Source organism: Herbaspirillum sp. Sphag64, assembly GCF_014192645.1.
Lineage (GTDB): Bacteria > Pseudomonadota > Gammaproteobacteria > Burkholderiales > Burkholderiaceae_D > Herbaspirillum.
Genome location: NZ_JACHYE010000001.1, coordinates 115,343 through 172,747 on the forward strand (window position 1 = coordinate 115,343; position 57,405 = coordinate 172,747).

56 protein-coding genes and 2 tRNA genes (2 of these 58 only partly in view) are annotated in these 57,405 nt (G+C 55.3%); 31 read left to right on the forward strand and 27 right to left on the reverse strand.

What is annotated here, in order from left to right; genetic code table 11:
- Positions 1-200 carry the 5' portion of a PLP-dependent aminotransferase family protein gene (locus FHW66_RS00490; RefSeq protein WP_183377765.1) on the reverse strand. The gene continues 1,336 nt to the left of window position 1, outside the view, so 200 of the gene's 1,536 nt are visible here — the first part of the coding sequence; it begins with the start codon at positions 198-200; the stop codon falls past the left edge of the window.
- 103 nt (positions 201-303) lie between these two features.
- On the opposite strand from FHW66_RS00490, the gene gabT reads away from it, so the two are divergent.
- From gabT to FHW66_RS00530, 8 genes are all read left to right on the forward strand, one after another.
- Positions 304-1,602: a 4-aminobutyrate--2-oxoglutarate transaminase gene (gene gabT, locus FHW66_RS00495; RefSeq protein WP_183377766.1), complete on the forward strand. Its 1,299-nt coding sequence runs from the start codon at positions 304-306 to the stop codon at positions 1,600-1,602.
- 47 nt (positions 1,603-1,649) lie between these two features.
- A complete protein-coding gene (locus FHW66_RS00500; protein WP_183378600.1) occupies positions 1,650-2,771 on the forward strand; it encodes an ABC transporter ATP-binding protein in 1,122 nt (373 codons plus the stop codon).
- A gap of 53 nt (positions 2,772-2,824) precedes the next feature.
- A complete protein-coding gene (locus tag FHW66_RS00505; RefSeq protein ID WP_183377767.1) occupies positions 2,825-3,871 on the forward strand; it encodes an ABC transporter substrate-binding protein in 1,047 nt (348 codons plus the stop codon).
- A 122-nt stretch (positions 3,872-3,993) separates the two neighbouring features.
- Complete coding sequence (locus tag FHW66_RS00510; protein WP_183378601.1) at positions 3,994-5,283, forward strand: ABC transporter permease; 1,290 nt, start codon at positions 3,994-3,996, stop codon at positions 5,281-5,283.
- A gap of 56 nt (positions 5,284-5,339) precedes the next feature.
- Positions 5,340-6,173 carry an ABC transporter permease gene (locus FHW66_RS00515; protein WP_183377768.1) on the forward strand — a complete coding sequence of 278 codons (834 nt, stop codon included), beginning with the start codon at positions 5,340-5,342 and terminating at the stop codon, positions 6,171-6,173.
- 44 nt (positions 6,174-6,217) lie between these two features.
- Positions 6,218-7,672: an NADP-dependent succinate-semialdehyde dehydrogenase gene (gene gabD, locus FHW66_RS00520; RefSeq protein ID WP_183377769.1), complete on the forward strand. Its 1,455-nt coding sequence runs from the start codon at positions 6,218-6,220 to the stop codon at positions 7,670-7,672.
- 250 nt (positions 7,673-7,922) lie between these two features.
- Positions 7,923-9,218 (forward strand): DASH family cryptochrome, encoded by a 1,296-nt coding sequence (locus FHW66_RS00525; protein WP_183377770.1) that lies wholly within the window; start codon positions 7,923-7,925, stop codon positions 9,216-9,218.
- Positions 9,215-10,771 carry a cryptochrome/photolyase family protein gene (locus FHW66_RS00530; RefSeq protein WP_183377771.1) on the forward strand — a complete coding sequence of 519 codons (1,557 nt, stop codon included), beginning with the start codon at positions 9,215-9,217 and terminating at the stop codon, positions 10,769-10,771. Before FHW66_RS00525 ends, FHW66_RS00530 begins: the two co-directional genes overlap by 4 nt.
- A gap of 9 nt (positions 10,772-10,780) precedes the next feature.
- Here FHW66_RS00530 and FHW66_RS00535 read toward each other — a convergent pair whose 3' ends face one another.
- Positions 10,781-11,806, reverse strand: coding sequence for a LysR substrate-binding domain-containing protein (locus tag FHW66_RS00535; RefSeq protein WP_183377772.1), 1,026 nt, complete (start codon positions 11,804-11,806; stop codon positions 10,781-10,783).
- A 118-nt stretch (positions 11,807-11,924) separates the two neighbouring features.
- Here FHW66_RS00535 and FHW66_RS00540 point away from each other — a divergent pair, with 118 nt between their 5' ends.
- From FHW66_RS00540 to FHW66_RS00550, 3 genes are all read left to right on the forward strand, one after another.
- Positions 11,925-12,653 (forward strand): DUF3304 domain-containing protein, encoded by a 729-nt coding sequence (locus FHW66_RS00540; protein WP_183377773.1) that lies wholly within the window; start codon positions 11,925-11,927, stop codon positions 12,651-12,653.
- Positions 12,653-13,147 (forward strand): DUF3304 domain-containing protein, encoded by a 495-nt coding sequence (locus FHW66_RS00545; protein WP_183377774.1) that lies wholly within the window; start codon positions 12,653-12,655, stop codon positions 13,145-13,147. The genes FHW66_RS00540 and FHW66_RS00545 overlap by 1 nt, the downstream gene beginning before the upstream one ends.
- Before the next feature lie 158 nt (positions 13,148-13,305).
- Positions 13,306-15,207: a DUF2235 domain-containing protein gene (locus FHW66_RS00550; protein ID WP_183378602.1), complete on the forward strand. Its 1,902-nt coding sequence runs from the start codon at positions 13,306-13,308 to the stop codon at positions 15,205-15,207.
- 86 nt (positions 15,208-15,293) lie between these two features.
- Here FHW66_RS00550 and FHW66_RS00555 read toward each other — a convergent pair whose 3' ends face one another.
- The 4 genes from FHW66_RS00555 to FHW66_RS00570 all read right to left on the reverse strand — a co-directional run bounded on the left by FHW66_RS00555 (position 15,294) and on the right by FHW66_RS00570 (position 17,159).
- On the reverse strand, positions 15,294-15,713 hold the full coding sequence (locus FHW66_RS00555) for a PIN domain-containing protein (RefSeq protein WP_183377775.1): 420 nt from the start codon (positions 15,711-15,713) through the stop codon (positions 15,294-15,296).
- The gene (locus FHW66_RS00560) at positions 15,710-15,997 is read right to left on the reverse strand and encodes a type II toxin-antitoxin system Phd/YefM family antitoxin (RefSeq protein ID WP_183377776.1); all 288 of its coding nucleotides are present in this window, start codon (positions 15,995-15,997) and stop codon (positions 15,710-15,712) included. Before FHW66_RS00560 ends, FHW66_RS00555 begins: the two co-directional genes overlap by 4 nt.
- A gap of 204 nt (positions 15,998-16,201) precedes the next feature.
- Entirely contained in the window at positions 16,202-16,558 is a 357-nt protein-coding gene (locus tag FHW66_RS00565; protein ID WP_183377777.1) for a hypothetical protein, read from the reverse strand.
- Positions 16,559-16,925: 367 nt separating this feature from the next.
- The gene (locus FHW66_RS00570) at positions 16,926-17,159 is read right to left on the reverse strand and encodes a hypothetical protein (RefSeq protein WP_183378603.1); all 234 of its coding nucleotides are present in this window, start codon (positions 17,157-17,159) and stop codon (positions 16,926-16,928) included.
- Between the two features lie 182 nt (positions 17,160-17,341).
- Between FHW66_RS00570 and FHW66_RS00575 the strand changes: the two genes are divergently transcribed.
- Positions 17,342-18,742: a PLP-dependent aminotransferase family protein gene (locus FHW66_RS00575; RefSeq protein ID WP_183377778.1), complete on the forward strand. Its 1,401-nt coding sequence runs from the start codon at positions 17,342-17,344 to the stop codon at positions 18,740-18,742.
- Between the two features lie 304 nt (positions 18,743-19,046).
- Positions 19,047-19,592 carry a hypothetical protein gene (locus FHW66_RS00580; RefSeq protein ID WP_183377779.1) on the forward strand — a complete coding sequence of 182 codons (546 nt, stop codon included), beginning with the start codon at positions 19,047-19,049 and terminating at the stop codon, positions 19,590-19,592.
- A 229-nt stretch (positions 19,593-19,821) separates the two neighbouring features.
- On the opposite strand, the gene FHW66_RS00585 is transcribed toward FHW66_RS00580, so the two are convergent.
- The 5 genes from FHW66_RS00585 to rpsO all read right to left on the reverse strand — a co-directional run bounded on the left by FHW66_RS00585 (position 19,822) and on the right by rpsO (position 24,306).
- Positions 19,822-19,898: transfer RNA gene (locus FHW66_RS00585), tRNA-Asp, on the reverse strand.
- Positions 19,899-19,922: 24 nt separating this feature from the next.
- Positions 19,923-19,998, reverse strand: a tRNA-Val gene (locus FHW66_RS00590).
- Positions 19,999-20,100: 102 nt separating this feature from the next.
- A complete protein-coding gene (locus FHW66_RS00595; protein WP_183377780.1) occupies positions 20,101-21,384 on the reverse strand; it encodes an NAD(P)/FAD-dependent oxidoreductase in 1,284 nt (427 codons plus the stop codon).
- Positions 21,385-21,591: 207 nt separating this feature from the next.
- On the reverse strand, positions 21,592-23,730 hold the full coding sequence (gene pnp / locus FHW66_RS00600; protein WP_183377781.1) for a polyribonucleotide nucleotidyltransferase: 2,139 nt from the start codon (positions 23,728-23,730) through the stop codon (positions 21,592-21,594).
- A gap of 306 nt (positions 23,731-24,036) precedes the next feature.
- Entirely contained in the window at positions 24,037-24,306 is a 270-nt protein-coding gene (gene rpsO, locus FHW66_RS00605) for a 30S ribosomal protein S15 (RefSeq protein WP_183377782.1), read from the reverse strand.
- A 187-nt stretch (positions 24,307-24,493) separates the two neighbouring features.
- Between rpsO and FHW66_RS00610 the strand changes: the two genes are divergently transcribed.
- Positions 24,494-24,997: a hypothetical protein gene (locus FHW66_RS00610; RefSeq protein WP_255458754.1), complete on the forward strand. Its 504-nt coding sequence runs from the start codon at positions 24,494-24,496 to the stop codon at positions 24,995-24,997.
- A 78-nt stretch (positions 24,998-25,075) separates the two neighbouring features.
- On the opposite strand, the gene FHW66_RS00615 is transcribed toward FHW66_RS00610, so the two are convergent.
- From FHW66_RS00615 to FHW66_RS00630, 4 genes are read right to left on the reverse strand one after another with little or no spacing between them, the layout of a single operon-like run.
- Positions 25,076-26,434 carry a GntP family permease gene (locus FHW66_RS00615; RefSeq protein WP_183377783.1) on the reverse strand — a complete coding sequence of 453 codons (1,359 nt, stop codon included), beginning with the start codon at positions 26,432-26,434 and terminating at the stop codon, positions 25,076-25,078.
- Positions 26,435-26,477: 43 nt separating this feature from the next.
- Positions 26,478-26,864, reverse strand: coding sequence for a RidA family protein (locus tag FHW66_RS00620; protein WP_183377784.1), 387 nt, complete (start codon positions 26,862-26,864; stop codon positions 26,478-26,480).
- Positions 26,865-26,898: 34 nt separating this feature from the next.
- Positions 26,899-28,425, reverse strand: coding sequence for an amidohydrolase family protein (locus FHW66_RS00625; protein WP_183377785.1), 1,527 nt, complete (start codon positions 28,423-28,425; stop codon positions 26,899-26,901).
- A 1-nt stretch (position 28,426) separates the two neighbouring features.
- Positions 28,427-29,317 carry a MurR/RpiR family transcriptional regulator gene (locus FHW66_RS00630; RefSeq protein WP_183377786.1) on the reverse strand — a complete coding sequence of 297 codons (891 nt, stop codon included), beginning with the start codon at positions 29,315-29,317 and terminating at the stop codon, positions 28,427-28,429.
- A 155-nt stretch (positions 29,318-29,472) separates the two neighbouring features.
- Here FHW66_RS00630 and FHW66_RS00635 point away from each other — a divergent pair, with 155 nt between their 5' ends.
- Positions 29,473-30,768, forward strand: coding sequence for an amino acid deaminase (locus FHW66_RS00635; protein WP_183377787.1), 1,296 nt, complete (start codon positions 29,473-29,475; stop codon positions 30,766-30,768).
- Between the two features lie 19 nt (positions 30,769-30,787).
- On the forward strand, positions 30,788-31,717 hold the full coding sequence (locus FHW66_RS00640; protein WP_183377788.1) for a sugar kinase: 930 nt from the start codon (positions 30,788-30,790) through the stop codon (positions 31,715-31,717).
- 18 nt (positions 31,718-31,735) lie between these two features.
- On the opposite strand, the gene FHW66_RS00645 is transcribed toward FHW66_RS00640, so the two are convergent.
- Both FHW66_RS00645 and FHW66_RS00650 read right to left on the reverse strand, forming a co-directional pair.
- Positions 31,736-33,076, reverse strand: coding sequence for a tetratricopeptide repeat protein (locus FHW66_RS00645; protein WP_183377789.1), 1,341 nt, complete (start codon positions 33,074-33,076; stop codon positions 31,736-31,738).
- A gap of 235 nt (positions 33,077-33,311) precedes the next feature.
- Complete coding sequence (locus FHW66_RS00650; RefSeq protein ID WP_183377790.1) at positions 33,312-34,838, reverse strand: PLP-dependent aminotransferase family protein; 1,527 nt, start codon at positions 34,836-34,838, stop codon at positions 33,312-33,314.
- Between the two features lie 175 nt (positions 34,839-35,013).
- Between FHW66_RS00650 and FHW66_RS00655 the strand changes: the two genes are divergently transcribed.
- The 3 genes from FHW66_RS00655 (at position 35,014) to FHW66_RS00665 (ending at position 37,675) form a co-directional block, all read left to right on the forward strand.
- Positions 35,014-35,373, forward strand: a complete 360-nt coding sequence (locus tag FHW66_RS00655) for a hypothetical protein (protein WP_183377791.1) — start codon at positions 35,014-35,016, stop codon at positions 35,371-35,373.
- Positions 35,374-35,468: 95 nt separating this feature from the next.
- On the forward strand, positions 35,469-36,968 hold the full coding sequence (locus FHW66_RS00660; RefSeq protein ID WP_183377792.1) for a diguanylate cyclase domain-containing protein: 1,500 nt from the start codon (positions 35,469-35,471) through the stop codon (positions 36,966-36,968).
- Complete coding sequence (locus FHW66_RS00665) at positions 36,965-37,675, forward strand: alpha/beta fold hydrolase (RefSeq protein WP_183377793.1); 711 nt, start codon at positions 36,965-36,967, stop codon at positions 37,673-37,675. Before FHW66_RS00660 ends, FHW66_RS00665 begins: the two co-directional genes overlap by 4 nt.
- Before the next feature lie 8 nt (positions 37,676-37,683).
- Here FHW66_RS00665 and FHW66_RS00670 read toward each other — a convergent pair whose 3' ends face one another.
- The 7 genes from FHW66_RS00670 to FHW66_RS00700 form a co-directional block, all read right to left on the reverse strand.
- Positions 37,684-38,193, reverse strand: a complete 510-nt coding sequence (locus tag FHW66_RS00670; RefSeq protein WP_183377794.1) for a hypothetical protein — start codon at positions 38,191-38,193, stop codon at positions 37,684-37,686.
- A gap of 193 nt (positions 38,194-38,386) precedes the next feature.
- Entirely contained in the window at positions 38,387-39,259 is an 873-nt protein-coding gene (gene pssA / locus FHW66_RS00675) for a CDP-diacylglycerol--serine O-phosphatidyltransferase (protein WP_183377795.1), read from the reverse strand.
- A gap of 30 nt (positions 39,260-39,289) precedes the next feature.
- Positions 39,290-39,931: a phosphatidylserine decarboxylase gene (locus FHW66_RS00680; RefSeq protein WP_183377796.1), complete on the reverse strand. Its 642-nt coding sequence runs from the start codon at positions 39,929-39,931 to the stop codon at positions 39,290-39,292.
- Between the two features lie 301 nt (positions 39,932-40,232).
- The gene (locus FHW66_RS00685; RefSeq protein ID WP_183377797.1) at positions 40,233-40,982 is read right to left on the reverse strand and encodes an SIMPL domain-containing protein; all 750 of its coding nucleotides are present in this window, start codon (positions 40,980-40,982) and stop codon (positions 40,233-40,235) included.
- Positions 40,983-41,209: 227 nt separating this feature from the next.
- The gene (ilvC, locus tag FHW66_RS00690) at positions 41,210-42,226 is read right to left on the reverse strand and encodes a ketol-acid reductoisomerase (RefSeq protein WP_183377798.1); all 1,017 of its coding nucleotides are present in this window, start codon (positions 42,224-42,226) and stop codon (positions 41,210-41,212) included.
- A gap of 75 nt (positions 42,227-42,301) precedes the next feature.
- On the reverse strand, positions 42,302-42,793 hold the full coding sequence (gene ilvN, locus FHW66_RS00695) for an acetolactate synthase small subunit (RefSeq protein WP_183377799.1): 492 nt from the start codon (positions 42,791-42,793) through the stop codon (positions 42,302-42,304).
- 2 nt (positions 42,794-42,795) lie between these two features.
- Complete coding sequence (locus FHW66_RS00700) at positions 42,796-44,514, reverse strand: acetolactate synthase 3 catalytic subunit (protein WP_183377800.1); 1,719 nt, start codon at positions 44,512-44,514, stop codon at positions 42,796-42,798.
- Positions 44,515-45,040: 526 nt separating this feature from the next.
- Between FHW66_RS00700 and FHW66_RS00705 the strand changes: the two genes are divergently transcribed.
- The 5 genes from FHW66_RS00705 (at position 45,041) to FHW66_RS00725 (ending at position 48,460) form a co-directional block, all read left to right on the forward strand.
- Positions 45,041-45,610, forward strand: coding sequence for an RNA polymerase sigma factor (locus tag FHW66_RS00705; RefSeq protein ID WP_183377801.1), 570 nt, complete (start codon positions 45,041-45,043; stop codon positions 45,608-45,610).
- Complete coding sequence (locus FHW66_RS00710) at positions 45,607-46,014, forward strand: DUF3619 family protein (RefSeq protein WP_183377802.1); 408 nt, start codon at positions 45,607-45,609, stop codon at positions 46,012-46,014. Before FHW66_RS00705 ends, FHW66_RS00710 begins: the two co-directional genes overlap by 4 nt.
- 3 nt (positions 46,015-46,017) lie before the next feature.
- Positions 46,018-46,656 carry a DUF3106 domain-containing protein gene (locus FHW66_RS00715; RefSeq protein ID WP_183377803.1) on the forward strand — a complete coding sequence of 213 codons (639 nt, stop codon included), beginning with the start codon at positions 46,018-46,020 and terminating at the stop codon, positions 46,654-46,656.
- A gap of 222 nt (positions 46,657-46,878) precedes the next feature.
- The gene (locus FHW66_RS00720) at positions 46,879-47,352 is read left to right on the forward strand and encodes an RDD family protein (protein ID WP_183378605.1); all 474 of its coding nucleotides are present in this window, start codon (positions 46,879-46,881) and stop codon (positions 47,350-47,352) included.
- Positions 47,353-47,473: 121 nt separating this feature from the next.
- Entirely contained in the window at positions 47,474-48,460 is a 987-nt protein-coding gene (locus FHW66_RS00725; protein ID WP_183377804.1) for a triacylglycerol lipase, read from the forward strand.
- Here FHW66_RS00725 and FHW66_RS00730 read toward each other — a convergent pair.
- Positions 48,432-49,226 (reverse strand): ferritin-like domain-containing protein, encoded by a 795-nt coding sequence (locus FHW66_RS00730; protein ID WP_183378606.1) that lies wholly within the window; start codon positions 49,224-49,226, stop codon positions 48,432-48,434. The two genes, FHW66_RS00725 and FHW66_RS00730, sit on opposite strands and share 29 nt — an antisense overlap.
- A 204-nt stretch (positions 49,227-49,430) precedes the next feature.
- Between FHW66_RS00730 and FHW66_RS00735 the strand changes: the two genes are divergently transcribed.
- Together FHW66_RS00735 and hslO are read left to right on the forward strand one after the other, a co-directional pair.
- Positions 49,431-49,955 carry a gamma carbonic anhydrase family protein gene (locus FHW66_RS00735; protein ID WP_183377805.1) on the forward strand — a complete coding sequence of 175 codons (525 nt, stop codon included), beginning with the start codon at positions 49,431-49,433 and terminating at the stop codon, positions 49,953-49,955.
- Positions 49,956-50,025: 70 nt separating this feature from the next.
- Positions 50,026-50,958 carry an Hsp33 family molecular chaperone HslO gene (gene hslO, locus FHW66_RS00740; protein WP_183377806.1) on the forward strand — a complete coding sequence of 311 codons (933 nt, stop codon included), beginning with the start codon at positions 50,026-50,028 and terminating at the stop codon, positions 50,956-50,958.
- A gap of 36 nt (positions 50,959-50,994) precedes the next feature.
- Here the strand turns inward: hslO and FHW66_RS00745 are convergent, their stop codons facing one another.
- Both FHW66_RS00745 and FHW66_RS00750 read right to left on the reverse strand, forming a co-directional pair.
- On the reverse strand, positions 50,995-51,714 hold the full coding sequence (locus FHW66_RS00745) for a pseudouridine synthase (protein WP_183377807.1): 720 nt from the start codon (positions 51,712-51,714) through the stop codon (positions 50,995-50,997).
- The gene (locus tag FHW66_RS00750) at positions 51,711-52,535 is read right to left on the reverse strand and encodes an RNA methyltransferase (RefSeq protein WP_183377808.1); all 825 of its coding nucleotides are present in this window, start codon (positions 52,533-52,535) and stop codon (positions 51,711-51,713) included. Before FHW66_RS00750 ends, FHW66_RS00745 begins: the two co-directional genes overlap by 4 nt.
- 197 nt (positions 52,536-52,732) lie before the next feature.
- Between FHW66_RS00750 and FHW66_RS00755 the strand changes: the two genes are divergently transcribed.
- The 5 genes from FHW66_RS00755 to FHW66_RS00775 all read left to right on the forward strand — a co-directional run.
- Positions 52,733-53,530, forward strand: a complete 798-nt coding sequence (locus tag FHW66_RS00755; protein ID WP_183377809.1) for an inositol monophosphatase family protein — start codon at positions 52,733-52,735, stop codon at positions 53,528-53,530.
- 32 nt (positions 53,531-53,562) lie between these two features.
- Positions 53,563-54,321, forward strand: coding sequence for an alpha/beta fold hydrolase (locus FHW66_RS00760; RefSeq protein WP_183377810.1), 759 nt, complete (start codon positions 53,563-53,565; stop codon positions 54,319-54,321).
- A gap of 187 nt (positions 54,322-54,508) precedes the next feature.
- A complete protein-coding gene (locus FHW66_RS00765; protein ID WP_183377811.1) occupies positions 54,509-55,978 on the forward strand; it encodes a DEAD/DEAH box helicase in 1,470 nt (489 codons plus the stop codon).
- 45 nt (positions 55,979-56,023) lie between these two features.
- Positions 56,024-56,512 (forward strand): GNAT family N-acetyltransferase, encoded by a 489-nt coding sequence (locus tag FHW66_RS00770; protein ID WP_370543420.1) that lies wholly within the window; start codon positions 56,024-56,026, stop codon positions 56,510-56,512.
- A gap of 99 nt (positions 56,513-56,611) precedes the next feature.
- Positions 56,612-57,405, forward strand: partial view of an aliphatic sulfonate ABC transporter substrate-binding protein gene (locus FHW66_RS00775; RefSeq protein WP_183377812.1) — the 5' portion only. It continues 199 nt past the right edge of the window; 794 of the gene's 993 nt are visible here — the first part of the coding sequence; its start codon is at positions 56,612-56,614; its stop codon lies off the right edge, out of view.

Consider the following 57,405-nt stretch of genomic DNA (forward strand, 5'->3'; position numbering starts at 1 on the left):
CGCGACGATGGCAGCTGCAACCCCACCGGCAAGGTCTGCGCCAGAATCGCCTCGCGGATCAATTGATAAATCTGGCGATTCATCGGCAGTTGTTGCAGTTGCGTCAAATTGGACGAACTGGCAGCGCGCTTGCCGGTACGACTGGCCCCAGCACGGGTTACGCGCTGCAGCAAAAAATCAGAGAGGGAAGCGACGCTCAAAGTGGCACCATCAAATAATTAAAACTGGCTCTATATTACAAGACCATTACAGACTTAGTATTACTCCAACATCACTTTTTTGAAGCCGCTACCGGAGCCCCTCATGCCCACCAAGATTCAATACAAGAACACCGAACTGCAACAACGCAAGAATGCCGCGACACCACGCGGCGTCGGTGTCATGTGCAACTTCTATGCCGAGCGCGCCCTCAATGCCGAGCTGTGGGATGTCGAAGGTAACCGCTACATTGATTTCGCTGCCGGCATTGCCGTGCTCAACACCGGCCATCGCCATCCACGCCTGATGGAAGCTGTACGCGCCCAGCTGGATCGCTTTACGCATACTGCTTATCAAATCGTGCCCTACGCCAGCTATGTCGAACTCGCAGAGCGCATCAACGCTGTCACGCCAGGTACTCATGCCAAGAAGACAGCACTGTTCTCCACCGGCGCCGAAGCAGTGGAAAACGCCATCAAGATCGCCCGTGCAGCCACTGGTCGCTCAGCAGTGATCGCGTTTTCTGGCGCATTCCACGGCCGTACCATGATGGGCATGGCACTCACCGGCAAAGTGGCACCTTACAAGCTCGGCTTTGGCCCGTTCCCGGGCGAGGTCTATCACGTTCCCTTCCCTTCGGCACTGCACGGCATCAGCACTGCGGATTCGCTAGCGGCGATTCACAGCCTGTTCAAGAGTGACGTCGAGGCAAAACGCGTTGCCGCCATCATCATCGAGCCAGTACAGGGCGAAGGCGGCTTCTATGCAGCGCCACCAGAATTGATGCGCGGCTTGCGTGAACTCTGTGATGAGCACGGCATTGTGCTGATCGCCGACGAAGTACAAAGCGGCTTCGCACGCACTGGCAAGCTATTTGCTATGGAACACTACGATGTACAGGCTGACCTCATCACCATGGCCAAGAGTCTGGCCGGTGGCTTGCCACTGGCTGCTGTCTGCGGTCGCGCCGACCTGATGGATGCGCCGGCACCGGGCGGTCTCGGTGGCACCTATGCCGGTAACCCGTTGGCAGTGGCTTCAGCATTGGCAGTGCTGGACGTGATTGCCGAAGAAGGCCTGGTCACACGTGGTGCACGTCTCGGACAAAAACTGCGCGAGCAATTGCAGGAATTGCAAAGCGCGGTTCCAGCCATCGGCGAAGTCCGTGGTCTGGGCGCGATGATCGCCGTCGAATTCGTGCAACCCGGCAGTGACCATCCCGATGCCGAATTCACCAAGCGGGTGCAAGCCAACGCACTGCAACATGGACTACTGTTGCTGACCTGCGGCAGCTATGGCAATGTCATCCGTTTTCTGTTCCCGCTGACGATCCCGGACTCAGTCATGGACGAGGCCCTGCACATCTTGCGCAAGGCTGTGCTGAACGCTGGACAGAACGCCTGAACACTGATTAACCCGCAACTGATTTCACAAAGAGAATCCGCATGATGATGAACGCCGCCAGCAAGTTGGAGACCAGTGGCCAAGCCGCTGCCGCACAGACACTCGTGCAGTTCTGCGGCGTCAGGAAGACTTACGATGGCGAAAACCTGATCGTCAAACATCTCGATCTGGAGATTCGTCGCGGTGAATTTCTGACCCTGCTGGGGCCATCCGGCTCAGGCAAAACCACCTGTCTAATGATGCTGGCTGGTTTTGAATTTCCGACCAGCGGCGAAATTCGCCTCGATGGACAGTTGCTCAACCGGGTGCCACCACACAAGCGCAATATCGGCATGGTGTTTCAGAACTATGCGCTGTTCCCGCACATGACCATTGCGCAGAACGTGGCCTACCCCCTGAGCGTGCGCAAGATGGATAGCAGCACCCGTGCCGCCAAGGTCAAGCAGGCGCTCGACATGGTCCAGATGGGCAAGTTTGGCGACCGCTATCCGACCCAGTTGTCGGGCGGACAGCAACAACGTGTGGCACTGGCGCGCACATTGGTATTCGATCCGCAACTGGTCCTCATGGATGAACCACTGGGAGCGCTCGACAAGCAGTTGCGCGAACATATGCAGCTTGAGCTCAAGGCCTTGCATCGTCGACTCGGCGTGACCTTTGTCTATGTCACGCACGATCAGGGTGAGGCCTTGACCATGTCGGACCGCGTTGCCGTCTTTGATCAAGGCGAAATCCAGCAACTGGCACCGGTCGCAGAACTCTACGAATACCCACAAAACCAGTTTGTTGCCTGCTTCATCGGCGACAACAACCGTTTCAAGGCCAGCGTCGAGTCGGTCGAGGGCGATGCCTGTCAATTGCGCCTGCCCGATGGCAGTGCACTGATCGGTCTCAATGTGCACCATGCCAAGCCAGGACAGGTCGTCACCGCCTGTATCCGGCCTGAACGAATCGGTCTGCTGACCACACCACAGGAAGACAATCTGCTTAGCGCCAAAGTTACCGGCCTGATCTACTTTGGCGACCATGTGCGGGTGCGATGCAGCGTCAGCCATCAGGAAGACTGCTTCGTCAAACTGTCGCTGAGTGATCCGGCACTGGCCAGCCTGAGCGAAGGCAGTCAGGTCTACCTGCAATTGACTGCCCGGCAATTACGCGTTTTTCTGTAACCGTTTTCTATACACGTTTTTTCCACCCACCATCATTACGACAAAGAGGAACCATGAAACCCTATGCTCTCGCGCTGCTGTCCCCTATTGCATTGAGTCTGTTGTGCGCCACCGGTATCAGCCATGCAGCTGATCTGACCGTGGTCAATTTTGGTGGTGCCAATGCCAATGCGCAAAAGGTCGCCTACATTGAACCGTTCCAGAAGGCCACCGGCAACAAGATCACCACGGTCGAATTCAACGGTGAACTGGCCAAGGTCAAAGCCATGGTTGAAGCCAAGAAAGTGATTTGGGATGTGGTCGAAATCGATGGTGGCGATCTTGCCCGCGCCTGTGATGACGGGCTCATCGAAAAGCTCGATCTGCTCAACACCATCAAAAAAGACGACTACCTGCCAGAAGCCATCAACAATGAATGCGGCATGGGTGCCTTCGTCTGGTCCACTGCCATGGCCTACGATGCTGACAAGCTCAAAACACCGCCGCAAAACTGGGTCGACTTCTGGGATACTAAGAAATATCCTGGCAAGCGTGGCATGAAGAAGAGCGCTGAATTCACGCTCGAATTCGCCCTCATGGCCGATGGCGTACCAACCAAGGATGTCTACAAGGTACTGAGCACCAAGGCAGGCGTAGATCGCGCGTTCAAGAAGCTGGACCAGCTTAAGCCAAATATCCAGTGGTGGGATGCCGGTGCCTTGCCAGCGCAATATCTGGTAGCAGGTGACGTTGTCATGGCAGCCGCCTACAACGGCCGTATCGATGCCGCACAGCGTGAAGGCAAGAACCTCAAGGTGGTCTGGGCTGGCAGTATTTACACGCTGGATTACTGGGTCATTCCTAAGGGTTCGCCAAACAAGGCACAAGCTGAGAAATTCATCAGCTATGCCACCGACGCCAACAACCAGAAGGTCTATGCCAACAACATCGCCTACGGTCCGGTCAACAAGAACACCCTCAAGCTGCTCGATGCCAAGACCCTCGGCAACCTGCCAACTTCGACCGCCAATGCACGTGACGCGGTTCAGCTGAGCCAGCAGTTCTGGACTGACCACGGTGAAGAACTGGAGCAACGCTTCGCCGCCTGGATTGCGAAGTAAATTGGCAGTAACTTAAGTAAGTTATGCACCATCCGGCTGCCTGCGGATTACGTTAGATCATCCGCAGGCAGCCGTACACGCTGTACCTGCATCAAGAATCACAACGAGACGGACCACCGATGATGACCACTCTAGCCACCAGCCCGAGCAACAGCTATGCAGCACCGCTTGCCACCGCCTCGCCGCAGCAGCTCCGACGTGATCTGCGCGCCGCCGAAACCCGCAAGCGCCTGATGGCCATCGCGCTGATTGCCCCGCTGGCGATCTTCCTGCTGATCACCTTTGTGGCACCGATTGTGATGCTCCTCAAGCGCGCTGTTGAAAACCCGGAAATTGCCACCGCTCTGCCTGCGACCGTCAAAGTCCTGAGCCGATGGGACCGCAAGGGCCTGCCGCCTGATGAAGCCTATGTCTCGCTGACCGAAGACCTGCTCGCTGCGAAGAAGAATGAAACCCTCGGTCCGCTGGCCCGACGCATGAATACCGAACTCTCCGGCGCGCGCTCGCTAATCATGGGTACTGCGCGTGTATTGCCCTTGCGCGATGCCGATGGCAAGTTGCTGCCGAGCACAGCGGTGCGACAAGCCCTGATCGGTCTCAACGACAAATGGGGGCAACCCGAAAGCTGGCAGATCATTGCCCAGAACGGTTCCCTGTACTCGTCCTATTACCTGCTGGCGTCGATGGATCTGAAGCAAAACGCCAGTGGCAATATTATTCAGGCAGATCCCGATGCCTCGATCTTCCGCAGTATCTTTGGCCGCACGCTGTGGATGAGTCTGGTAGTCACCCTGCTGACCCTGTTATTGGCCTATCCGCTGGCCTACTGGCTCTCCAGCATGTCAGAGCGACGTGCCAACCTGCTGATGATTCTGGTGCTGATTCCGTTCTGGACCTCGATTCTGGTGCGCGTAGCAGCCTGGATTGTGCTGCTGCAATCGGAAGGTCTGGTCAACAAGGCACTGATGCTGAGCGGGCTGACACACTCGCCGCTGGAACTGGTATTCAACCGCACCGGCGTGTATATCTCGATGACCCATATCCTGTTGCCGTTCATGATCCTGCCGCTCTATAGCGTCATGAAGTCAGTACCGCCCACCTATCTGAAGGCGGCCATTTCGCTGGGCAGTCATCCGTTTGCGGCATTCTGGCGGGTCTATGTGCCGCAAACCTATCCGGGCATTGGCGCCGGCGTGCTACTGGTATTCATCATGGCCGGTGGCTACTACATCACACCAGCGCTGCTGGGTGGCCCGAATGAGCAAATGGTGAGTTACTTCATTGCCTACTTCATCAATACCACCATCAACTGGGGCATGGCATGCGCACTGGGGACCTTGCTGCTCACGGCAACACTGATCCTGTATTCGGTCTACCGGCGTTTTGCCAAGACCGATGTCGGTATCTCCTGACGCTACCCGCTCCGTTCATATTCGATGACTGCAACCACGCCAGACCGGAATTCGCCATGACTAAACTGCCTCTGTTCCCGCCCTACATGTCGCTCATCGAGCGCCTCTGGTTCTTTGTTTCACGCAGCCTGAACCTGTTGATACTGCTGTTTCTGATCTTGCCGATTCTGGTGATGATTCCCCTGTCCTTCAGTGACAGCAGCTTTTTAATGTATCCGATCCCGGGCTTTTCGCTGCGCTGGTATCACAACCTGTTCAGCTCCGACGAATGGATCAGTGCCGCCCGCAACAGCTTCATCGTTGCACCGGCTGCAACGCTGATCGCTACTGTGCTGGGCACACTGGCGGCAGTCGGACTGAACAAAGCCGACTTCCGTGGCAAAGCAATCCTGATGGCGGTGCTGATCTCGCCCATGATCGTGCCGGTGGTGGTGGTCGGTGTGGGTGTATATCTGTTCTTTGCCCAGATCGGCCTCTCCGACAGCTATCTTGGCCTGATCCTCGCGCATGCCGCGCTGGGTGCACCATTTGTGGTTACCACCGTACTGGCGACATTACAGAACTTCAACCACAACGTGGTACGCGCCAGCCTTAGCCTGGGCGCCAGCCCGTTGTCGACCTTCTTCCGCATCACCTTACCGCTGATTGCACCGGGCCTGATCTCGGGCGCGCTGTTCGCCTTCACGACGTCGTTTGACGAGGTGGTATTGACCCTGTTTGTCGCCGGTCCTAATCAAGCTACCTTGCCGCGCCAGATGTTTGCCGGCATCAAAGACAACATCAGCCCGACCATCGCTGCACTGGCGACCATCCTGATCATTTTCTCGACCAGCCTGCTGCTGGTACTGGAGTGGTTGCGCGGTCGTAACAAGGCTGCGGCAAAATTTTAGGTCATTTCAATTATTCATCCTCCGTATCGAGACAGGATTTCAACATGTTGCAACTCAACGATCCCAGCCTGCTGCGTCAACAAGCCTATATCGACGGCCGCTGGTGCGATGCCGACAACGCTGCCACCCTCACTGTCACCAATCCCGCCACAGACGAGGTCCTCGGTACTGTGCCAGAAATGGGCGTAACCGAAACACGCCGTGCGATTGCTGCCGCCAATACAGCCTGGGCCGGCTGGCGCAAGAAGACGGCCAAAGAGCGCAGTCTGGTGCTGCGTAAATGGTATGAACTGATGGTCGCCAACGCCGACGATCTGGCCGCCATCATGACCGCGGAACAAGGCAAACCACTGCCCGAAGCCAAAGGTGAGATTGCCTATGCCGCCTCCTTCATTGAATGGTTCGGTGAGGAAGCCAAGCGCACCTATGGCGACACCATTCCCTCCCCTTCGCCGACCAGCCGCATTGTGGTCACACGGGAACCCATCGGCGTCTGCGCCGCCATCACGCCGTGGAACTTCCCGGCTGCCATGATTACCCGCAAGGCGGCACCCGCCTTGGCAGCAGGTTGCACCATGGTACTCAAGCCAGCCGAAGCAACGCCGTTCTCGGCATTGGCGCTGGCGGTACTGGCCGAGCGTGCAGGTATTCCAGCAGGCGTGTTCAGCGTGGTCACCGGTGCGCCTAAAGCAATCGGTGGCGAAATGACCAGCAACCCATTGGTACGCAAGCTCACCTTTACTGGCTCCACAGCAGTGGGCAAGCTGCTGATGGAGCAATGTGCCTCCAGCATCAAGAAGCTATCGCTGGAGCTAGGTGGCAACGCGCCTTTTATCGTATTTGACGATGCCGATCTGGATGCCGCAGTCGAAGGCGCATTAGCCTCCAAGTTCCGCAATGTCGGCCAGACTTGCGTCTGCGCCAACCGCATCTACGTGCACGACAAAGTCTATGACGCCTTCGCCGAGAAACTGGTTGCCGCCGTCGCCCGCTTCAAGGTCGGCAATGGCTTCGAAGCCGGCGTCACTCACGGTCCGTTGATCGATGCCAAAGCTGTTGCCAAGGTCGAGCAACATATCGCTGACGCCACCGCCAAGGGCGGCAAGGTAAGAATCGGTGGTAAACGCCATGCGCTGGGGCATACCTTCTTCGAGCCGACCGTCATCACCGACGTGACCAGCGACATGCAGTTTGCCCGTGAAGAAACCTTCGGCCCACTCGCGCCACTGTTCCGCTTCCATACCGATGAAGAAGTCATCAGCATGGCCAACAATACCGAGTTCGGACTAGCCAGCTACTTCTACTCACGCGACATCGGCCGCATCTGGCGTGTCGCAGAGGCACTCGAAAGCGGCATGGTCGGTATCAATACTGGCCTGATCTCCAACGAGGTGGCACCATTTGGCGGCGTCAAGCAATCCGGGCTGGGACGCGAGGGGTCGCACTACGGCATTGACGACTACATGGTCATCAAGTACCTGTGCATGGGCGGACTCTGATCCAGCTCCCCTTGGCGTCGCACGGAAAGTCTGATTCTCACGTCTGCACTATAATCTGCGCAGCCAGATAACCGATACCCGCCGTCACTTCAAACGCGACGGCGGGTACTGGTTTGGTTGGCCATGATTGATTGCCTGCGGAGAGAATTGTGACTATCAGCAAACCTGACCAAGGTCAGCGTCAGCATCAGTGTTGGATGGGCGACCACAGCTGCGCCAAGCACGCTGGCCTCATCGGAGTGCGCTTGCGATGACAACGCTGCTCTACTGGTTTCGCAACGATCTGCGGCTGCATGACAATCCGACGTTTGGTCGCGCCTGTGAACAGGCCAGCCAGCTGGTTCCGGTGTACTGCCGCCCACCTGAAACCACCACCGAATGGGGCTTCGCGCGTCGCGGAGTGCATCGGCAAACGTTCACTGCCAGCGCATTGCAGGGGCTGCAACAACAGTTGCAAGCCCGGCATAGCGACCTATTGATCCTCGACGGCGAAGCCAGCGAGCTGCTGCCAGCGCTGGCAGCAGAGGTAGGTGCCAGTGGTGTGATCTGTGAAGACATTGCAGCCCCCGAAGAGCAGCAACAGGTACAGCAGCTGCAAGCGCAAGGACTCACGGTAGACGCCGTATGGCAATCCTCGCTGCTGGACTACACCGACCTGACGCAACTGATGGGGCGCCAACCGGCCAGCTTTACTGTGTTCCGTCAACGTATCGAAGGCAGTGGCTTGCAGATACCGCTGCCACTGGATACGCTGCAACAACTACCTCCATTACCGGCATCGTTGCCTAGCCAAGACCTACCATCTTCACGTGTCGCAGAAGTCCGCAATGACCCTCGCTCGTCCTTCCCCTATGCCACAGCGGCCTGTGACGGCACTGAAACCACAGCATTACAGCATCTGCATCAATACCTGGAACGCAAGCTGCCGCACAGCTACAAGCAGACTCGCAATGGTTTGAGCGGGCTGGATTTTTCGAGTAAATTCTCCCCCTGGCTTGCCACGGGGGCACTATCAGCGCGGACCATCTATGCTGCCCTCCAACAGTTCGAACAAGTGCATGGGGCCAACGAAGGCAGCTACTGGCTCTGGTTTGAATTGCTCTGGCGCGATTATTTCCGCTTCATTCATCTGCAATACGGCAAGCGCCTGTATCACTATCAGGGATTGCGCAGCGAGCACGCATTAGCACCCAAGCCAGCCACACAGATCAAGGCACTGACACGTTGGTGTGCTGGCCAGACCGGCGAGCCGCTGGTCGATGCCGGCATGCGCGAACTGGCAGCCACCGGCTACCTCTCCAACCGATTACGCCAGATTGTCGCCAGCTACTGGATTCACGATCTCGGTGGTGACTGGCGTGCCGGTGCCGCATGGTTTGAAGCGCAACTTGTCGATTACGATGTCTACAGCAATCACGGTAACTGGCTCTACATCGCCGGACGCGGCACCGATCCACGTGGCGGACGCCGCTTCTATCCCCAAAAGCAGGCACGCGAGCACGATCCGCAAGGCCACTACCAATCTCTGTGGAGCGCTACAACGTGAGCCATGCACCAGCCAATACAATCCGTCTGATTCTGGGCGATCAGCTCAATGTGCAGCATCCGTGGTTCCTCGACGTTGACGATGACGTTGTCTACCTCCTGATGGAAATCCGGCAAGAGACTGACTATGTGCTGCATCATGCACAAAAGGTCATTGCCATCTTCGCAGCCATGCGCGACATGGCACGCCAGCTCAGCGAAGCAGGCCATCGCGTGCACTACCTGCGGATCAGCGATCCACACAATCAGCTGGCACTGGAGGCCAATCTGACGGCTGTGCTGACGCACTACCAGGCCCGCCACTGGCAATATCAGGCACCGGATGAATGGCGGCTCGACGAGCAGCTTTACCAGATGCAGCGCCCCATCGCCGCGGCGACTGGCGCAAGCGGCATGATGGTCGACAGCGCGCATTTTTACACCCAGCGGGACGAAGCGGCGAGCATTTTTGCGCAGCGCAAAAGCTGGCTGATGGAGCATTTCTATCGCCAGATGCGCGTCAAGTATCTGGTACTCATGGACAGTGATGGCAAACCAGCCGGTGGTCAATGGAACTACGATCAGGACAACCGCAAAGCCTGGAACGGCAAGCCCGGCGAACCGCTCGACCTACGCCCGCAGCACGACCATAGCGCGCTCTGGCAAGAAATTGTCGACGCTGGCGTGAAAACCTTTGGGCAGCCTCAGGAGAGCCGTTTGCGCTGGCCACTCAATCGTACCGAAGCATTGGAGCAGCTGGAGAATTTCATCACCTATGCGTTGCCACACTTCGGTGACTTTCAAGATGCGATGAGCACACAGGCGCCGCGCCTGTTCCACTCCCTGCTGTCGTTTGCGCTGAACACTAAAATGCTCAGTCCGCAAGAAGTCGTGCAACGGGTTGAGCAGGCATGGCGTCATGGCAATGTCCCGCTGGCAGCGGCTGAAGGTTACATTCGCCAGATCCTCGGCTGGAGAGAATATGTACGCGGCGTCTACTGGCACCGCATGCCGGACTACGTCACCCAAAACCACTTCGCGCATGATGCCCCCTTGCCTGAGTGGTTCTGGACCGGGCGCACCAAGATGCGCTGTATGGCCAACGCCATCGGCGACTCACTCACCCATGCGCATGCCCATCACATCCAGCGGCTGATGGTGATCGGTAATTTTGCCTTGCTTGCCGGACTAGATCCACAGGCGCTGCACCACTGGTATCTGGGCGTCTACATTGATGCCTTTGAATGGGTAGAGTTACCCAACACGCTCGGCATGAGCCAGTTCGCCGATGGTGGCATGCTCGCTACCAAACCCTACGTCTCCGGCGCGGCCTATATCAATCGCATGAGCGATTACTGCAAGGGCTGCCATTACGACAAGGCACAACGCATCGGCGAACGCGCCTGTCCCTACAATGCACTGTACTGGGACTTCTTTGCACGCAACGAAGCAACACTGGCAAAAAATCCCCGCATCGGCATGGCCTATGTGACGCTGCGGAAAATGTCCGAAGAAGAGCGCGCCGCTATCGGGCAACAGGCAGCGACATGGCGGGCTGGATTGGATCGCTTGTAAATGTGCATCTCAGCATGAGTCAATATTTTCATGTGAAATGCCCCTGCTGGCAGCGTTGACAACTTCACGCAGCGTTGTCGTCAGCCACGCCTGAAATGCATCAAAGTCGGCACGCTCACACAGCACCGGCTCGCGCCAGACCAGGTACCAGCTGAAATCATCCTCAATGGTGACCTCGCCGATTTGTACCAGCCGCCCGGCTACCAGATCATCGGACGCCAGCGCTGCCCGCGCCAAGGCAATACCCTGACCGGCTGCCGCAGCCTGCAACAAGGCGCTGTCATCGTCATACACCGGCCCCTGCAACGGCTCCGGCCAGTCAAGACCGGCTGCGTTGAGCCATGGCCGCCATGGCTGCCTCGCATGCCTTAACAAGGCTGTCTGCAGCAACTCCGGCGCGCCAGTGATCGCGCTGCGAGCCAGAAACGCCGGGCTAGCTACAGGAAAAACCTCACTCGGCATCAACAGTGTCGCCTGCAGCCCCGGCCAATGTCCGGCGCCGTAGCGAATCGCGATATCGATCCCATCACGGCTATCCAGTGACGCCAACGTTGAAGTAGGCCGCACCACAATATCGAGCGCCGTGTGCAGTGCCTGAAACTCCGGCAGTCGCGGCACCAGCCAGCGCACGGCAAAGCTTGGGAGCACGCTTAAGGTCAGCGTTCTGCGTGCGGACTTGCCTGATGGCAGTGCGCTTACCTGCTGCAAACCAGCGGTGATTTGCAACAACCCTGCACGCAACTGTACAACCAATATCTGCGCCGCTTCAGTCGGTCGTATTTGCTGCCCTTCACGGACAAACAGCTTGATCCCCCCCAGATCCTCCTCCAGTCGAGCGATATGCTGAACGATCGCACCATGCGTCAGTGCCAGTTCTTCTGCCGCCCGACGATAGCTTGCATGCCGGACCGCAGCTTCAAAGGCACGCAAGGTCTGGATTGACGGAATGTGAGGGATAAGGGGAATTGCAGGCGTGAGCATGATTGACCGTTTATAGGCATCGCGTTGATTGGTCGCGCTGGTGGCGGCAGACAAACATCCTCATCCTAACGTAGAACAGCATGCCGTTAGCTATCTGTGTGACGAACAGTCTTGATCCAGACTCTCACGGGCGTGGCTTTTATGCCATTGAGAAGAAAATTGAGTGAGGGCGATGAACAAAAGCACCGAGCTAAAAATAACGAGAGAAAGAGATAGCGCGCACCCGGCATCAAAAAACGAATGCGTTGTCTCGGACTATTTCGAATGTGAATGCTTTTTGAAATTTCGCCACGCACAGCGCAAGAAAACACCTCTAGCATCACGAGCTTTCAATGAAGTCATCACGACGGCCATCAACGGAGGAATCGTCATCATGCGTGTGCCAATTTTTAATGCAGAAATACATTTCAGGACCAAAAAATTATTATTGATCTTGAGCTTTACCACCTTAACCGCCTGCAACACAACTACAGCAATATCAGACGCGAACACTCAAGAAAAGCTGTATGTACACATACCTCGAACATATGTATCGATTTCCTGTGTATCGCACGATGGCGCACCTTATATTTCCGACTTCTCTATCGAAGAGCCAATCGCCAGCGGACCACTGGGAGGAAAATTCGCTTATGGCGCAAGCTGCGGAGGAATTATCGCAGCTGGTTATGCGCTGCCAGAAAAATGGACTCCCGGCATGAAGGTAAGAGTGCGCTGGAAGCCGGATAGCAGAGAATGGATAGAGAAAACGACGAACATCATGAAATATGACAGGGTCGGAAATATTTATGTCCATTTTTTTGAACATGACCAAGTCAGAGTTGTGGCTGCAAATTCCAACGGCGCAAGTCCTCATCATCCTATCTTGTCAAATGTCACGTCCGCTCCAGCGGAGGAACAATAATGATAACTAAAAAAATATTGTTGATTTTGAGCTTTGCTACTTTAACTGCCTGCAATACAACTACACCAATATCAGATGTGAACGACGTAAAAAATCCGCATGTCTTTGTCCCTGAATCATATGTATCGATGTCTTGTATTGAACATGAAGGCGTTTCCTATATTTATGATTTTTCTATTGAAGAACCAATTGCAAGCGGGCCATTAGGCGGAAGAATGGTGCATGGATCAAGTTGTGGAGGACTGATCGCGGCTGGCTATGCCTTACCCAAGGCTTGGTTTCCAGGAATGAAAGTCAAGGTGCGCTGGAAGCCCAATGGGCGGGATTATGTAGAAAAGACGACCAACATTATGCGATACGACGCGATAGGGGATCTATACGTCCATTTTTTCAAAGATGATCAAGTCAGAGTTGTTTCGGCATTGCCTTATCCAGAAAGTAAAAATCATCCAATTCTAGAAAATGTTACTGTTCCCCCTCCGGAGGAAGAATAATCATGAGTTTACAAATTTATTCTGCACCGCTGGCAATTTCTGATAACGCCTCACAGGAAATGTTAACAACGAAAGAGGAAGAGCGACGATTGGCTGACTTACTGAGAGAGCCTCCTATATATAAACCTAATGGCCAAAGAATGCCTTCGTGTCAATCGATGGTGAAGATTGGCCTTTTCTTTGATGGTACCAATAACAATCGAGACAGAGACGAACCCCTCAATGGACATACCAATATTGTTAAATTATTTAAGGCGCACAAAGATGCCCGACGTTTGAACAAGCTAAAGGACATTGATTCTTATTGCTTTTATGTTCCCGGCGTTGGAACCCGTTTTCCGGAAAATCAGGAATGGAGCGAATCGCAGGATGGTAAAGCCATGGGTAAAGGTGGACAGGCTCGAATTCTATTCGGCATCTTGCAGGTCTATAACGCTGTACATCGTGCGTTTAATGACAATCGTCCACTTTACGAACCGGATCAAATCACCGCCAAACTAAAAAGCTACACCCGCGACGTCGAACACAACTACGACAAGGACTACCCCGAACAAGTCCGCCGCCAACAGTGGTTCACACAACTACGCGATGAACTCAACGACAGACTGCAAACAGCCCGCGACCTGATCCGGCAACCGCACATTCCCCTCATTCGTGTCGCCGTCTTCGGCTTTTCTCGCGGTGCAATTCAGGCACGCAGTTTCTGCTATTGGCTGGATGCCGCATTAGGTGGCAAGAACACCCTGGCTGGCATGCCGATTGAAATCAATTTCCTTGGTTTGTTTGACTCCGTCGCTTCAGTCGGTCTCGCCCACTCTGCAGCAAAAACCACGCCTCTATTCTTCGCGGATGGTCACTTCAGTTGGGCAGCCGAAACGCTCAAACCATTGCCATCATTGGTCAAGCAAACCGTGCATTACATTGCCGCGCATGAGCAACGCATGAACTTCCCCGTGACACGCGTGAAGGGTCAGAATGTGGTGGAAGTACCCTACCCTGGTGTCCATTCTGATGTCGGTGGGGGTTATTGCCCCGGCACTCAAGGCCGTGGCATGCGTATGGACCAAATGATCTGTCAGGTGCCGCTATTGCATATGCATAAGGCGGCACGTCTGGCGGGAGTGCCGTTGGTGACTTATCGACAGATGTCTTCCGATTTGCAGGCGGATTACGCGCTCAGCCCCGAATTGGCGACCAACTGGAATGCCTATATGCATTCAGGTGAGTTTACCGGCACGTATGAAGATCAGATTCGCGAGCATATGCGCCTTTATTACCGCTTCCGTTACCGCTGGATCGGTCGCATGGCGCAACTGCCTGCTTGCCAGCGCGCCACCCGTCAGGAACAGCAGGACATGATCAGTTACGACCGGTTATTCAAAGGCGATATGCAGCTATTGACAGAACGTGCCAACGGCGGTCGCCCGTGGCAGCGGGATGACAATAATCAGATTGTGGCGCTGCATAGGGTCGGCAATGAACATCTCGCCAATCAATTGCAGTTGCTGCGCTCCGATCTGCGCGCTACGCCCGATGATTGGGAAATGATGGTGCTGCATGAATTTGAACATCAAAACGGACGACTAAGACTGGAGGAAATCGCTTTGCTGGAGGAGCAGGTCCACGATTCGCTGGCCGGCTTTTATCTGGCTGGTTACCAGACTGCCCAAGAGAAAGCCGAGCAGCTGCGGGAATGGCAAAGCGCACCACCATCGCCCAATGAGCACTACCGGTATCAGGCGTGGCAAAACTTCCAGAGCGCCAAGGCTGACAATCCAGCGCTGCAAGACGTGTTGGATAGCAAGGCTGCCGCCGCCAAACAGGCGCAAAGTGCGCGGGTTACAGGTCGCATGGATCAGGTAGATTTCTATCAGCGTCGCATCGTCTTCACCGACGAAGAAGCCAACCTGCTGACCCAGGATGCCCATGGCCAGCCGATCTTCCCACTACTCAAAGACAGTGATGCCAGGGAATTGCGCAGTAGCCTGATTACCACGCAAACCATGACGCTACGCGAAGGTGGTGGTTATCTGGTGCCACGGCATGCGTTTTCGCCGTAAGCCCATTGATTTGCTCTTGCGTTCGCGATGGATATGAATGCGGAGATGGACTGTAAAAGAGGGCGACGCCTGCCAGTATTTGCCACTCAGGACAGGTAAAGAACGATACGATCGGACGTCCAGATAGCAACGCCAGTGCCAAAGAAATCGGTATCTTCAGTCCAGATTGGACACTCAAGTGTCATCGCGCATGCCAATACCGGCCAGTCATCCACATCTCGCATTGCAATGCGCTGTAATGCCTGTTGGCGCATAGCCCCATAGAGTTCCATATCAAGGCAACGAACGACGCTGGCAAGACGATCTAACACCGCCATAGCCGCAGAGGGATCAATATCGCGCTTTTGCAGCAATCCCGGTAAATATTTTTTGGCATCGGCGTAGGCAACATCAGGTGCAAAGAATTGGACCGTCGTCGCATATTCCATAATGATGTCACGCACTCGCCGGCCCAATACGGCCCGAATCAGAATATTGGCATCAAGGACAACTGCCTTACCCCTCATCCTGCTTTGGCCCTCGACTTCTTGCTAGCGGCAGCTGTCTTTTTGCGTGCAGTTTTAAAATCAGTGACCACCGATTCAATATCCAGATCCTGCGCCTCAATCAACTTATCGAGGGTTCTGCTGGCTTTTTTCAGGGCGGCAATATCAGCCTCCACTTGCCCCTGTGCAGGAATGAAATAACCAACCGTCTGACCGTGACGTGTAATCGCGACAGGCATGCCTGACGCAATGTACTCGGCCAGATCAGCACGAAACTCGCGTATGCCTACCTTTGTTGTTTCCATTTTTACACCCCACAATTATGAATCATTGTGTACGCATTTTGCATTGAATATCCTTATTTGGCAATACCCATCAAATGTGTGGTTTTAGCGGCGATGGCACTACAGACTGAGCCCGGAGCGATGCCTTCGTTATCGGACTGATGGGATCAGTCTGATAGGTTCAGGACATCGACTTCCTCTATATCAATGCCAGTTCAATCAAACTTACTCCGCTTCATTACACATTTCCACGTGCCGCCGCGCCTCGTCGCGCAATAAGCTGGCTGAGGCAATCGAGAGTCGCTTCAACTGGTCGGCATAGACAATGCCGATTGCTGGTGCGGCGGCTTCTCCCTCGTCGGCGTCGTCATTGGCGGCGGATTCCAGTTCACTGGCATAAATGATTTGCAGGCAGGCGTGGATACCGGCCGAAACATCGAGCGCGGTTTCCAGAAAATTGCCATAGAGCGTGCCCTGCTGCGGCCCTTCGATCCAGTGAAAATCCTGATGCGTGGGTGCGGTGCTGGTGCTGTTTTTATCGGTGTGGGAAGTGCTTGCGAAACTGCTGTCGTGGTCGGTCATGGAGCCTCCGTGGGGTACGCAAATAAGGTACCGGCCAGCTCCTCACCAAACGAGGGTGGCGGGCACAAGACAGGGTTGACGAACCGGCCTTATCCCCACAACCGGCATGCCCGAAGGCATCCCTGCCCAGGCCCGCCGTAGGGGCGTGCAAGGACAGGACGAAAAAAACGCGTCTTCAAGACGCGGCCTTTCGCCGGGGATAAGAATCAGGTCGTCAAACCAGGCCCTCTCTTTTTCGAGGACGGACTAAGGATACCGGTCGATAAAACAGGGGTCAATGAAATATTGCCGAAATGCTATTTTTTCATTGCAGCGTCCGGGCACGCCATTCACAAACCGTCCTGCGGCTTCCCATGCGTTGCCATCATCAGAAGGTCAATTCCATACCGAGTGTTCTGGCAAGGCCGAAGGTGACGATCACCAGCACGATCAGCAACAGCACGAAGGCTACGGCCGCCTTGCCGGTCGCGCGTAGCACCGCGCTGCGCTCCTTCTCCTTGCCCTTTCTCCCTTGATCGTAATGCCACTTGATGGCGAAGAACATGCCGATGCCAAGCACACCAAGCTTGAATATAACGAAGACTATCGGGACCCAATCCATGATTTTGCGGTTTTCCAGGCTATTAATTGACACAATCTATCGTGCGAAGCACTGCCTTGACACCTTGCACTGGCAGCTGCATTTTTTGCTCAAACCATCCCCTCAGACTGCCATGCAAGGATGGTATTGCTACACGTCCTGACGCATACTACTTCAAAGCAATTTCCATACATTGAGACAAAATGTCCCAGTCAAAACGCATACAAGATAAAAATGTGCCCATCTGGTTGCCGCGATTGTCCATGCAGGGTGGACCGCGCTTTTTGCAGATTGCGGAGGCCTTGCAGGCAGCAGTGGCAGAAGGATCCCTGAAACCGGGTGACCGTCTACCTCCACAGCGCGAGTTGGCAGCGCAGCTGGACGTCGACCTGACGACGATCACACGTGCCTACGATGAAGCCAGACGCCGCAACCTGCTGGAGGGCCGCGGCGCGCGGGGTACTTATGTTGCGGCACCGAAAGTCGAATTGACCTCGCTCCTCGACCTGAGCATGAACACCCCACCGCCGCCAGAGGGCGTGGACTTCGACGACATGTTGCAACAAGGTTTGTCTCAGGTATTGATGCGGGCAGACAATGCATTGCTGATGACTTACCACCTGGCCGGGGGAAGTGACGCCGACCGTCAGGCTGGTGCCCAATGGCTGGCACCAATGTTTGGACATCTGGATTCTCAACAGCTTGTTGTCTGCCCAGGTGCGCAAGCGGCAATCGCCGCATTAATCCTTGCGCTGACGGAGCCTGGCGATGTCATCCTGACAGAACCAATGAGTTATCCCGGCTTGCGTACTGCGGCGACGCAATTCGGCAGACATCTCGTTGCGGTAGAAGCGGACAAGCATGGCATGATGCCGGAACTGCTTGAGCAAGCGTGCCGCCAGCACAAGCCCAAGCTGATCTACCTCAATCCGACATTACAGAACCCGACCTCCATCACCATGCCGGAACACCGGCGCAAGGCGCTCGCCAGCATCGCCAAGCATCACAATGTCCGCATTGTCGAGGACGATCCCTACTGGCTCCTTGCCGATGCCCCACCGCCGCCAATTGCCACGTTTGCGCCGGAGCAGGTGTACTACATTGCCACCTTGTCGAAATGCCTGACGCCCGGCTTGCGTGTCGCCTTCGTGCTGCTACGTGACCCGGATGAACGCGAACGTTTCCTGGTCGCGCTACGATCCTTTGCGCTGATGGTCGCGCCTCTGAGCGCCGCACTGGCCACACAGTGGATCGTCGACGGCTCGGCTGGCAGATTGATGGAAGGCGTACGCACCGAGGCGCGCCTGCGCCACTGGATGGCGCGGGATATTTTAGCGGGGCGTTACAGCGGCGCTGGAGACGGCCTGCATGTCTGGCTCGAATTGCCGACCTATTGGAGCCCCTCGCAGCTTGCGCGTGCCGCCGACAGCGAGGGGATTGCCGTTACGCCCGCGGAGGCTTTCGCCACCGGTAGCGGATCAGTGAATGCCATTCGAATTTCTTTGGGTAACATCAAGGACCGTGAACGCTTACGGGCGGGCCTTCAAAGGCTGTCTGATCTGCTGGCGCGGCGGCCTGAGTCTTATAGTGCTGCTGTGGTTTGATTGGAAGTATCCGACAGGTCAACGCCAAAAGAGGCATGACCGATACAAGTAAGACAATGTTGGCGACTCACCCTCATCTCCACAACCGGCTATCTTCGAATTTGACGAACAGTTCATTAGGTAGATCGAAAATTCACAACTTGTAATGACTTAAATAGCTAACGATCAATCGAATTTACGAAAAAATGGAGTATTTTTCTGCAACGTTAATAATTACCCATTAAATTGATAAGTGACGAAGCTTTTTTTGCCGCAAAAACCAAAAAATATTATCGAATCAACTTAATACACCGAGAGATTCAAGATGAATCAAAAAACCCTACGCACACAAAATAAATGTGGTGAATGTGGATATACTTGGTTTCCCCGAGGAAAAGATCTTTCTTTGGTCTGCCCAAAATGCAAAAGTTCTAAGGTTGGATTTGTTAGATCTGGTGTCATTGGTGCCGCCATTATTTTTGGCATTCTATTTTTTGTAGTAGCTCATAATCATTCCCCTAATGCAGTCGCCGATACAGCTACCCCAGCTTCGATAAGGGCTGAAGAAGGCTCAAGTCACTCAGATCAAATAGAAAAACAACCCCAACTATCTCCATCATCAGAAAGCACACCCGTTTTTTCGCCTCCATCCTCAGCTTCGTCGCCGTCAACAGAGGCTACAGCAAGGGAAACACAACCGGAAAAAATGTCAGAAAGCATGTCTGATCGACTCCAATTTCCTGAGATGAAAATATTTTCTGATCAAGAAATTTCTCAAATGGAAGACGCTAAACAATATCATGGCGATGATCCGATTATAAGAAAGCGGCTAGGATTACCGTCAAGGGAGACGCGGCAATTATTGCCATAAGGCGCGAAATTCGAATTCGCTGTACATCTACCCGAGAATTAATAATACGAATATATTGGAAGAGCCTTGCCTACGTTGCGCAGGCCGCCGAATCGCTTGCAAGCGAATCCCTTCGAGCCCCGCCGAGAGCCACGCAGGTGGCTCCCTCCACTCCACAGTGAGATGCCCTTCGGACATTTAGTAAGGACGAACAAAAACGCCCGCTTATTGCTAAGCAGGCGTTTGTGTTTGGCGGAGCGGACGGGGCTCGAACCCGCGACCCCCGGCGTGACAGGCCGGTATTCTAACCAACTGAACTACCACTCCTAAAATCGGTCCCGTTTGAATTATTGGTGGGTGCTGAGAGGCTCGAACTCCCGACCCGCGCCTTGTAAGGGCGCTGCTCTACCAACTGAGCTAAGCACCCGCACCTTAACCCAAACAGTCTTCGTTGGTCGACAACGAAAGACCGCTAGTATAGTCAGCTTTACGCACCTTGGCAAGCACTCTTTTAAAACTTGTAAAATATTTACGGTGCGCCCTCATCGGGCTTGGCCAGCTTGCCGTCTACACTGCCCGAGATCACCCGCGCACTGCGCTTGAAGGTCAGATAGGCCCAGGCCCAGTCGCTCATGACCAATAAGCGGTTGCGAAATCCAATCAGGAAATAAACGTGCACAAATAACCAGAACAACCATGCCGGGTAGCCAGAAAACTTGAACTTGCCGACCTGCGCAACCGCTGCCTTGCGGCCTATCGTGGCCAGTGAGCCATAGTCGCGGTAGACAAAGCTGTCAGTGGCCTTACCTGCAATGCGACTAAGAATATTGAGCGCTGCCAAGCGCCCCATCTGCTTGGCAGCGGGTGAGACACCCGGCACCGGCTTACCCTCCGATACGGCCGCGGCAAGATCACCAATGACAAACACTTCCGGATGGTCGGGAATCGATAAATCACCTTGCACAATCACCCGCCCTGCTCTGTCTAGCGGTACCTGCAGCGCGCGCCCCAGTGGCGAGGCGGCGACACCGGCTGACCAGATCACAGTGCGCGAGGCGAGGCGTTGCTCACCATCACGATTGACGTAACGCACGGCGTCAACAGCAATGTCGGTTACCCGGCAGCCAGTGCGGACATCAACACCGAGTTTGCTGAGCTGAATCTGGGCCTTGGCGGAGAGATCGGGTGGATAGGCCCCCAATACGCGCTCAGAGCCTTCCAGCAAGACGACGCGGGCTTCATGCGGGTCTATGCGGCGGAACTCGCCTTTGAGCGTGTGGCGAGCGATTTCAATCAGAGTGCCGGCCATTTCAACACCGGTGGCGCCAGCACCGATGACGGTGAAGGTCAGCCATTCGAGGCGCTTGGCCTTATCGGTTTCGCGCTCGGCATATTCGAAGGCCATCAGGATGCGGCGACGAATGTTGAAAGCATCTTCCAGTGTCTTCAGGCCGGGGGCCAGTGCGGCCCAGTCATCGCGTCCAAAATAGCTGTGCGTGGATCCGGCGGCAACGATGAGATAGTCGTAGCTGATTTCGGTCGCATCTTCCAGCACGACCACTTTGCGGGTGACATCGATGGCGCTCACTGCGGCCATCAGGCTGGTCAGATTGCGCTGGTCGGCGAGGATGCTGCGAATCGGTGCACTGATGGCGGGTGCGGATAAGCCTGCTGTCGCGACCTGATACAGCAGCGGCTGAAACAGGTGGTGATTACTGCGATCAAGCAGCGTGACCTGAACGTCCGCGCTGGCGAGGGTCCGGGCTGCCGCAAGGCCACCAAAACCGCCACCAATGATAATGACATGAGGCATGACTCTCCTTCTGATGCGTCGATTGAACTGCGTTGTTTAAGTCTACGTGAGAAGCGTAACGCGATCTGAAAATTTCAACAATCGGCTTGCTGAATCCGCGTGCCGGTTTATCTGGCTACACATAAAAAAATCCCCGCAGACCGGAGCCTGCGGGGATTTTCAAGATGCCGTGGAGATGCCCTTTAACAGGCCGCTCCGCCTTGCAACTTATTGTGCTTCTTGCGGTGCAGCTGCTTCTGGCGCTTCGTCAGCTTGCGCTGCCTTCATCGACAGTTTCAGACGGCCGCGGTCGTCGGTTTCCAGAACCTTGACGCGGACTTGCTGACCTTCCTTCAGGTAATCAGCAACAGCGTTGACGCGCTCGTTGGCGATCTGGCTGATGTGCAGCAGACCATCCTTGCCTGGCAATACCTGAACGATGGCACCGAAGTCCAGCAACTTCAGAACAGTACCTTCGTAGACCTTGCCGACTTCGACGGAAGCGGTCAGTTCTTCGATACGGCGCTTGGCTTCCTGACCAGCAGCAGCATCCACGGAGGCGATAGTAACCACGCCTTCGTCACTGATGTCGATCTGGGTGCCGGTTTCTTCGGTCAGCGCGCGAATGACAGCACCGCCCTTGCCGATCACGTCACGGATCTTCTCTGGGTTGATCTTGATGGTGATCAGGCGTGGTGCGAAGTCAGACAGTTCTGCCTTGCCTGCTGGCACGGCTTCCTGCATCTTGGCCAGAATATGGACGCGGCCTTCCTTGGCTTGCTCCAGCGCGACCTGCATGATTTCCTTGGTGATGCCCTGGATCTTGATATCCATTTGCAGAGCGGTAATGCCATTAGCAGTACCGGCCACCTTGAAGTCCATGTCGCCGAGGTGATCTTCGTCGCCGAGGATGTCGGTCAGGACGGCAAATTTATTGCCTTCCTTGATCAGGCCCATAGCGATACCTGCCACGTGCGATTGCATTGGCACACCAGCGTCCATCAGTGCCAGACAGCCGCCGCACACCGATGCCATCGAGGAGGAACCGTTCGATTCAGTGATTTCAGAAACCAGACGCACCGAGTAGCTGAACTCTTCGGCTGGTGGCAAGGCGGCAACCAGTGCGCGCTTGGCCAGACGGCCGTGACCGATTTCACGACGCTTCGGGGTACCAACACGGCCGGTTTCGCCAGTGGCGAACGGTGGCATGTTGTAGTGGAGCATGAAGCGGTCGGAGTATTCACCCATCAGGGCGTCGATCTTTTGCTCGTCACGGGCAGTGCCCAGTGTGGCGATGACCAGTGCCTGGGTTTCGCCACGGGTAAACAGTGCGGAACCATGGGTACGTGGCAACACGCCGGTACGGATGGTGATTGGACGCACGGTACGGGTGTCGCGGCCGTCGATACGTGGCTCGCCGTCGAGGATCTGCGAACGCACGATCTTGGCTTCCAGGTCAAACAGGATGCCACCAACTTCGGCGCTGTCAGCGGCCGAGGTGCCGGCTGCTGCTGCGTCTGCTGCCAGTGCGGCATTGACTTCGGCAGTCACGGTCTTGAGCTTTTCGGTACGGGCTTGCTTGTCCTTGGTCTGATAGGCTTCGCGCAGCTTGGCATCCGCCAGTTCTGTGACGCGTGCGATCAGTGGCTCGTTCTTGGCAGGCGCTGTCCATTGGACTTCTGGCTTGCCGCCGTCACGTACCAGTTCGTGGATGGCGTTGATGACTGCCTTCGATTGTTCGTGACCGAATACCACGGCGCCGAGCATGATTTCTTCGGACAGTTGCTTTGCTTCGGATTCGACCATCAGCACGGCGGTTTCGGTACCGGCAACGACCAGGTCCAGTTGCGAGGACTTGAGTTGGGTGGTGGTCGGGTTGAGCACGTACTGACCGTCGATATAACCGACGCGGGCAGCACCAACAGGACCATTGAAAGGGATACCGGCGATCGACAGTGCAGCCGAGGAACCGATCATGGCGGCGATGTCGGGGTCGATCTCAGGATTGACCGACAACACGTGCACGATGACTTGCACTTCGTTGAGGTAGCCTTCTGGGAACAGCGGGCGAATCGGACGATCGATCAGGCGCGATGTCAGGGTTTCTTTTTCGGAGGGCTTGCCTTCACGTTTGAAGAAGCCGCCTGGGATACGACCAGCAGCGTAGGTCTTCTCGATGTAGTCGACCGTCAACGGGAAGAAGTCCTGACCTGGCTTGGCATCCTTACGTGCCACGACGGTCGCCAACACGACGGTGTCTTCGATCGAGACAACCACCGCACCAGAAGCCTGGCGAGCGATTTCGCCAGTTTCCAGCGTGACTTGATGCTGTCCGTACTGGAAGGTTTTAGTAACTTTATTAAACACGGTATTTCCTTTCTATATTGAGCATTCACCCGGCATCACCTTGTGATTACTCTTTTTTGCCGACAGATTTTCAGGCGCTGTCGTTCACCTCACCACAGATGGCTGCAGCCGAAAAAAACCTCGCCTGCGGGGCCATCTTACGAATCGATTACCAACCTCTACAATTGCGTTCCGTTACGGCAATCGACAACCGCATCAAAAACAGAATGACAAAACGGAATCACAAAAAACAAAATGCCCACGTCAGAAACTGACGCAGGCATTTTGGCTATGAACCCTGAACCGGAATGGATCGCGGGAACAAAATTACTTACGCAGACCGAGTTTTTCGATCAGTGCGCGGTAACGGTCGGAGTCCTTGCCCTTCAGGTAGGACAACAGGCTCTTACGACGGTTAACCATCTTGATCAGACCACGACGTGAGTGGTGATCCTTGCTGTGTTCTTTGAAGTGACCGTTCAGGTCGTTGATGCGTGCTGTGAGCAGCGCAACTTGAACTTCTGGGGAGCCGGTGTCGTTTTGACCACGAGCGTTATCAGTGATAATGGCAGCCTTGGCTGCTTTTTCGATCGACATGCTAATACCTTTCACAAGCGGTTTGCGGAGACACCAGTGCGGCTACCCTACAGACCGTGAATAAAAATAAATCCTGGCCAACATGACCAAGAGGCGGCAGTATAGCCCAAAAGCCAAACGGATTCAAATACTTACGAGAAAAGTCTTACAATTTCACTATCCCCCAAGCCTTTCGGAGATGGCAATCATGCAACACCGCTCACTTTTAACGATGGTCACCCTGCTCTGTCTGCTTGGCTTGGGTGGCTGTGCCACCTGGTTCAAGCCACCGGTCACACCGGGAGAGCCGGAGCAGTCTGTGATTGCGCGGCTGGGGCAACCTGCGGTCAGCATTCCTGACGGCAATACGCACTTACTGAATTATCCTGGCGGTTCATTTGGGCAATATGCCTATATGGCGCGTATCGGCCCGGATGGCTTACTGATTTCCTATACGCAAGTCTGGACGTTGCAGAATTTTCAGGCAATCAAGATCGGTCAGGACAGCAAGGATGACGTGCTGCGTCGCGTTGGACTGCCTACCGAGGTGAAACGTTATGCGCGCATTCCGTATGAAGCCTGGAATTATGGCTTCAAGGAAAGCGGTGTCTGGAACTCTCAAATGAGCGTGTACTTTGATGATCAGGGAATCGTCAATAATGTGCAGGGCGGACCTGATCCGCGATTTGAAAACGGTGATCGTCGCTTCTAGGCAACTGGATACACGATAAAAAGCCGCGCTGGCCATTGGCTGCGCGGCTTTTTTATTGCGCCCATCCGACTGACGCGATCAGACCACGGTTGACAGTAACAGTGTCAGCGACAAGGCTACTACCGAGATAATGGTTTCGCAGACGGTCCAGGTTTTGAAGGTTTGCGGTACGGTCATGTTGAAATATTCCTTGACCAGCCAGAAGCCACCGTCATTGACGTGCGAGAACACCAGTGAACCAGCGCCGGTAGCCAACACCATCAGTTCCGGGCGCACGCCGCCACCGGCCACGGCAACAATCGGTGCCACGATACCGCAGGCGGTCGTCATGGCGACAGTGGCCGAACCGGTTGCCACACGAATCAGCGCTGCCACGACCCAACCCAGCAACAACGGCGACAGATGCGCGTCCGACGCCATGCTGACGATCACCTTGGAGACGCCACCATCCATCAGGATGCGGCCAAAACCGGCACCAGCGCCAACGACCAGCGTAATGTTGGCGGTTGGTCCCAGGCACTCATTGGTGAACTTGAGGATGGCTTCACGACCAAAGCCGCGCTGTTTGCCAAAGGTGTAAAAGCTCACCAGCGTGGCAATCAGCAAGGCAATCACGGAGTTACCGATCAGGCGCAGAAAATCATTGGCGAACGTCTTGGGTGTGAAGAACAGATCTGCCCAGCTACCGATCAACATCAGGGCGACTGGCAACAGGATCGTGAACAGGGTAATGCCAAAGCCGGGCAATTCCTTCTTGCCGCTTTTGCCCTGATCGACAAATTGCGCGATCAGTGGATTATCCGGATTCGGTATCACGACCTTGGCGATCAGTTTGCCAAACACCGGGCCTGCAATGATAGCGGTAGGAATACCGACGATCAGCGCATACATGATGGTGCGACCGATGTCGGCGTTGTAAGCGGTAACAGCCAGCAGCGCTGCGGGATGCGGCGGAATCAGACCATGCACCACCGACAGCCCGGCCACCATTGGAATACCAACCTGCACCATGGAGGTACCGGTACGGCGAGCGACAGTAAAGGCAATCGGGATCAGCAACACGAAACCGACTTCGAAGAACACCGGCAAACCGACGATGAAGGCGACCGTCATCATGGCCCAGTGAACGTTCTTTTCACCGAAGAAGGCAATCATGGTCTGGGCGATGCGCTCGGCGCCACCCGATTCGGCCATCATCTTGCCCAGCATAGTTCCCAAGCCGACCACCAGCGCAATATGACCGAGTGTATTGCCGACGCCGGTTTCAAATGCCTTGACGATGGTGCCCATGGGCATGCCAATCGACAGGCCCAGTACCAGCGATACCAGAATCAATACGATGAACGGATTAATCTTGAACTTCGCGATCATGACGATCAGCGCAATCACGGCAACCAGCGCGTAGACCAGTAGCGCACTTCCCTGAACAACTTCCATTTTTATCTCCTCCCACCCTTGCGTTGAATTGTTCGATTAACGATTACCGGCGCTTGAATGCCACGCAGTCGACTTCGACCTTGCAATCGACCACCATGCTGGACTGAACACAGGCACGTGCAGGTGGATTAGCGCCGAAATATTCCTTGAACACCTTGTTGAAGGACTGGAAGTCGCGCGTATCGTCGAGCCAGACACCACAGCGGACAACGTCTTCAGGACCGTAACCAGCTTCAGCCAGGATCGCCAGTACATTCTTGATGGTCTGATGCGATTGCGCGACGATACCGCCATCAATCACTTCGCCATCGACCATGGCGACCTGTCCTGAGACATACAGCCAGCCATCGGCTTCGACCGCCCGGGCAAAGGGCAGATGCTGACCACCGGTGCCGGTACCACCAGCGACGCCGTAACGTTTGATACTCATTGTTGACTCCCTCACAAAATTAAAAAACCATCCATTACGGATTCGATGACGAACTTGATGACGAATTTACGGGTGGCCGTTGCCGCGCCAGGAAGCGGCCAGCACGTTCGCCAGTCGCTTTTTTCTGTGCGCCCTGATACGCGCAGACGCCATTGACCCAGACTGCCTCGATACCATGCGCGGGCTGCATCGGATCGGTGAAGGTAGCCGCATCGCGCACAGTATCCGGGTCAAACAGGACCAGATCAGCCCAATAGCCCTGACGTACCAGCCCGCGCTCGTGCAGACCAAAACGTTGCGCCGACAAACCGGTCATCTTGTGCACAGCGACTGCCAGTGAGAACAATTGCTGCTCGCGGCTGTAATAGCCGAGTACGCGCGGGAACGCGCCCCACAGACGGGGATGTGGCAGCGGATCGTTCGGCAAGCCATCCGAGCCAATTACGGTCGCCGGGTGGCGAAGAATGCGATTGACATCGTCATCGGCCATGCAGTGATACACTGCGCCAGCTGGCATCAGGCGACGCGCTGCCTCGTGCATGTCGACTTGCCAGTCAGCCGCAATCGTGGCCAGCAATTTGCCGCCCTGCTCCGGATGTGGCTCGGACCAGGTCACCTGAATGTCGTAATCATCGGTGACTTGCTTGGGGTCCAGCGTGGAGGAGCTGGCGGTATAGGGATAGCAGTCACAGCCGACATGCTGATGGCGCTCGGCCAGTTCCAGCGCGGCCAGTACTTCCTTGCTGCGGCCCCAGTTGTCGACACCGGCACACTTCAAATGTGAGATCACCACCGGTACGCGGGCATGTTTGCCGATGCGGAAGGCTTCTTCCATGGCGTCCAGAATATCGGCAAATTCACTACGCAAATGGGTCGCATACATTCCACCATGCGCTGCCAGTGGCTCAGCCAGTGCCAGCACTTCTTCGGTGGGCGCATTGATCGCGTTGGCGTAGGCCAGTCCAGTGCTCAGCCCCAGTGCGCCATGGGTGAGTGCTTCTTCGAGCTGGCTGCGCATGGCGGCGATTTCGGTACTCGTCGCCGCGCGGTCAAGACGATCCATGTGATTGCTGCGCAGCGCTGTGTGGCCAACCAGTGCTGCAACATTGACTGCTGGCTGCGCGGCATCGATGGCAGCGACGTAACTGGCAAATGAAGGGTAATGAAAGGCGCTGGATTGCCCCAACAGATTCATCGGATCGGGTGGATCCCCCTTGAGCGTGACCGGCGCAGCACTGATACCACAGTTGCCGACCACGACCGTGGTAACGCCTTGCGACAGCTTGGGGAACATCTCCGGCATGCGAATCACATTGGTGTCGTCATGCGTGTGGACGTCGATGAAGCCCGGGCTCAGCACTTTGCCTGTGCCATCAATCACCTGTGCTGCCTGCCAGCCATCCAGGCTGCCCGGTGCGCTGATGGCAGCAATGCGACCAGCGCGCAGAGCAACATCGGCGGCAACCGGCTCTGCGCCGCTGCCGTCGATCACCAGGGCGTGTTGAATCAAGGTGTCACAGCGCTGGGCTGTGGTGGTCTGGTCTTGGAGGGTGGTACTCATGTCAGTCTCCCAAAGGCTGGCGATCGCCGCCGCCGCGATGCATATCGAGTGCGTACTTGAGCCGGCGCAACTGCTCCTGACTGCGATCCTTCTGCAGCAGCGCCAGCTCCAGTACCAGCATGTCGAGGGTCATCATCATTGCGTAGCGTGATGAGGATGGTTTGAAAATAAAATCGGTTTCCAGCGACTTGATCGGCAACAACACATCGACCATCCCCGCCAGCGGCGAGCCGAGCGCGGTGATGGCGATCATTTTGACGCCGTATTCTCGGGCAACCTCACAGTTGGTGAGAAGTTCGGGCACGTTGCCTGTGGTTGAGAAGACCAGCAAGACATCGTTCTTGTCGAGCGTAGCAGCTACCATGCGCTGCAACAGCGCATCGTGATAGCTGGCCACCGGTCGACCCAGTCGCACCAGCCGGTAGCGCGCCTCGTCGGACATCATGGTGGAGCCACCACCCATCCCAAACGCGTAGATCATGCGTGCATCGCGCAGTAATTGCGCAGCTTGTAGCAAGGCGTCGGGATTGAGCAAGGCGCGGTTGACTTCCAGCACGGCGTGAATATCGTCATAGATGACGTCGGCCAGCTCGCGTGGCCGCTCCACCGCTGCTGCGGCGGGCATCTTGCCGCCGTCAAAGAAGCGCTGCCCGACAGCAACTGCCTGTGCCAGCATGAATTTGAATTCGCGCACATCGCGGCAGCCCATGGCTTTGGCAAAGCGGGTCACGCTGGCCAGACTGACACCGGCCTTGCTGGCCAGCTCACCAATGCTGGCACTAGCGGCAAAGGATAAATCGCTGAGGATCGACTCGGCCACCTTTTGCTCGGCCAGACGTAATTGTCCGCTGCGCTCGGTGATGCGTGAAATGATGTCAAAAGCCTGCGCCATGATGTTGCCAGAGTGAAGCCCACGTGATGCCAACGGCAATCTAGCATCAGAGGAGCGGCTGAAAAAATATTTCAATGTTACTTACTAACACACTTCCAACATAGTAAATTCAGCACTATCATTACGTCAAATCAAATTTTTGAGGAAATATCAAAGTGGCTGATACAAACTACCAAAACACCGATTTGCACGCTTTCGTCAGCCCCCTCAACAAGGGTATTGGCGAACTTGCCCACCCTGTCACCGCTGCCGAAGTCGCCGCGCAGGGCTGGAATCTGCTGCGTGAGGATCTGAGCCTGCCGAGCGCCGTTCTCTACGAGGACCGCCTTGCTCATAATCTGCAATGGATGCAGCGCTTTGTTACCGAATATGGTGTGAAGCTGGCACCGCATGGCAAAACCACGATGTCGCCCAAGCTGTTTGCCCGGCAACTGGCAGGCGGCGCATGGGGGATCACGCTGGCAACAGCCCATCAGACACAGGCAGCCTATGCCCATGGCGTGCGCCGCGTAATCATGGCCAATCAACTGGTCGGCAAGCAAAACATGCGGATCATTGCGGAGCTGTTGCGTGATCCTGACTTCACGTTTTATTGCCTGGTGGACTCGGCGGATCTGGTCGATCAGTTGGGCAGTTTCTTTGCGCAGCGAGGCCAGACTATTCAGGTATTGCTGGAGCTAGGTGCTGCCGGTGGCCGCACCGGTGTGCGTAATCAGGAACAGCAACAGGCAGTGCTGGAGGCGGTGCAACGCTGGCCCGGCAGTGTCGCGCTGGCTGGTGTGGAAGTCTACGAAGGCGTACTCAAGGAAGAGGCCGATATCCGTCTGTTCCTGCAAACTGCCGTTGCTTGTTTGCAGCAGCTACAGAGGCAAGGCCATCTGCAGCATTGCGATGCACAGCACCCGGCAATTCTCACCGGTGCCGGTTCGGCTTGGTTTGATGTGGTGGCCGAAGAATTTGCTGGTGCCAAGATTGGTGCCCCGCTGGAGGTGGTGCTGCGTCCCGGCTGCTATCTGACGCATGACGTTGGCATTTACCGCGCCGCCCAACAACAGATTCAATCGCGCAATCCGGTCGCCCAGAAGATGCGCAGCGAATTGCTGCCGGCATTGCAACTGTGGGCCTATGTGCAATCGATCCCGGAGCATGACAAGGCGATTGTTGCACTCGGCAAGCGCGATGCAGCGTTCGATGCCGGTCTGCCAAGCCCGGCCGCGCGCCTGCGCCCGGGTAGCGATGCGGCCTTGTTGCCGACACCAGCCCATTGGGAAATCACAGGCATGATGGATCAGCATGCCTATCTGAAAATTGCTGCCGGTGACGATATACGGGTTGGCGACATGATCGCTTTCGATATTTCCCACCCCTGCCTGACCTTCGACAAGTGGCGTTGTCTGCCGGTGCTCGATACGCAGTTCAATGTGATTGATCTGGTACAGACCTACTTCTAAACCACCGACCGGACGCATCATGAAGAACAAGAAAATCCTCGCCTTTGGCGAAGCCATGCTGGAGTTCAACCAGCGTGTGGATGATCCACGTTATTACCTGGAAGGCTTCGGTGGCGACACCTCCAACTTTGCGATTGCGGCGGCACGTCAGGGTGCCGATAGCGGCTATATTACTGCCATCGGCGATGATCTTGGCGGCCAGCGACTACAGGCACTGTGGGTCGCAGAAGGTGTCGATACGCATGGAGTAACGGTGCAGCCCGGCAACATGACGGGTGTGTATTTTGTTACCCACGACGCTGCCGGGCATCATTTCAATTATCTGCGTCAGGGTTCTGCTGCGAGTCGTTATACGCCAGCGCAATTACCACTGGACATGATTGCCGAGGCGGCTGTGCTGCATCTGTCCGGCATCAGCCTGGCCATCAGCGAGAGTGCCTGCGACAGCGCACTGACGGCGATGGCGCACGCCAGGCAACATGGCACATTGACCTCGCTCGATACCAATTTACGTCTGCGTCTGTGGCCGCTGGAGCGGGCGCGCATCAAGATGGCGGAAGCCTTTGCAATGTGCGATATCTGCCTGCCGAGCTGGGATGACATCAGCACCCTGACCGGGCTCGATGACCGTGATGCGATCATCGACAAATTGCTCGAGTATGGTGTCAAGCTGGTGGCATTCAAACTCGGTCAGGAGGGTTGCTATATCGCTACACCGAACGAGCGCCGTCTGGTGGCTCCCTACCCGGTTGAGGCAATCGATGCGACTGGCGCCGGAGACTGTTTTGGTGGTGCCTTTATCGCCCGTCTGGTTGCCGGGGCAGATCCTTTCGAGGCGGCCCGCTACGCCAATGTGGCAGCCGCACTATCAACTACCGGCTATGGTGCGGTGGCGCCAGTTCCAGATGCAGCAACGGTGCAGGCACTGCTGTCCGGCAGCACAGCCTGATAACCGTGCTGCCAAGAGTTATTGTGGACGCTGCGCAGTGACCAGCATGCCGGCCACCGGTCGGCGAATTTCTTCACGCAGCACGGTATCGACGATATTGACCGCCACCAGACCTGCTTGCGCCAGTGTTGAGGCGACATAATCTTTGGCATGCCGGTAACGACCACTGGCATGCAAGTGAAATCCCTCTGCGATTGCCTGAGTATCTGATTCGACGGCTTCGATCGTAAAAATCAGATAGCCACCCGGGCGCAAGGCGTTGCTAGCAGCCACCACCACCGCACGTAGATCGCCAAAGTAGATCACGGTATCGGCCGCCAGGATGATGTCAAAGGCTGCAGACTTGGTGGTCATGTAGGCGCAGATTTCCTGCTTGACCAATTGATCGTAACCACCATGAACCCGTGCCTGCTCCAGCATCTTGGCCGATAGATCAACGCCAATCAGTGAGCGTGCATAGTCAGCCACCTTGGGCGCACACAGGCCGGTTCCACAACCCAGATCGAGAATATCGTACTGTCTGGCCGCAGTCGCAATGGCGCGCAAGCCTTCACGCATGAGATCCGGACCGCGATAGCCGAGATTGTCGTTCAGCGTGGCATTGAAGGTCTCTGCATAGCGATCAAAGTAATGTTCGATATAGGAGTTGGAAGCGCGCTCGGGGACCTCGGTCTGCGAGCAGGCCGCGTACATGTGGGTGGCGATTGGATTGTCAGGCTCTTCTTCCATCCACAGCCGGTAGATCGCTGCGGCTTCCTGCAGACGCCCCAGAAAATAAAAGGAAATGCCTAGCATCTCCTTGGATTTTCCTTCCAGTGGCGGCAAGACGAAGGCGCGGCATTGATAACCGGCACTGGTGAGCTTGTCGCCCTGCGCTTCATAAATATTACCGAGATGGATCAGCGCTGGCGCAAATTCAGGGTCCAGTTTCACGGCCTGTTCAAATGCGGTGATGGCGGCACCCTGCTCATGACATTGCAGCTGCGCTGCGCCTAGGTTGTTCCAGATCTGAGAATCATGCGGATTCAACTGCAGCGCATCGATATAAGCCTGACTGGCCTGTTCGAACTGCCCTAGCGAGAACAAAACATTGCCCAGATCGTTGTACCAGGCCGGATTGTCAGGCTGCAGCGCGCAGGACTGCTGGATATGGGCAATGCCAGCGTTGCTGTCACCCTGCTGATGCAGGCCGATGCCAAGAAAGTGCAGTGCAATGGGCTGGGCCGGCTCTTGCGCCAGGACCAATCGATAAATATCAATCGCCTGCGCGATCTGGCCACTGGCGTGCAGACCAACTGCACGATCCAGTAACTGGAGAAAATTGGATTCGGCTGCACCGGCTGAAGGGGAAGACTGCATGCAAGTTTCCTGTTGTTGTAATGAGAGGCCAGCCAGTTAAAACGCGCGGACTCGCATTACCCGAAACAGGGCATGCATGAACACCGCAAATCCATTTCCATCAAATTATTTTCAATAAAAATTAGAAAATAGTCTTAAATTTAATAGAAATTTATTGAAGTGATAGTAACACTTGCGGATGAAAACGGCTCGACTCTTGGCAACCGGAAATCCTGATCAGTGTGCCATGACATCGTCAGGTGGATTTTTTCAAATTTGTCACCAGCATGCCCAAGCGACGAATTGCCTGATCCAGCTCGCGCGTGAAGGGCTTGCCACAGGAAAGTCGCACATAATGGTCAAACCGGTGCGAATTGGAAAAGATGATCCCGGGCGACAAGCCGATGCCCTCCTCCAGCGCTGCCTTGAACAAGGCCTTGGAGCAAAGTCCATCAGGAAGCTCGATCCACAGCCCTATGCCACCGCGCGGCAGATTGAGACGAGTCTGTTGCGGGAAGTAAGCGGCAATGGCCTCGGACATTTGCTCCCGTTGCTGCTTGAGGGTAGCGCGTAGTCGCCTCAAATGTCGGTCGTACGCTGGCGACGCCATGTAATTGGCGGCGGTAATCTGGGTCCACTCTTCGCTGGCACGCATATGGGCAAATTTCAGCATCTTGACCCGCTCATGCCACTTGCCACTGCTGATCCAGCCCAGCCGCATGCCCGGCGCCAAGACCTTGTTGAGCGACACACAATGGATCACATTGCCGCTTCGGTCCCAGGCCTTGGCTGCTGCTGGTGGGACCTCGGTATCAGTCAGTTCGCTGTAGGCATCATCCTCGATCAGCGCAACGTGATGTTGCTCACACACCTCGACCAGACGCTGCTTGTGCACATCCGACATGATGCAGCCCAGTGGATTCTGCAAGGTTGGTACCACCACCACCGCCTTGATATTGGCGTGGGTCTGGAAGGCCAGTTGCAGCGCTTCAATGGAAATACCAGCCTGCGGACTGGTTGGGATTTCCAGTGCGCGCATGCCGAGGCTTTCCAGGGTCTGCAACAGGCCAAAATAGGTTGGTGACTCGACCGCGATGGTATCCCCGGCATTGGCAACCGCGCGCAGGGCCAGATTGAGCGCTTCAATACAACCATGCGTAACGACCACTTCGTCAGCACTGATACGCACGCCGTTATCCAGCGCACGACGGGCGACGACCTGCCTGAATTGCGGATTACCGTTGGTCGGCATGACGCTGGTGAGCAGCAAGGGATTATCGCGCAAGGCGCGCATGGCAGCAGTCTTAAGCGCATCAGCGGCGTACAGCTCGGGGGCGCAGGTCATTCCACTGAGATCAATGGCCGGCGGCTTTTGCTGACGCCGCGAGATGAATTCAGAAACCTGTTCGTGAATACCGACGAATTGCGCTGAATCCAGTGGTCGCGAGAAATTTGGCTCATCCATCGGTCGCAGACTCGCGCGTCTGGGCTGGCGCACGAAGTAACCGGAACGCGGGCGCGCTTCCAGCCAGCCACCGGTCTCGAGATGACGCAGACTTTGCAAGGCAGTCGACAAACTCACCTGATGCAGTCGCATCAGCTCGCGTACTGACGGCATACGCGCGCCAGGTGCCAACGTTCCAGCATGAATAGCCGACAGATAGTGCTCGGCCAGACGGCGATAGATCAATGATTCACTAGACGGCAATGCCAGCGCTGATGACGATAACGATGTCGGACTGCTGTCAGCGGGCGTATAGATGGGGGGCGTTGAGTGTTCCATGGAGTGATCTTCGCGCAGTAGGCATAGGCAAAACAGATACAGAATTCACGAATTTATACGATAACAGATTCATAAAAATACCACTGTTTCGATGCACATCAACGATGGTTGTATCTGTTTTGCTCAACCTGCTCTGCCTAGACTATCCCTACCTCAACACAACAGGGAACCTCTCATGCGCCCAACCACTGACTCCCCTTCGACTCCCGCCCGACTCCGGCTCCGTAGCGGTCAGACTTATCGCTTGTGGACCGGTCGTGATGCCATGATCATGGTCATTTCCGGGCGCGTTCGCCTGCAATCGGTTGCGCGCTGGAATCCGAGCTGGCTACCAATCTGGCAAACCACCCTGCAGGCGGAAGAACATTGTCAGCTGATCGAGTGCGGTTGGCTGCACATAGCGGCCGAACAGGACTGCGAACTACTCTACTATGCGCCACCCCGTGCAGGAATGGTGTCGCTGGCCCTGCTGGGCCGCCTAGCGGCGGGTCCGCTGCGCAGAGCATGGCGCGTCTGGCAGATGCGACAGTCCTGAGCGGAATCACGACAAATTTGGCGCGCGCGGCGCTCAGACAGGAAGCGAGACCCAGAATCGGTTTACACTTACGGGTCTCCTTTTTAACCTTGATCATGCAGAATCAAAGCCACCACGCAGGCGCAACCGGTACGCGCAATCCCGACTTGCTCGGAATCGATATGTTTGAATTAGCGCCAGCATCCATGTGGCTGGAGGATTACAGCGGTTTGAAGCAATTGCTTGAACAATGGCGCGCACAGGGTGTGAGCGACTTGCGTGCGTTTTTGCTGGAAGATCTCGCCCGGGTGCATGCTTGCACCATGGAAATCCGTGTCATCAAAGTCAACCAAAAGACACTCGAACTGTTTGAGGCAGACAGCCAGGAACATCTGGAGGCCAATCTTGGCAAGGTGTTCCGGGATGACATGCTGGATCAGCACATCGATGAGCTACAGCAGATGTGGAACGGCAACACGGCGTTTTCCAGCAGGACCGTCAATTACACCTTGTCTGGCAAACGTATCGATATTCAGCTCAATGCCCGTATCCTACCGGGATACGAGGATACCTGGTCACGCGTGTTACTGACTATCGAGGACGTCACTTCCCGTGAATCAGCCCTGCGCAAGCTCGAAGCCAGCGAAAACTATGCACGCGGCCTGTTTGAATACTCTCCGATCTCGCTATGGGTCGAAGATTTCAGCCACGTCAAAAATCTGTTCGACGATCTGCGCAAGATTGGCATTACCGACTTCCGCACCTTTACCGACGTCCATCCGGAGTTTGTGGAGCGCTGCATGCAGGAGATTCGCGTCATTGATGTGAATCAGCAAACACTGACGATGTTTGCGGCAGAGAGTAAACAGAACCTGCTATCACGGCTGGGGGAAGTGTTTCGTGACGATATGCGTCCGCATTTCAGTGCACAGCTGGGTGAACTGTGGCAGGGCAATCTGTTCCATCAGCGCGAGGTGGTCAACTACGCTCTGTCGGGCGATCAATTGCATGTGCATTTGCAGTTTTCCGTGTTTCCCGGCCACGAGCATGACTGGAGTCTGGTGCTGGTTGCGCTGACCGACATCACGGCCCGCAAAAAAGCGGAAGCGTATCTGGAGTTTCTCGGCAAGCACGACGAACTGACCAAGCTGCATAACCGCGCTTTCATGGTCGATGAAATGAACCGACTCGAACGCAAAGGGCCATTCCCGGTCAGCGTCATTATGGCCGATCTCAATGGCCTCAAGGAAGTCAATGACCAGCTCGGTCATGCCGCTGGCGATGCCTTGCTGCGCAGAGTTGGCGAAGTGCTCGGCAAGGCGATTGACAAACCGGCCCATGCGGCGCGTATTGGTGGTGACGAATTTGCCATCCTGCTGCCAGCGACCGATGAGCGTGTTGCCGTTGCCATCATGGAAAACATCCGTAGCCTGATCGATATCAACAACCAGTATTACTCTGGAACACCACTAAACTTGTCGATGGGTTGCTCTACCTGCTACGCGGGGCAGCGCCTGGAAAGTGCGGTACAGCTGGCCGATGCGCAGATGTATGAAGACAAACGTGCCTTCTACGCGGCGATCCCCACGCACGAGCGTCGCCAGCCGCAGGGATGAGTGAAACGCCCTTTTCGCTGGTAGTTGGCGAAGAAACCTTAATCGGCGACCTGCTCGGTGATAGCGCTACGGTACAGGTCTTGCTGTTGCATGGCGCCGGCTCAGGGAACCGGCTGCGCCAGCGGCGCTTGCGGGAATTATTGCTGCAACAAGGTGTGAGCAGTGCCGCCTTTGACTTTTCCGGGCACGGTGAAAGCAGTGCCAATGCACCCGGTTCGCTGGAAAAACGTCTGCTGCAGGCGAGCGCTGTGCTTCACCATATCAATCATCAACAACAGTTGCATACCGTTGTGGGCACCAGCATGAGCGGCGAAATTGCCATTCGGCTGGCATATGCCCACCCGGGACAAATTCAACATCTGGTATTGATGGTGGGGGCCATCTATGCCGGCGATGCATTCAGCCTGCCATTTGGGCCTGATTTTTCGGCAGCGATTCGCCGGCCACAAAGCTGGCGTTCAGCCGAGACACTAGAAATGATCGCGCACTTTCGGGGTGCACTGACCTTGATCCGTGCGCTGGAAGATAGTGTGATTCCATTTGAGATTGCCGATTTGCTGGCACAAGCAGCAGGCCGGGCCAGTAGCGTACGCGTGATGGATCTGCCCGGTGTCGATCATCGTATCAGTGAGCGGATCGCAAACGATGACGCCCTTCGGGCGCATATCGCCGATGTCATTATGCAGCGCGAAGTGAGAGCAGATTAGCGAGCGTATCAAGCCTTGGTGGCAATTCCAACGCCACTGCCCGCTGTAACGTGCGATACCGCAACGGCACCACCAGTTCCTGCCCCCGCACCGCTGAAGTGTACTTGCAACTCTTCGGGAATAGCTACAGGCGCGCTTCGGCTTGGCGTCAGTGCACCCGTGTTGTCATAAAAATCATCACTGATGTGCATCCCCGGGAATGCAGGTGCAGCGGACTGACCTGGCAATAATGGTATGACCGCGGCGGTAGTCGACGAGCCAGTATCAGAGCGGACTTTCTCAGCAGGGGAAGCACTGGGAACTGCAGTCTGAGACAGCTCGCTCAATAGTCCGGAGGCGCTGTAAGTCACGCCACCACGCGGCTCACCGGTCAGATTGACCACCACCGAGCGGGTATCGGACAAGGCAACCAGAGCATTAAGCGAGCCTGGGCCATCGCCAACGTCAACGACCGGCGTCGCATTGCCATTGACCGCGGGGACAATGGCAGTAACCGAATTGTTGATTCCGATAGCCATGACAGCCCTGGACCTTTCAAGCTAACCAGCGAGGAACCTGACTTGTAGATTAGCAGCAACGGTGATGATTTCCGATGCCAGTCTGACAAGTTCATTTCACGCAGACAATACAAGAGAAAATATAGCAAAAAATCGCACAATATGCCGCTGCGAGAAAGCCACATCGCACCGCAGCAACGTTTTAATCAAGCAACTATTTTTCTTCGTATTCGGTTTGCACAATACTGACAGGTTTGCCTTTGATCTTACGCCAGGCATAAACGATGTAGCCGGAGAGGCCATAGAGCACAAACAGTCCGAACAGGACCTTGGACGGGTCGCTGGAGATGGCAACCAGCGCAACGACGACTAGCAATGCCGCGATAAAAGGCACCGGCTTGCGGAAGTTGACATCCTTGAAACTATAGAACGGTACATTGGTCACCATGGTGACGCCTGCATACAGGGTAATGATCCAGGATGCCCAACTCAGATCGGTACCAGCAAAGCGCAGATCATCCATGAGCCACACAAATCCAGCCACCAGCGCTGCTGCTGCAGGGCTTGGCAAGCCCTGGAAGTATCGTTTGTCGACCACTGCGATATTGGTATTGAAACGCGCCAGCCGCAGTGCCCCGCCTGCACAATAGACAAATGCTGCCAGCCAGCCCAGTTTGCCCATCCCACGCAGAGACCACTCATAGACCACCAGCGCCGGTGCTGCGCCAAACGACACCATATCGGACAGGCTGTCGTACTGCGCTCCGAATTCACTCTGCGTATTGGTCATGCGCGCCACCCGGCCATCCAGACTATCCAGCACCATTGCGACGAAAATAGCGATGGAGGCGTGATCGAACTTCAGGTTCATTGCCATGACGATGGCGTAAAAACCGCAAAACAGGGCCGCAGTCGTAAACGCGTTCGGTAGCAGGTAAATGCCACGCGAGCGACGTGGGCGACCTACCACAATCTCGTCAATATCATCGACCTCATCAAGATGCCCCGGATAAGCCGGAGACTTGGGGCCACGCAAGGTTTTAGGGAAAGCGATTGCCTTGTTTTTACGTCTGCGAAAAGTTGCCATGGGAAGTCCGTCTCAGTGATGCTGGCGTGCTCAGAATTCAGCCAGGATAGTTTCTGTCGCCGATACCTTCTCACCGACACTGACCTTAGGAGTTGCGGTCAGCGGCAAATACACGTCCACGCGTGAACCGAAACGAATGAAGCCATAACGCTGACCACGCGCCAGCACATCACCAGCCTTGACATAGCACAGGATACGGCGCGCAATCAGACCGGCAACCTGCACGCACGTAACGCTCTGACCATTGGCAGCGGTAATGGCCAATGCATTGCGCTCGTTCTCCAGCGAAGCCTTGTCGAGATCGGCATTGACGAATTTGCCGGGAAAATACTGCACCGTTTCAATCTTGCCGTCGACCGGTGCACGGTTAGAGTGGACATTGAATACGTTCATGAACACACTGATCTTGAGCGCTTCACGATTGGTGTAGGGATCATGCGCCTTGGCCACGACGACGATGCGACCATCTGCCGGAGACAGAACAGCGTTTGGATTTTGTGGAATGGTACGTGGTGGATCACGGAAAAACTGCAGTACAAACAAGGCGATGATCCAGAAAGGAATCGACCAAGCACCGCCTATCAGTGTGACGACGATGGCGACAACGATAGCGATGCTCAGAAAAGGCCAACCTTCGCGGGCAATAATGGGATGAGGATAATGATTGTTCAACGTTGCTCCGATAGTCGACGAGAGGTTGCAAAGGGTTCAATTGAGGTCAATTGGCTTCAACTGCATTCAAATGGCTAAAGCGTGCATATTCTAGACGAGCGCCCGACAAATGTAACGTGCGGCGCTTGCCGTCAACGGACTTTTAGCGGACCAAGAATCCGGACAGGGAACAAGCCGGCAACGGCGGTCCGCTTGTTCCACACAGAGGCGAGAAAGTGCAGGTTTTATTGAGAATCAGCTTATAACAGCTTATTTTTGACCAGCCAGCATTTTAGCGCGAACCCCTTCGCAAGTCATACCCTTACTTGATGCGCAATCTTGCGACCAGGCGCATGCTCAAAGTCGACTCGCCCGGCTCGAAGCTAGGCTCGGCAACAGCCTCTGGTACTGCAGCAGCACGCATCATCATCGCTTTGGGGGCGGCGACAAAGTTGCCGGAACCTTCAAAATCGAGTGTATCGACGGAAATGTCGGCGGGATTACGGCCCATGGTGCGTGCAATCGACACAATCCTCTCATTGAGGTTGCGATAAGTGGCATCAATGAGAGCATCATCAAGCTTTTTGCTGCTGGCTGGCGTCAACCCAAAATCCAGGCCATTGAGCGCCATCACACTCTGTGCTGCGGCGACGGTTTTTGGCAAGCCTTGAAGATTGGTGGTGGTAACTTCGAGCGTCTGACCGACGCGCCAGCCAACGATGGCACGTGGCTTATTGCTATTGTTGTTATTGTGTTGGGCATCATCAGCGTAGACCGCATAGGTAAAGTAGCCTCGGGTTCTCAACTGCGCCTGAGGGTCTTGTCGTTTGACAATATCGATCCCCTGCTTCATTTTCTGATTGACGCGAGAGGCGGCGGTCGCCTGATCCTTATCCTGCTCCTGCACTGTCAGCGTGACATGTGCCTGATCGTTGGGCAGCGTGATTTCAGCGTTGGCAGGCACCACCAATTGAGCGCCGCTGGTCTGGATTGATTGCGCGTTGGCAGCGAAGCTGGAACAGAGTAATGCACAGCTGATCAAGAAGGCAGGAAGACTACGAATTGGCGTCATGAAACTCTCCAGAAATAAATATTGCATCAGATAATAGGATCCTCTACTCGCGAGCCTTTAACGAGTTTGCAATTTTTGACGCGATGACGACAGATTTGGTTCGAAATTGGAGTCGTTTGCCTGGTAACAAGCACTAAATAAAAAGGACGCTTACGCGTCCTTTTTAGTCAGGGCACGCATACTTGCGTGTCCTGTCATGATGCTACCGATGGCGAAGATAGTTGGTCTTAGTTCTTCGACTGGTCAACCATCTTGTTAGCCTTGATCCATGGCATCATGGCGCGCAGCTTGTCGCCCACAACTTCAATTTGATGTTCGGCGTTCAAGCGACGACGCGATTGCAGGGTTGGTGCACCAGCCTTGTTTTCCAGGATGAAGCTCTTGGCGTATTCACCAGTCTGAATGTCGGTCAGCACCTTCTTCATGACCTTCTTGGTTTCTTCGGTGATCACGCGTGGACCAGTGACATATTCACCGTATTCAGCGTTGTTCGAGATCGAGTAGTTCATGTTGGCGATACCGCCTTCATAGATCAGGTCAACGATCAGCTTCAGTTCGTGCAAGCATTCGAAGTAAGCCATTTCAGGCGCGTAACCAGCTTCGACCAGTGTTTCGAAACCAGCTTTGATCAGTTCAACGGTACCACCGCACAGAACAGCTTGTTCGCCGAACAGGTCGGTTTCAGTTTCTTCGCGGAAGTTGGTTTCGATGATGCCAGCACGGCCACCACCGTTTGCGGTTGCGTACGACAGCGCGATATCACGGGCGGTACCGGACTTGTCTTGGTACACAGCGATCAGGTGCGGTACACCGCCACCTTGGGTGTACGTTGCACGCACGGTATGACCAGGTGCCTTCGGGGCGATCATGATGACGTCCAGATCAGCACGTGGAATGACTTGACCGTAGTGCACGTTGAAACCGTGTGCAAATGCCAGTGTGGCGCCTTGCTTGGCGTATGGTGCGACGTTTTCTGCGTAGACCTGAGCGATGTTTTCGTCTGGCAGCAAAATCATGACAACATCAGCGCTCTTGACGGCGTCATTAACTTCAGCGACGTTCAGACCGGCGTTCTTGGCCTTGTTCCAGGATGCGCCATCCTTGCGCAGACCAACGGTAACCTTACAACCGGAGTCTTTCAGGTTCAGCGCATGAGCGTGACCTTGCGAACCGTAACCGATGATGGTGACGTTCTTGTTCTTGATCAGGGACAGGTCGGCGTCTTTATCGTAAAAAACTTTCATGATTTTTCCTAATTTGAATAATTTTGAGTAATGTTGAATTGCAAAACAGCAACGCAAATGATGGCTAATGGCGCGTCAGATCTTCAGAATCCGTTCGCCGCGACCAATACCGGAGCCGCCGGTACGAACGGTTTCAAGAATGGCTGCACGGTCGATCGAATCGATGAACGCGTCCAGCTTGCCCTTGTTGCCAGTCAATTCGATGGTGTAGGTCTTTTCGGTGACATCAATGATACGGCCACGGAAAATATCCGCGGTCCGCTTCATCTCTTCACGCTCCTTGCCAACGGCACGTACCTTGATCAACATCAGTTCACGCTCAATGTGAGCGCCTTCGGTCAGATCCACCACCTTCACCACCTCGATGAGGCGATTCAAATGCTTGGTGATTTGCTCAATCACATCATCAGAGCCACTGGTCACGATGGTCATGCGTGACAGGGTTGCATCTTCAGTCGGTGCAACGGTCAGTGTTTCAATGTTGTAGCCGCGGGCGGAGAACAGCCCTACCACGCGTGACAGCGCACCGGCTTCATTTTCCAGCAATACAGAAACGATATGGCGCATGATTACAGATCCTCCGAACCCAAGAGCATTTCAGTCAAACCCTTACCCGCCTTGACCATCGGCCAGACGTTTTCAGTTTGATCTGTAATGAAGTTCATGAAGACCAGCTTGTCTTTCATGCCGAAAGCATCACGCAAGGCACCATCAACATCGCCCGGCTTTTCGATCTTCATGCCAACGTGGCCAAAGGACTCAGCCAGTTTGGTGAAGTCAGGCAAGGAATCCATATAGGACTCCGAGTAGCGCGAGCCATAATCAATCTGCTGCCATTGACGCACCATACCCAGGAAGCGATTGTTGAGCAGAATGATCTTGGGCGTCAGGTGGTACTGTTTGCAAGTTGCCAGTTCCTGGATGCACATCTGGATCGATGCTTCGCCTGTGATACAGGCAACGGTGGCATCAGGATTGGCCTTTTGCACACCCATCGCGTATGGCAAGCCCACACCCATGGTGCCGAGACCACCGGAATTGATCCAGCGCCGTGGCTTGTCGAAACCATAGTATTGTGCAGCCCACATCTGATGCTGACCGACGTCAGAAGTAATGAAGGCATCGCCCTTGGTGATGTCCCAGACCTTCTGGATCACTGATTGCGGCTTGATGAATTCGTCGGAGGTCGCAAACTTCAGGCAGTCGCGCTCGCGCCATTGATTGATCTGCTTCCACCAGTTGTCTAGCGCAGCGGCGTTCGGCTTGGTTTCGGTCACATCGAGTTGGGCCAGTAATTCCTGCAGCACGTCCTTGACGTTGCCGACGATCGGAATATCGACCTTGACGCGCTTGGAAATCGACGATGGATCGATATCAATGTGAATGATCTTGCGCGCATGCGACGCAAAGTGCTTGGGATTACCAATCACGCGGTCATCGAAACGGGCACCGATAGCGATCAGCACGTCACTGTGCTGCATGGCCATATTGGCTTCATAGGTACCATGCATGCCAGGCATGCCGACAAATTTGTCACTGGTGGAACGGTAACCACCAAGTCCCATCAGTGTGTTGGTGCATGGGAAGCCCAGACGATCAACCAGCTTGTTCAGTTCTGGCGCCGCATTGGCCAGAATGATGCCACCGCCTGTATAGATCATCGGACGCTCTGCACTCAGCAACAGTTGCAGCGCTTTGCGGATCTGGCCAGAGTGGCCCTTGTCGACCGGCTTGTAGGAACGCATTTCCACGGCTTTCGGATACGAGAAAGCACAGGTATGCATGGAAATGTCTTTGGGAATATCCACCAGTACTGGGCCTGGACGGCCGGTAGTGGCGATGTAGAAAGCCTTCTTCATCGTCTCGGCCAGGTCTTTGACATCCTTGACCAGGAAATTGTGTTTCACACATGGTCGAGTAATACCGACGGTGTCACATTCCTGGAAAGCGTCCTGACCAATGGCGGTCGACGGTACCTGGCCCGAAATCACAATCATCGGAATCGAGTCCATGTACGCCGTGGCCAGACCGGTTACCGCATTGGTAACACCAGGGCCGGAGGTGACGATACAGACGCCGACTTTTTCCGAGCTGCGCGAATACGCATCGGCTGCATGCACTGCAGCCTGCTCATGACGGACCAGAATATGTTGGAATTTATCTTGCTTGAAGATAGCGTCGTAAATATATAAGACGGCGCCACCAGGATAGCCGAAGACGTGTTCAACACCCTCTTCAGCCAGGCAACGGACGAGAATCTCCGCGCCGGTGAGAATTTCTGCACTCATTACTACTTCCTTTCAAGGTCCATTGGAGATTGATCGGATGTTCTCTCCTGCCGAAACTGCCCCGATTGACTTGCTTGCTCTGGCATCCCTTCCTTGTGCGGTCACGTCATTTCTGCCCCTCAACCGTAGTGAGGATCAAAATGGCGCTCAACGCGACTCGTTCAGCCTTGCTACAAGACAACCTTAACAATCTCTCGCGCTTGTGGCGCGGGTTAGAACAAACAAGCTTTAAATAAAGCGCACTTTCAGTCAGTTACCGCATTATGGGTGGCAACAACGAAAGCTTGGCAACTTCATGTTAATGAAGCGGATTGACACGTTAATGCGTCGTGTCATTTTGGTCAAGCAAAATTCATGACATCGTCAGGAAATAAGCCTTATTCTCGCCAGTTTTCGACAAACACCACCACAAACTTTGGCTTTTTTGCTAGCATGCGCTCTTGTTACAAATCCCTACATCGCCACGATGTTGCGGAAATGCTTTTGATTCATCTATTCCCGGCTCGCCTCCAAACAGCCGTACTGCATGGCAACTGACAAAGAACTCTCCGATTTTCTCGAAAATGTCGAACGCCGCGCCTTCAAACAGGCCGTCTATGCGGTACGCAAGGATGAGGCTGCGCTCGATATTGTTCAAGATGCAATGATCAAGCTGGCCGAGAAATACGGTGACAAGCCGGCCGACGAGTTGCCACTTCTGTTTCAGCGCATCCTGCAAAATACAATTCACGATTTTTTTCGTCGGGAAAAGGTAAGAACCACCTGGGTCAGCCTTTTTTCCAGCATGGGACGCGACAATTCCTCGCAGGAAGACTTTGACTTGCTGGAAAGCTACGAGTCCGAAATTGGATCCGAGGCTGCAGAGTCCAGCGCAGACAAGGTAGAACGTGAACAAACCCTGGCCCTGATCGACGCCGAAGTACAAAAACTGCCGACCCGTCAACGGGAAGCTTTCCTCATGCGTTATTGGCAGGACATGGATGTCGCAGAGACAGCCGCTGCCATGGGATGCTCCGAAGGCAGCGTAAAGACGCACTGCTCTCGTGCAACGCATGCTCTGGCGCAAGCGCTCAGAGCGAAAGGAATCAGTTTATGAACAAGGAATTGGAATTTGCCTACCGGGTTAAGCGTGCTTTGGACGCCAACCTGGAAAATCTGCCTGAATCGACCACTCAAAGTCTGACTGAAGCGCGTCGGGTCGCCTTGGCACGCAAAAAAAACCCGACCACGCCGATACGCGCCGTCGCACCGCATTTTGTACTGGCCGGCAACACCGGAGGTACGCTGTCGCCTGCGCCATGGTCGTGGTTGGGTCGCCTGGGTGTCGCCATCCCATTGCTCGCCGGCGTCTTGCTTTTTGCCGGGCTATATCAATACGAACACCAGCAACGCATCAGCGATCTGGCAGAAATTGATGCAGGTGTGTTGTCAGACGAATTACCACTCTCGGCCTATCTGGACCACGGTTTTGACGCCTTCCTGGCGCAGCAAGGCGAGTAGTCAATGGGGTTCATCCTGACTTTTTTGCGCAATGCCTCGCGCCGGAGCGTTTGCCTGTGCGTTGCTACGCTGAGCATGCTGGTTGCACTTGTCAGTGTCACTAGCTGGGCGCAAGGACCCGCAGCGTCAGCGCATTCCACAACTCCATCCAAAGCAGCGGCAAAAAAGCCGGAGAGCAAGCCAACCTGGAATGAGCTAACACCATCGCAGCAGCAGGCACTGGCTCCACTGGCAAACGAATGGAACAAGATGGAGTCCGGCCGCAAGGAAAAATGGCTGGTCATCGGCAATAAATTCGCCAGCATGACACCGGAGCAACAGTCTCGCCTGCAAGAACGCATGCGGGAATGGATCAAGCTGACGCCAGCACAGCGTCGTGCCATTCGCGAAAGTTATGCACGCGCCAAGAAGCTCAATGCCGAGAAAAAATCGGCACAGTGGCTGCAATATCAACAACTTTCAGACGAACAGAAAAAGAAACTCGCTGAGAGCAAGCCGCCCAAGCATGTGGCGAGCATTCCGACAGCCCGTCCCAAGGCACCTTTGAAGGCATCATTGCCGCCTGAAGCGCTGGAACAACCCCTGAGCACCAATCCAGGCACACCAGCAGCGCCAGTGACAATACCGACCGAAACCAAATAGCGGAAGCTGCCAACCGACGCCTTTACCACAACGCTCTGCCCGCACCTGCCGGCAGAGCGTTTTTACTTCGCTGTGCAGCGAATGCATCAGGTATCATGCGGCGACATTCCATTGACTCCATCGCGTGTTGAGTTCGCCATGACCAGTTCCCGCACATCTCCTGCCAGTCTCAGTAACAACGTGCCGTCTGTGCAGTCTTTCCCGGGGCCAGCGCCTACATTGATGCGTCGCTTTTGTAGCACGGTGTATGAATCGACATTGCTATTTGGCGTCTTGTTCATCGCCGCCTGGCTGTTTTCTACACTGTTGCAGCAACGCCATGCGCTCTACCTGCGTCATGCACTTGAGAGTTGGTTGTTTGTGATTCTGGGCGTGTATTTCATCTGGTTCTGGTGCCATGGCGGCCAGACGCTGGCTATGAAGACCTGGCGCATTCGATTGCTACACAAGGATGGCAACCCGGTCACTGCCGGCCGGGCGCTGCTGCGCTTTCTGCTGAGCTGGCTCTGGTGCTTGCCCGGACTGGCATTGGCGTGGGCACTGCACGCCCAAGGGTGGACGCTGGTGACTATTCCGCTCGCCAACGTCGTTGTCTGGGCAGCACTGACCTTCACCGATCCACAGCGCCAGTTCCTGCACGACCGACTTGCCGGCACCCGGCTGGTTGACCTGGAACGCGGGAAAAGGGAACAATAAAGCCTGCTTTGGCGTCCATGCCATGCGCAGGTCACACAAGGCTGCTAAGTTGAACGGCTAACTGGCTGACACCAACACCTGCGCAGCCACCAATCCCCCCCCTATCAGAGAGGCCCAACGCATGATCGCTCGCATTGCCAGAACCTTGCTGCTGATTCAATTTGGCATTGCCTTTGTCTGCGCCGTCGCACTGGTCAGACTGCACATTACCGGCGTAGTGCTCGCCATCATTGCAGGACTACTACTGGTAGCCCTGCTGCGTGCCTCAATTACCGCCAACAGCTTCATGCTGACCTGGCCCAATCGTGCCAAATCCCCCCATACACCTGAACTGACCTGGCCTGGTATTTTTCGACTATTTGCAGGTGAATTCTGCGCCACCATGTTGTGCTCCTCCTGGGGCATGCCGTTCCAGCGTTTCGACAAGCGCATTCACACCGATACCACTGCCCTGCCGGTCTTGCTGATTCACGGTTATGGCTGCAACAGCGGTTACTGGCACTGGATGAGCGAGGCACTCGATGAAGCACATATCACCCATTATGCGGTGGATATGGAGCCCGTCTTCGGCAGCATTGATGGCTATGCCCCACTGGTGCACGAGGCAGTACAACGACTGTTGCTGGAAAGCGGCCAGGACAAGATCATCATCGTCGCCCACAGCATGGGTGGGCTCGCTGCACGCGCCTATCTGCGCGACCATGGCCATGCCAACATCGCCCGCGCCATCACACTGGGCACACCACATCACGGCACCACGATTGCCAACTTCGGGATCGGTATCAACTGCGGAGAAATGAACTGGCTTGGCCGGGCCGAAGAAGGCAGTAGCAGCGAATGGCTGCAAAAACTTGCGGCCACCGAGAATGCGGATACCCGTGGCATGATTCTGTCGCTGTATTCGCATCACGATAATATCGTCTCACCGCAGATATCCTCGCACCTTCCGGGTGCTGAGAACGTTGCGGTCAGCGGTATTGGTCATGTGGCACTGGCGCTGGATTCGCGCATCCAGGTGCGCGTGATTGAAGAAATCTACCGCGCCAGCAAGAAGGTATTCCAGCCTGTGCCACCAACCGCTACATCAACGCCAGCTCTGCTTCAGTAAATCCAGCCGCGCGACGTGCTGGCAGATTGAAAGGTCCACGCAAGACTGGCGCCTTGAATTGCTGCGTCAGCATTGCAAAGGTCACAATCGGATCGAGCTGGCGCTGCGCGCACAACCAGCCATACCAGCGGTTACCGATGGCAACATGACCAATTTCATCACGCAGGATGATGTCAAGAATCGCTGCCGCTGCGTGGTCACCGGCCTGTGCCAGCTTGTTGCGCACCGGCGGTGCAGCGTCCAGCCCACGTGCCTCCATCGTGCGGGGCACCAGGGCAATCCGGGCCAGAATATCGCCACTGGTTTTCTCGGCCATTTCCCACAAGCTATTGTGGGCAGGGAATGCACCATAGACAAAGCCCAACGTCTGCAGATGGCCATCCAGTAATGAAAAGTGATACGCCTCTTCTGCCGCCACCTGTAGCCAGTCTGCATAATATGCTCGCGGCATGTCGGGAAAGCGCCAGATGGCATCCAGCGCCAGATTAATGGCATTGAATTCAATATGCGCCAAGGCATGGATCAAGGCCGCGCGGCCTTCGTCAGTGCGCATGGAGCGCGAAGTTACCTGCCCTGGCGCCACCAGCTCCGGCCGTGCCGGACGACCGGGAACCGGAGCTTCGGCACACAGAATGGCAGAGATCTCTAGCGCAACCTGACCAGCTTGCCAGGATTGCCTCAATTGGGTAACACCAGCGACCTTGGTTGTGCAATCGGTTTGAATCAACCAGTGCAAGGCTGCGCGACGCAGCTCACACAGGGACATTTGATTGCCAAAATGATCAGAATTGCCAGCAGGTAAATCAAGGGGCAGTGAAGAATTCATGGAAGCAGCGGTAAAATCACAGGTTGACACCACGCAGTGCGTCCCCATATGGACGGCTACGTTGTCTTATAGCGCAGATTGTAACGCGTCAGATGATACTGACTTGCCACGCTGCTATCGAAAAAACGAGGAGACAATTTTATTATGGCTATTTACCGACTTGAGCAAGACACCCCTGAAATCGCCGAAACGGCCTATGTTGCGGAGTCCGCTGTGGTGGTCGGCAAAGTCAAACTGGAGGAACACGCCAGCGTCTGGTTCAACGTCAGCATTCGGGGCGACAACGAATTGATTCACATCGGTGAAAACAGCAATGTCCAGGAAGGTGCCGTGTTGCATACGGATATCGGCTACCCCATGCAGATCGGCAACAATGTCACGATCGGTCATCTAGCCATGGTGCATGGCTGCACGATCGGCGACGGCAGCCTGATCGGGATCAAGGCTGTCGTGCTCAACGGTGCAAAGATCGGCAAAAACTGTCTGGTTGGGGCCGGCGCACTGGTAACTGAAGGCAAGGAATACCCTGACAATTCACTGATCATCGGTGCGCCAGCCAAAGTCGCACGCACCCTGACCGACGAAGATATCGCGCGTATGCAGGCAGGCACCGCCAGCTATGTACAACGCGCCCAATTGTTTAAAACCAGTCTCAAACGCATCGCCTGACGCGTCATCGAAATACGGGCAATTTGCTGCGCACCGGTATTATCCGGCGCACAGCACACAGAAAGACATAATGAAAGATACGCTGCAAAAATTCATGGTGGAAAACGCACCGGTTCGCGGAGAACTGGTGGAGCTGACCGACACCTGGCGCCATGTACTGGCCCGTCGCGCTTACCCGAAGGCAGTCCAGACCCTGCTGGGCGAAATGATGTCGGCCGCGGCGCTGCTATCGGCCAACCTGAAATTCAATGGCATGATCATCATGCAGATTCATGGTGATGGCCCGGTCAAACTGCTGGTCGTGGAATGTGACTCTGATCTGCGCCTGCGCGCCACCGCCAAAATCGGTGAGGATGCCGTCATCAGTGACGATGCCGCGCTGACCCAACTGGTCAACGCCAATGGTCAGGGACGCTTCGTGATCACATTGGATCCGCAAGACAAATTGCCTGGCCAGCAAGCTTACCAGGGCATTGTTCCCCTCGATGGTGATAACGTCGCCAGCGTGATCGAGAACTACATGCTGCGCTCTGAGCAACTCGATACCCGACTATGGCTGGCAGCTGATGACAAAGTCTCACGCGGCGTGCTGCTACAGAAGTTGCCTAACGTCGGTGGCAAGGACATCGCCAACATCAGCCCCGAAGAGGAGCTGGACACCTGGAACCGGCTTGCCATGCTTGGCAACACGCTACGTACGGAAGAAATGCTCAGCACCGATATCGATACGTTGATGCATCGCCTGTTCTGGGAAGAAACAATCCGCGTTTTTGAACCGCAGCAACCGCAGTTCCACTGTTCCTGCTCGCGCGAAAAAGTCGGCAACATGCTTAAGATGCTGGGCGAAGAAGAAATCGCCGAAGCGCTGTCAGCCCAGGACAAGCTGGCCATTGATTGCGACTTCTGCGGTCAGCACTACGAGTTTGATGCCGTCGACTGCGCCCAGTTGTTTACTGCCGACAGCCCCGCTGACGTCGTACCGCAAACCGATACCCGTCATTGATTGACGACCCTGCCTGCTGGGCGCCGCTACTGATTTTTATGATTGCGGCACCAGCAAGGCCAGTTGCTCAGCTTCCAGGTAACACCACTCGCCCTCTTCCAGCGCCAGTGCATCCAGTTGCAAGCCGCCAATGGCAATGCGGCGCAATGCACTGCAATGATTGCCGGCCGCTGCCAGCATCCGCTTGACCTGATGATATTTGCCCTGCTCCAGAACAATCTCCAGCACATACTCTTCCAGCTTGCGGCAGCTCACGGCAGCCAGTGGCGCTGTCTCATCATGCAACTGTACGCCGGCGAGCAATTGCGCGATCAAGGCATCCGTGACTGGTTCATGCGTCGTAGCCGCATAGACCTTCGGTACGTGGCGCTTCGGTGAGGACTGTGCATGAATGAACGCACCATCATCGGACATCAGCAGCAAGCCTGTCGTGTCATGGTCGAGCCGACCGACCGGCTGTACATCACGCCAGCTGAATTGCTCGGGCAAAATCGTCAGGATTCCCGGATGGTGACTGGGCTTGCGTGAACATTCGATATTGGCTGGCTTGTTGATGGCGATGTAGACGTGCTCGTAGTAGGTCCATTCTTCCTCAAACAGGGTAAACACCAGACCTTCGGTATTGATCACGGCGCGGTAATCATCGACCACTTCACCATGGATGGCTACCTCGCCATCCTCAATCAAGGAACGACAATATTTGCGCGACCCAAAACCCTGCGACTGCAGGATACGATCCAGACTCAACTTGCTCATGACTTCGGTTTTCCTTCTTGTTTTTTCTCTGATTGTTTTTCTTGCTTTGGACTCAATATCTGGCGTGCAATACCGCGCAGAATATTCACTTCTTCCGTTTCCAGCTGCGTGCGCGCAAACAACCGACGCAGACGCGGCATCAACTTTCGCGGGCTATCAGGATTGAGAAACTCAATCGCTATCAAGGCCTCTTCCAGATGCGCAAACATGCCTTCGATATCCGTCAACGCCGCCATCTCGCCATGAAAACCAATAACACCCTCAGGCTGCCGTGCCACGCCTGTAGCAGCCGCTTCGCTCGCCTCCAGCGCCGCCATCCGACATTCGTAGGCCAGCACCTGAACCGCTTGTGCCAGATTAAGCGATGAGTAGTCTGGATTGGCCGGAATATTGATCAGTACATTGCACTGTTGCACCACCTCATTGGGCAGCCCGAAACGTTCATTGCCAAAAATCAGGGCAGCATGGAGCGCTTCATCGGCCTGTAGCTGCGTAGCCAGTTGTCGTGGTGTCACCACCGGCGGAGAAAACTCGCGCAGGCGCGCACTCACCGCAGCGGCAAAATTACAGCCCTGCAATGCCTCGTCGACCGAGCTGACGATCCGTGCTGCTGCCAGGACATCCTGCGCACCACTGGCAAAAGCGATCGCTGCCTCCGCCTGCAAAGCGTCGGGAAAGCGCGGATTGACCAGCACCAGCTCCCCAAAGCCCATGTTTTTGATGGCGCGTGCAGCCGCGCCGATATTGCCCGGACTGCTGGTTTCTACCAACACAAAACGCAGGCGTCTGAAAACAGAATGATCGATTTTTGGCATGTTCATGCATGTTCATTTAAAATAGCGCGATTCGCACGTCCCGAAACACCTTGTCAGGCAGCAATGTTGAAGCTGACCTTGGCATCCTGGCAAGCTTGCCAGAGTATTTTCAGACGCTGCACCGCTCATTAATTTCATTGTTGTGCACTTCTCGTGCGGCCTAAAAGCCGGCGCGAGGACGCCATTTTAACGGAACCTTCAGGATGCTTATCCCTCCCATGCTCAATACGGCGATCAAGGCAGCCCGCCGCGCCGCCGCCGTCATCAACCGCGCGTCCTTTGACGTGTCCTTGCTCAAGGTCACCAAGAAGCAGCACAACGACTTCGTCACCGAAGTCGACCAGGCCGCTGAAGAAGCGATCATCGAGATCCTCAAGTCAGCTTATCCTGACCACGCGATCCTGGCCGAAGAGTCTGGCGCCTCCGCCAATCTGCACGACGAAAATGACAACGTCTGGATCATCGATCCACTCGACGGCACGACCAATTTCATCCACGGTTTCCCGCAATACTGTGTCTCCATCGCCCTACAACAACGCGGTCAGATCACGCAAGCGGTCGTCTACGATCCAACCCGCAATGACCTGTTTACCGCCTCCAAGGGCGCTGGTGCCTACCTGAACGAGAAACGCATTCGTGTGAGCAAGCGCGACAAGATCGCTGATGCCCTGATCGGTACTGGTTTCCCGTTCCGTGATATGGCCGGTATGGATGAATACCTGAAGATGTTCCGCATCATGACCGAAAATTCGGCCGGCCTGCGTCGTCCCGGTGCAGCAGCACTAGATCTGGCCTATGTTGCTGCCGGTCGTCTCGATGGCTTCTTCGAAAAAGGTCTGAAGCCTTGGGATATCGCTGCAGGCTCGCTGCTGGTGAGCGAAGCCGGTGGTATTGTCGGCTCCTTCAAGGGCGAGTCCGATTATCTCTACAAGGGTGATGTTCTAGCAGGCAATCCGAAGATCTTCTCGCAGCAGGTCAATCTGCTGTCGGAGTTTGCCTGATCTGCAATCAGACCGAAAACCTGAACCGAGCCATGCCCTTTGCCATCAGTGCCGGACGGCGCATTCACTACGAAGTCAACGGTGACGGCCCAGACCTGCTGCTGCATCATGGCTTCACCAGCGGCTCGCAGGCCTGGCGTTTCTTTGGTTTCACCGAAGTATTGCAACGTCATTACCGCGTCATCGTGCCCGATGCACTCGGGCATGGTTTGAGCGACAAACCGCATGACAGTGCAGCCTACACTCAACAGCAACGCGCAGCAGATGTGGTTGCCGTGTTGGATGATCTGCAGGTGGAGAAGGTACACTTTTGCGGTTATTCGCTTGGTGGCTGGGTAGGATATGGTCTGGCACAACATGCCCGTGAGCGCCTACGCTCACTGATTCTGGGTGCCGCCCACCCTTATGCTGACAACAGCTGGGATGCCTTCAAAGGCATCGATGGCAGTGATCCGGCAGCCTTCATCACCGCATTTGAAAGCGTACTCAACGAACGTATTGCCGAAGAAGTGCGCATGCTGATCCGCGCCAACGACCTGCAAGCACTGGCCGCAGCAGCTCAACAACCACGGCTAGACATGGCTGACGTGCTGCCATTAATCGACATGCCCTGCCTGATGTTCTGCGGTGATGCCGATGCCCGGCATGCCGCGGTAGAAAGCGCGACCGCACAATTGGCGCAAGGCCAATTCGTCTCCCTACCCGGGGTTACGCACTTTGGCGGGCTGATGCAGAGCAAGCTGGTATTACCTCCCGTGCTCGAATTTCTGGCGGCACAGCGCCCGGATTGAATGCCAGCCAGCAGTGTTACAAAACACTACGCCACCAAAATCTGCCATTCGCCCCGCCACACCTGCTATACTGCGCCCCGTGCGGCACATTCTCCAGTCAAAGTCCGCTGTCCTCCCGACGTTTCAATCCCGTTTGCCTGCGACTGGCGCCCTTTGCGGCGACAGGCCGATATTATTCAAATCCACTATGTCATTCTCTGCTCTCGGTCTTTCCGAGGAAATCGTTCGTGCCGTTACCGAACAAGGCTATACCACTCCTACTCCTATCCAGCTGCAAGCCGTACCTGCCGTTCTCGGTGGCGGAGACCTGCTGGCCGGTGCACAAACCGGCACCGGTAAAACTGCTGGCTTTACGTTGCCATTGCTGCAACGCCTGTCTTCCGTTGAACGCGTCAAAATCAATGGCCATGTGCCTATCCGCGCACTGATCCTGACTCCGACCCGCGAACTGGCGGCACAGGTCGAAGAAAGCGTACGCGCCTATAGCAAATATCTGAACCTGACCTCTGCCTGCATCTTCGGTGGTGTCGGAATCAATCCGCAGATTCGCCTGCTCAAGCAAGGTGTCGATATTCTGGTGGCAACACCGGGCCGTCTGCTGGACCACATGCAGCAAAATACCGTTGACCTGCGCAATATTCAGATTCTGGTGCTGGACGAAGCTGATCGCATGCTCGACATGGGCTTTATCCGCGACATCCGCAAGGTATTGGCAGTATTGCCAAAGAAACGCCAGAACTTGTTATTCTCGGCGACTTTTTCGGATGAGATCAAAGCGCTGGCCGATGGCCTGCTCAATTCCCCTGCGATGATCGAAGTTGCCCGTCGCAACTCAACCGTGGAAGTCATCGGTCAAAAGATCCACCCGGTGGATCGCGACAAGAAGCATCCATTGCTGGCGCATCTGATGCAAACCAATGACTGGCATCAAGTCCTGGTATTTACCCGTACCAAGCACGGTGCCAACAAGCTGGTGGAACAACTGGAAAAAGATGGCATTAGCGCCATGGCAATCCACGGCAACAAGAGCCAGGCCGCACGTACGCGCGCACTGAGCGAATTCAAGGATGGCAAGCTGCGCGCCCTGATCGCCACCGATATCGCCGCACGTGGTATCGATATCGACCAGTTGCCACACGTGGTCAACTACGATCTGCCGAACGTCCCGGAAGATTATGTCCACCGTATCGGCCGTACCGGTCGTGCCGGAGCAACCGGCTCCGCTGTATCACTGGTGTGTATCGACGAGCGCGACATGCTGCATGACATCGAACGCTTCATCAAGCGCGAGATTCCAGTGGAAGTGATCGAGGGTTTTGAACCCGATCCGAAGGCAAAGCCACAACCGATCCAGTTACGTAGCGGTGGCGGCGGTCATGGCAATCGTCAGCGTCAAGGTGGCGGCGGTGGGCGCGGCGGCAATGCCGGAAATGGTGGCAACGCCGGTGGCCAGCCGCGCGCACAACAACCGAGAAAGCCTGCCGGAACACAAGGTCAAGGTCAGGGGCAAGGACAATCGGCCAAGCCACGTCAAGGTGGCCAAGGTGGTCCTGGCGGATCTGGCCGCCCACAAGGTCCGGCTGGTGCCAGCCAAAGCCGTGGCCCAGCTGCGCGCCCATCGGCCCTGACCCATCGCTCAGGTGGTCGCGGTCGATAAGCTACCGTCTTGATCACGTCTACAAGCCAACACGAAAGGGGAACCGTGATTCACGTTATCAAAGCTGATCTGAATAATCCACAACATGGCGCGGCGATCCTTGCCATGCTTGATGCCTATGCCAGCGACCCGATGGGCGGTGGTGAGGGCATTTCCCCTTTCGTGCGCAACAACCTGATCGCGGAACTGCGCAAGCGTCCTACGATTCATGTGTTGCTGGCCTTTGAGGGAGAACAGGTTGCGGGCTTTGCCAATTGCATCGAAGGCTTTTCAAGCTTTGCGTGTAAATCACTGCTCAATATTCACGACTTCGCGGTCGCACCTTCATTCCGCGGTCGTGGTGTTGGCAAGCTGTTGATGCAAGCGGTAGAAGGCTGTGCGCGCGAGCTCGACTGCTGCAAGATCACGCTGGAAGTCCTGGGGGGCAATAAGGTGGCACGTTCGCTGTACAAGTCTTGCGGCTTTATCGATTACGAACTCGACCCTGCTGCTGGCAAGGCGATGTTCATGCATCGCCAGCTTTCACCCGCGTAACAACTGAACAGCGCATATCGACATGCAGAAATGATCCTTAATTTTTGCATCTCGTAATGCTATCTTCTGAGGCCAGCTTCCTTCTTGTCTGGCCTTTCCATGTCCCTCCTGACTTTCTTCAAACTTCCCATGCAGTTTCTGGTATCACGGATACCACGGTTGTCACTATTGTTGCTGCCGTTATGTCTGATCATGACCAATGCCGACGCCGCTATTCTTTATCCCAAGGAATTTCGCATCGGCTACCAGAAAGGTAATAGCCTGGTCATCCTCAAAGCCAGTGGTGTATTGGAAAAGGTCTTGGCACCCTATGGCGTGAACGTGAAATGGTTTGAGTTCCCGTTCGGTCCGCCGATGATTGAGGCACTTAATGCTGGCGACATTGATTTTGGTTACGTCGGCTCGACCCCTCCCGTACTGGCGCAGGCCGGTGGCGCTCCTGAAATCCGCTATGTCGGATATACCGGTGCCTATCAGGACAACTATGCCATCGTTGTGCCACAAGGCTCAAACGCGCATAGTCTGCGGGATCTGCAAGGAAAGAAAATTGCGGTGGCCAAAGGCTCAGCCGGCCAGTATCTGTTGCTCAAGGCGTTTGAACAGGAAGGCTTAAAAACGGATGAAGTCAATGTCGCCTATCTCCAATATAGTGAAGCTCGCTCAGCCTTTGAACGTGGCGACGTAGCGGCTTGGGTCCTGCCTGATCCAAGGCTGGCCGATATCGAACAAAGTATTGGTGCACGTCCGCTGATCACGGCCAGCAAGTTACCGCTGCAATATAGTTTTTATGTCGCACCGGTAAAATTTGCCAGTGCTTACCCGACACTCTTGCGCATCACGCTAGAACTACTCAACGACACAGAACAACGTGCCAAAGAGCACATCGATGAGAC

Coding starts and splice junctions, on each gene's coding strand:
- gabT (WP_183377766.1), top strand. CDS start 304: ATGCCCACCAAGATTCAATACAAGAACACCGAACTGCAACAACGCAAG.
- FHW66_RS00500 (WP_183378600.1), top strand. CDS start 1,650: ATGAACGCCGCCAGCAAGTTGGAGACCAGTGGCCAAGCCGCTGCCGCA.
- FHW66_RS00505 (WP_183377767.1), top strand. CDS start 2,825: ATGAAACCCTATGCTCTCGCGCTGCTGTCCCCTATTGCATTGAGTCTG.
- FHW66_RS00510 (WP_183378601.1), top strand. CDS start 3,994: ATGACCACTCTAGCCACCAGCCCGAGCAACAGCTATGCAGCACCGCTT.
- FHW66_RS00515 (WP_183377768.1), top strand. CDS start 5,340: ATGACTAAACTGCCTCTGTTCCCGCCCTACATGTCGCTCATCGAGCGC.
- gabD (WP_183377769.1), top strand. CDS start 6,218: ATGTTGCAACTCAACGATCCCAGCCTGCTGCGTCAACAAGCCTATATC.
- FHW66_RS00525 (WP_183377770.1), top strand. CDS start 7,923: ATGACAACGCTGCTCTACTGGTTTCGCAACGATCTGCGGCTGCATGAC.
- FHW66_RS00540 (WP_183377773.1), top strand. CDS start 11,925: ATGAACAAAAGCACCGAGCTAAAAATAACGAGAGAAAGAGATAGCGCG.
- FHW66_RS00545 (WP_183377774.1), top strand. CDS start 12,653: ATGATAACTAAAAAAATATTGTTGATTTTGAGCTTTGCTACTTTAACT.
- FHW66_RS00550 (WP_183378602.1), top strand. CDS start 13,306: ATGGTGAAGATTGGCCTTTTCTTTGATGGTACCAATAACAATCGAGAC.
- FHW66_RS00555 (WP_183377775.1), bottom strand. CDS start 15,713: ATGAGGGGTAAGGCAGTTGTCCTTGATGCCAATATTCTGATTCGGGCC.
- FHW66_RS00560 (WP_183377776.1), bottom strand. CDS start 15,997: ATGGAAACAACAAAGGTAGGCATACGCGAGTTTCGTGCTGATCTGGCC.
- FHW66_RS00565 (WP_183377777.1), bottom strand. CDS start 16,558: ATGACCGACCACGACAGCAGTTTCGCAAGCACTTCCCACACCGATAAA.
- FHW66_RS00570 (WP_183378603.1), bottom strand. CDS start 17,159: ATGGATTGGGTCCCGATAGTCTTCGTTATATTCAAGCTTGGTGTGCTT.
- FHW66_RS00575 (WP_183377778.1), top strand. CDS start 17,342: ATGTCCCAGTCAAAACGCATACAAGATAAAAATGTGCCCATCTGGTTG.
- FHW66_RS00580 (WP_183377779.1), top strand. CDS start 19,047: ATGAATCAAAAAACCCTACGCACACAAAATAAATGTGGTGAATGTGGA.
- FHW66_RS00595 (WP_183377780.1), bottom strand. CDS start 21,384: ATGCCTCATGTCATTATCATTGGTGGCGGTTTTGGTGGCCTTGCGGCA.
- rpsO (WP_183377782.1), bottom strand. CDS start 24,306: ATGTCGATCGAAAAAGCAGCCAAGGCTGCCATTATCACTGATAACGCT.
- FHW66_RS00610 (WP_255458754.1), top strand. CDS start 24,494: ATGCAACACCGCTCACTTTTAACGATGGTCACCCTGCTCTGTCTGCTT.
- FHW66_RS00615 (WP_183377783.1), bottom strand. CDS start 26,434: ATGGAAGTTGTTCAGGGAAGTGCGCTACTGGTCTACGCGCTGGTTGCC.
- FHW66_RS00620 (WP_183377784.1), bottom strand. CDS start 26,864: ATGAGTATCAAACGTTACGGCGTCGCTGGTGGTACCGGCACCGGTGGT.
- FHW66_RS00625 (WP_183377785.1), bottom strand. CDS start 28,425: ATGAGTACCACCCTCCAAGACCAGACCACCACAGCCCAGCGCTGTGAC.
- FHW66_RS00630 (WP_183377786.1), bottom strand. CDS start 29,317: ATGGCGCAGGCTTTTGACATCATTTCACGCATCACCGAGCGCAGCGGA.
- FHW66_RS00640 (WP_183377788.1), top strand. CDS start 30,788: ATGAAGAACAAGAAAATCCTCGCCTTTGGCGAAGCCATGCTGGAGTTC.
- FHW66_RS00645 (WP_183377789.1), bottom strand. CDS start 33,076: ATGCAGTCTTCCCCTTCAGCCGGTGCAGCCGAATCCAATTTTCTCCAG.
- FHW66_RS00650 (WP_183377790.1), bottom strand. CDS start 34,838: ATGGAACACTCAACGCCCCCCATCTATACGCCCGCTGACAGCAGTCCG.
- FHW66_RS00655 (WP_183377791.1), top strand. CDS start 35,014: ATGCGCCCAACCACTGACTCCCCTTCGACTCCCGCCCGACTCCGGCTC.
- FHW66_RS00660 (WP_183377792.1), top strand. CDS start 35,469: ATGCAGAATCAAAGCCACCACGCAGGCGCAACCGGTACGCGCAATCCC.
- FHW66_RS00665 (WP_183377793.1), top strand. CDS start 36,965: ATGAGTGAAACGCCCTTTTCGCTGGTAGTTGGCGAAGAAACCTTAATC.
- FHW66_RS00670 (WP_183377794.1), bottom strand. CDS start 38,193: ATGGCTATCGGAATCAACAATTCGGTTACTGCCATTGTCCCCGCGGTC.
- pssA (WP_183377795.1), bottom strand. CDS start 39,259: ATGGCAACTTTTCGCAGACGTAAAAACAAGGCAATCGCTTTCCCTAAA.
- FHW66_RS00685 (WP_183377797.1), bottom strand. CDS start 40,982: ATGACGCCAATTCGTAGTCTTCCTGCCTTCTTGATCAGCTGTGCATTA.
- ilvC (WP_183377798.1), bottom strand. CDS start 42,226: ATGAAAGTTTTTTACGATAAAGACGCCGACCTGTCCCTGATCAAGAAC.
- ilvN (WP_183377799.1), bottom strand. CDS start 42,793: ATGCGCCATATCGTTTCTGTATTGCTGGAAAATGAAGCCGGTGCGCTG.
- FHW66_RS00700 (WP_183377800.1), bottom strand. CDS start 44,514: ATGAGTGCAGAAATTCTCACCGGCGCGGAGATTCTCGTCCGTTGCCTG.
- FHW66_RS00705 (WP_183377801.1), top strand. CDS start 45,041: ATGGCAACTGACAAAGAACTCTCCGATTTTCTCGAAAATGTCGAACGC.
- FHW66_RS00710 (WP_183377802.1), top strand. CDS start 45,607: ATGAACAAGGAATTGGAATTTGCCTACCGGGTTAAGCGTGCTTTGGAC.
- FHW66_RS00715 (WP_183377803.1), top strand. CDS start 46,018: ATGGGGTTCATCCTGACTTTTTTGCGCAATGCCTCGCGCCGGAGCGTT.
- FHW66_RS00720 (WP_183378605.1), top strand. CDS start 46,879: ATGCGTCGCTTTTGTAGCACGGTGTATGAATCGACATTGCTATTTGGC.
- FHW66_RS00725 (WP_183377804.1), top strand. CDS start 47,474: ATGATCGCTCGCATTGCCAGAACCTTGCTGCTGATTCAATTTGGCATT.
- FHW66_RS00730 (WP_183378606.1), bottom strand. CDS start 49,226: ATGTCCCTGTGTGAGCTGCGTCGCGCAGCCTTGCACTGGTTGATTCAA.
- FHW66_RS00735 (WP_183377805.1), top strand. CDS start 49,431: ATGGCTATTTACCGACTTGAGCAAGACACCCCTGAAATCGCCGAAACG.
- hslO (WP_183377806.1), top strand. CDS start 50,026: ATGAAAGATACGCTGCAAAAATTCATGGTGGAAAACGCACCGGTTCGC.
- FHW66_RS00745 (WP_183377807.1), bottom strand. CDS start 51,714: ATGAGCAAGTTGAGTCTGGATCGTATCCTGCAGTCGCAGGGTTTTGGG.
- FHW66_RS00750 (WP_183377808.1), bottom strand. CDS start 52,535: ATGAACATGCCAAAAATCGATCATTCTGTTTTCAGACGCCTGCGTTTT.
- FHW66_RS00755 (WP_183377809.1), top strand. CDS start 52,733: ATGCTTATCCCTCCCATGCTCAATACGGCGATCAAGGCAGCCCGCCGC.
- FHW66_RS00760 (WP_183377810.1), top strand. CDS start 53,563: ATGCCCTTTGCCATCAGTGCCGGACGGCGCATTCACTACGAAGTCAAC.
- FHW66_RS00765 (WP_183377811.1), top strand. CDS start 54,509: ATGTCATTCTCTGCTCTCGGTCTTTCCGAGGAAATCGTTCGTGCCGTT.